Source organism: Mycobacterium sp. ML4 (assembly GCF_054515735.1).
Window position 1 is genome coordinate 112300 of record NZ_JBTNSY010000006.1, and the last position, 56783, is coordinate 169082.

Consider the following 56783-nt stretch of genomic DNA (forward strand, 5'->3'; position numbering starts at 1 on the left):
GCCGCGGAAGAACCCTTCTGATGGCCCGGCAACCCACCCGTCAGCAGCTGGCCGCCCTGGTCGATCACACGCTGCTCAAACCGGAGGCCACCCCGGCCGACGTCGCGGAGCTGGTTGCCGAGGGCGCGGAGCTCGGTGTTTATGCCGTCTGCGTCTCGCCCTCGATGGTGCCGTTGGCCGTCGCAGCCGGCGGGGTCCGCGTGGCGTCGGTCGCCGGTTTTCCGTCAGGAAAGCACCTGCCGGAGTTCAAGGCGCAGGAGGCGGCCGCGGCGGTCGCCGCCGGTGCCGGCGAAGTCGACATGGTCATCGACATCGGCGCCGCCCTGGCCGGCGATTTCGACGCCGTGCGGTCCGACATCACAGCGGTGCGGGCTGCGGCGGCCGGTGCGGTGCTGAAGGTGATCGTTGAATCGGCGGTGCTGCTGAGTCTGGCCGGCGAGCACACCCTGACCGGCGCCTGCCGCGCGGCTCAAGACGCCGGCGCCGACTTCGTCAAGACATCGACCGGCTTTCATCCCGCCGGCGGCGCATCTGTGCGCGCCGTCGAGGTGATGGCCGCGACCGTGGGCGGACGGTTGGGCGTCAAGGCCAGCGGCGGCATCCGCACCGCTGCCGACGCGCTCGCCATTCTGCGCGCCGGCGCTACCCGGCTGGGCCTGTCGGGCACCAGGGCCGTGCTCGACGGGCTGGGTTAGCTCACAGATCGGCCAGGCAGGGGTCGGTGTTCCCGGTCGGAATGGTGGCGTTACGGGTGGAGAAGCGGGCCACCACGCCGTTGTCGGTGACCTCGACGCTGTCCGCCCGAACGCCCAAGGGGTAGTTCTTGGTCAGGCTGTTGGTGTATTCGTTGAGGGTCGACTGCACGGACTCCTTGGGCAGCGAGAAGCCCAGCGTGTTGAAACTGACGATCTGCAACTCGATGCCACCACCGACTATCACCGGCTTTGCGACGATGTCGTTGAGCATGCCCTTCAACTCGACCGTGCCGTCCTTGGGGTGAGTGGTCACGCTGCTGGTGACGAACTCCCCGAGTATCGGAATTGCGTTCTGCACCGACTCCTTGATGCCCTGTGCCGTCCAGGTGATGGTGGCGTCCAGCGCGCCGATCGTCCCCTTGGAATCGGCCGTGTGCTTGATCTTGACGTCCTGAATGTTGAGCTTGAGCTTCATGCCTTTGGCGTCGCGGATCTGGTTGCCCGCCGTCTCGATCGAGATGTTGGTGTAATGGTCGGTGGCCACCTGCCACAGCACCAGCGGAGTCACGCCGAATGAGGCGGTGGCCTGGTCTTTGACCACACACGCCGTCGCGGCCGCAACCTTGTCGTTGGCTTTGTGACGGACGTACAGTTCGGCGCCGATCAGCCCCGCGACCACCAGCGAAAACACGATGATCAAGACCAGCACGATCGCCAGCGGGTCACGCCGCGAGCGCTTCTTCTTCTTGACCTCCGCGGGCGGCTCCGTCGGCTGCGCGATCGGGGTGGTGCGGTCGGCACCCGGGGTCGGCGGCGGGCCCTGCGGGATGCGCCGGGTATCGGCGTTGGCGGCGGCGAGGTGATCAGTCTGTGGCGGGGGCGGAGCGGGCGGTGGCTGCTGTCCGAGTCCGCCGGGGGGGTCACCGGGATGGAGCCGCCCGGTGGAGGGATCCGCGGGAGCCGGAGGTCTGCCGAGCGGTCCCTGATCGCCCGGCCGCGCCCAACCTGACGGGCCTTCGTTGCGTGGTCCCTGCGGAGTCGTCACCCCCGCGATTCTGCCCTATCGATCTGAATGAAGCGTGAGCGGTTGCGCAGCACCGCGATGCTATTTCTGGCCCGGGACACCAGGTCGAGGTCGAGGTCGGCGGTCAGCAGTTGCGGCTGTTCGTCGGCGCACACCACCACCTCGCCGAACGGGGAGGCCACCAGGCTGCCGCCGACACCGGTCGGCGCGCCGGAACGGCTCAGGGTGCCGCCGGGGTCGGCCTGACCGACGGCCGCGACGAAGCTGGTCGAATCCAGTGCCCGTGCCCGGGCCAGGAGCGTCCACTGCGCGAGTTTGCCGGGCCCGGAACCCCAGGACGCGCACACCACGATCAGTTGGGCGCCGCGGTCGGCCAACTCGGTGTAGAGCGCCGGGAAGCGGATGTCATAGCAGACGGTCAAACCGACGCGGACGTCGTCGACCTCGATCACCACCGGATGATGCCCGGCTGCCACGGTGCGTGACTCGGTGAAGCCGAACGCGTCGTAGAGGTGAATCTTGTCGTAGTGGGCGTCGGGATCGTTGGGTGTGCCGGGACCGGCTGCGATGAGGGTGTTGGTCACCCGGCCGTCACCGCTGGGGCAGAACATGCCTGCGACGACGGTGATGCCCGCCGCCGCCGCTATTCGACGGACACCGGTCGCCCACTGGCCGTCGAGTGGCTCGGCGACCGGTTCCAACGGGACCCCGAAGCGGCACATGGTTGCTTCCGGGAACACCACCAGACCGGCGCCCGCGTGCGCGGCGCGGTGGGTGTAGTCGGCCACCAGCTGCAGATTGGCGGCCGGATCGGTGCCACTGAGGATCTGCGCCAGTGCGATTCGCATGAGCGCCAGCTTAGGAGCCGTTGAGTGACCTGATCCACGACGTGGTGAAGCGCTGTTCCACGGCGACCAGCTCGCCCAGCTCGTTGCCGATCATCCGCTCCAACTTCCCGCCGATGAACGGAACTCGCACCTGGATGGTGATCCGCGCCGACATCCGTGCTCCCCCCGATTCGCACAGCGGTTCCAGTATGGCCGTGCCGCGCAGGTACACCGGTGCTCCCACGATCGATCCCGCGATGGACGCGGTCGCGATCCCCTCCCTGATCGGCCCCCAGATCTCCTCGCGCCGGACGCACAGATCGCCTCGGTGCAGCTGCGTGACCAGGGCGGGCAGGTTATGGCTGAGCATGGTCTGCGACGTGACGACGTGGATGGTCCCGTCATTCCCGGATTCACCGCCGACCCGCATCGACTCGAGGCAGGCCACGTCGACCGGCGTTTCCGCCAGCCGGCCCTGCCAGTACCCGAGATCGTAAAAGGCCTGATGAACCTCGCTTACGGTGCTGTCGTAGTCGGCCGACATGTCGATTGAACGCGGCATGACAGGAAACGCTACCGTTACGGGCCATGGAGCAGAGCGAGAGCGGTTCGCTCTTTGCCGGGGCGCGTGTCGCCGAGTGTGTGCCCCTGGCGCCGTTGACGACGCTTCGGGTAGGTCCGGTGGCGCGACGCGTAATCACCTGCGAGAGCAGCGATCAGGTGATCGCGGTATTGCGGGCGCTCGACGCCGAGCCTCACAGCATCGCCGGCGACTCAGTTTTGGTGTTTGCTGGCGGGTCCAATCTGGTGATCGGCGATGGGCTTTCCGACCTGACGGTAGTGCGGTTGGCCAACGCCGGCATCGTCATCGAGGACAACCTGGTGCGCGCCGAGGCGGGCGCGGTGTGGGACGACGTGGTGGTGCGGTCCATCCAACACGGCCTGGGCGGACTGGAGTGCCTGTCGGGAATCCCCGGATCTGCCGGGGCCACTCCCGTGCAGAACGTCGGCGCGTACGGCGTGGAGGTATCCGACACCATCACCCGGCTCAGGCTGCTGGATCGGCGCACCGGCGAGGTGCGCTGGGTGCCCGCGCAGGAGCTGGGCTTCGGCTATCGCACCAGCGTGCTCAAGCGGGCCGACGGGCTCCATCTGCCCGCCGTCGTCGTAGAAGTGGAGTTCGCGCTGGATGCCTCCGGCCGCAGCGCGCCGTTGCGCTATGCGGAGCTGACCGCGGCGCTCGAGGTGGCCCCCGGTGAGCGCGGTGACCCGCAGGCCGTCCGTGCGGCGGTGTTGGCACTGCGGGCCCGCAAGGGGATGGTGCTCGACGAGGCAGACCACGACACCTGGAGTGTCGGTTCGTTCTTCACCAATCCGGTGGTCGCACCGCAGGACTATGAGCGGCTGGCCGCTGCGGCCGGCGGGCCGGTGCCGAACTACCCGGCGCCCGAGGGCGTCAAGTTGGCCGCCGGCTGGCTGGTGGAACATGCCGGTTTCGCCAAGGGCTACCCGGATGAGAACGCGCCGTGCCGTTTGTCCACCAAGCACGCACTGGCCCTGACCAACCGCGGCGGCGCCAGGGCGGAGGACGTGATGATACTGGCGCGCACCATCCGAGACGGGGTTCGTGACGTGTTTGGTATCACACTGAAGCCCGAGCCTGTCCTGGTCGGATGCGACTTCTAGCTGCTGATTTCGTGCGCGAGGCGCTCCGTCGTCCGTCTTGGCAGTGGGAGCCAGGCCATTTCGCCCGGTATCTTTAACGGTTGTGACCCCCTACACCACGCCCTCGAGCCAGGGGCCGATCACCCGGCGCGCGGCTTTGGCGGCCCTCGGCCTTGGGGTGTTCGCGCCGAGCGTCCTGGCCGCCTGTGCCGGTGGCAAGATCACCCCGCAATCGGAGAAGAAGCCGCCCGCGGCCCCGCATCTGACGTACCAGCCGGCCAACGCCACCGAAGACGTGGTGCCGATCGCGCCGATCAGCGTCTCGGTCACCGACGGTTGGTTTCAGCGGGTTGCGCTGATGAATTCGGCCGGCAAGCCCGTCGCGGGCACCTTCAATCAGGACCGCACCGTCTTCATGACCACCGAGCCGCTGGGCTACGACACGACCTACACGTGGAGCGGGTCCGCCGTGGGGCATGACGGCAAGAGCGTGCCGGTGGCGGGCAAGTTCATCACCGTGACGCCGAAGAAGAAGGTCGACGGTGGATTCCAGCTGTCCGACGGCCAGACCGTGGGGATCGCGGCGCCGATCATCATCCAGTTCGATTCCCCGATCAGCGACAAGGCCGCCGTCGAGCGGGCGCTGACCATCAAGACGAACCCGCCGGTCGAGGGCAGCTGGGCGTGGTTGCCCGACGAGGCACAGGGCGCACGCATCCACTACCGGCCCAAGGAGTACTACCCGGCCGGCACCACCGTCAGCGTCGACGCCAAGTTCTACGGCTTGCCATTCGGTGACGGTGCCTACGGCCTGCAGGACATGTCGTTGAACATCCAGATCGGGCGGCGGCAGATCGTCAAGGCTGAGGTGTCCTCGCACCGTATCCAGGTGGTCACCGACGCCGGCGTGATCATGGACTTCCCCTGCAGCTACGGCGAGGCCGACAAGGCCCGCAATGTCACCCGCAACGGGATCCACGTGGTCACCGAGAAGTACGCCGACTTCTACATGTCCAACCCGGCGGCTGGCTACAGCAATGTGCACGAACGCTGGGCGGTGCGAATCTCCAACAACGGGGAGTTCATCCACGCCAACCCGTCGAGTGCCGGCGCCCAGGGCAACAGCAACGTCACCAACGGCTGCATCAATCTGTCGACTGCCGATGCCGCGGAGTATTTCCCGACGGCGATGTACGGCGACCCGGTCGAGGTGACCGGCAGCTCGATCCAGCTCTCCTACTCCGACGGCGATATCTGGGACTGGGCCGTGGACTGGGACACCTGGGTGTCGATGTCGGCTCTGCCGGCGGCATCCGGACGCCCGCCGGGCACCCAGATCCCCGTCACGGCGCCGGCTACCCCGTCGACGGCACCCAGCTTGTCGGGCACGCCGACGACGACCACCACCACTGGGCCTAGTTCTGGGCCAGGTGGTTGAACCTCCGCGTCGCTGAAGCCTGATCACGTGGCCGGATGATGATCTGGTCCAGATCGACGTGTGCGGGTCGCGATGCCACGAACCCGATCACCTCGGCGACGTCGGCGGCCACCAGCGGTGTCATACCGGAGTAGACCGCGTCCGCGCGGTCCTCATCGCCATCGAAACGTACCAACGAGAATTCGGTCTCGACGGCGCCCGGGGCGATTTCGGTGAGGCGCACGGGCTTGCCCAGCAGCTCGCCGCGCAGCGTGCGGTGCAGCGCGCCCTGGGCGTGCTTGGCCGCCGTGTAACCCGCCCCGCCGTCATAAATCTCAAGGGCCGCAATAGAAGTCACGGTGACAATCAGTCCGTCGCCGGACTCGATCAGCTTGGGCAGCAGGGCGCGGGTCATCCGCAAGGTGCCCAGCACGTTGGTCTCCCACATCCAGCGCCAGTGCTCCATGTCGGCCTCGGCCACCGGCGCCAGTCCTTTCGCGCCGCCGGCGTTGTTGACCAGCACGTCGACCCGGTCCAGCGAGTCGGCCAGCGCGGCCACGTCCTCGTCTTTTGTGACGTCGACCACAACCCCGCTGCCGCCGATGCCGGCGGCCAGCGCCTGGATCCGTTCGGCTCGTCGTGCCACGGCGACGACGTGAAAACCTTGCGCAGCAAGGACTTTCGCGGTCGCCTCGCCGATCCCGGAACTGGCGCCGGTCACTACCGCGACTGGTTTCTGCGGGTCGGGGGAACTCATCGGGACAACTCTAGTTGACGTGCTAAATTTCCTGTGTGTACTGCAGTGCCATGTTCCGCATGACGACCGCGTGTCATTACGCGGGCGCGTGTTGTTGTCGCGCACTTTGCCGCGCCTGAACTGACGCAAGTCGCGGGTGTGGCCAGGGACCCGGCCATCGGAACTCGACCAAGGACTGCCAGTGCATTCGACTACTCTTGCCCACCAATCGCACAGCCGCGCCGGGCACCAGGGGCAACTGCGGGCTTACCGTCAGATTGTGCCTCCGGCGTTGCACCTGTCCGATTCCGCGTCCGCATCGGTGTTCCGCGCGGTGCGGTTGCGCGGGCCCGTCGGCCGCGACGTCATCGCCACCGTCACCTCGCTGAGCATCGCCACCGTGAACCGTCAGGTGATCGCACTGCTGGATGCCGGACTGCTGCGGGAACGTGCCGATCTGGCCGTGTCCGGCGCGATCGGACGCCCGCGGGTACCCGTCGAGGTCAACCACGAGCCGTTCGTCACACTCGGCATCCACGTCGGCGCACGCACCACCAGCATCGTGGCCACCGATCTGTTCGGCCGCACTCTCGACACGGTCGAAACCCCCACGCCACTCAACGCCGCGGGCCCCGCGCTGACCTCGCTGGCTCACAGTGCCGGGCGTTACCTGCGGCGCTGGCACCGGCGCCAGGCGCTGTGGGTCGGCGTGGCGATCGGTGGCACCGTCGACAGCACGACGGGCCTGGTCGACCACCCGCGGCTGGGCTGGCGGCAGGCGCCCGTCGGGCCGGTGCTGGCCGACGCGCTGGGACTGCCGGTCTCGGTGGCCTCGCACGTGGATGCCATGGCCGGGGCCGAACTGCTGCTGGGCATGCGGCGGTTCGCTCCGGGCACGTCGACCAGCTTGTACGTCTACGCACGCGAGACCGTGGGTTATGCGCTGGTGATCGGGGGGCGGGTGCACTGCCCGGCCAGTGGTCCGGGCACCATTGCGCCGTTGCCGGTCCAATCGGAGTTGCTCAGCGGCTCGGGGCAGCTGGAATCCACCGTCAGCGACGAGGCGGTGCTGGCGGCAGCCCGTCGGCTGCGGATCCTGCCGGGTGTGGCCACGGTGAACCGCACCGGAGCGTCAACGACGGGGATGACCGAGCTGGTCCGAGTGGCGCGAGGCGGCAACCAGCAGGCCAGGGACCTGCTGTCGGAACGGGCCCGGGTGCTCGGAGGGGCGGTCGCTCTGCTGCGCGACATGCTCAACCCCGACGAAGTTGTGGTCGGCGGCCAGGCGTTCACCGAGTATCCGGAGGGGATGGCGGATGTGGAGACCGCGTTCGCTGAGCGCTCCGTGCTGGCGCCGCGCGATATCCGCGTCACCGCCTTCGGTAACCGCGTGCAGGAGGCGGGTGCGGGCATCGTGTCTTTGGACGGGCTCTACGCCGACCCGTTGGGGGCGATGCGCCGATCCGCTGCCCTGAGCCGCCGTCTGGCCGACACCGAGCCCGATGCCATCGCCAAGTAGCGTTTCTGGACTGCGCAAGGCATGCGCCCGGGTTTGAGCCGCGACGCGTCCTGTAAAGATGACAGTGTGCGGTACGACGACGAGCCACGACGGGTAGCCCTGCTCGCGGTGCACACTTCGCCGCTGGCGCAACCGGGCACCGGTGACGCCGGCGGGATGAATGTCTATGTGCTGCAGAGCGCGCTACACCTGGCCAAGCGTGGCATCGAGGTAGAGATCTTCACCCGGGCCACCGCATCCGCCGACCCGCCGGTGGTGCGCGCCGCGCCCGGTGTGCTGGTCCGCAACGTCGTCGCCGGGCCGTTCGAGGGGCTGGACAAATACGACCTGCCGACCCAGCTGTGCGCCTTCGCCGCGGGCGTGCTGCGCGCCGAAGCCGCACACGAGCCGGGCTACTACGACATCGTGCACTCGCACTACTGGCTGTCGGGTCAGGTCGGCTGGCTGGCCCGTGACCGTTGGGCGGTGCCGTTGGTGCACACGGCCCACACCTTGGCCGCGGTGAAGAATGCGGCACTGGCCCAGGGCGATACGGCCGAGCCGCCGTTGCGCACGGTCGGTGAGCAGCAGGTCGTCGATGAGGCGGATCGGCTCATCGTCAACACCGATGATGAAGCCCGGCAATTGATCTCGTTGCACCATGCGGATCCCGCGCGGATCGACGTGGTGCACCCCGGTGTCGATCTGGAGGTGTTCCGGCCGGGCGACCGCACGGCGGCCCGGGCCGCGCTCGGGCTGGCTCTCGATGAGCCGGTGGTGGCCTTCGTCGGGCGAATCCAGCCGCTGAAGGCGCCGGACATCGTGCTGCGTGCCGCGGCCAGGCTGCCCCGTGTGCGCATCATCGTTGCCGGCGGACCTTCCGGTAGTGGGCTGGCATCTCCGGACGGTTTGGCGCGCCTGGCCGACGAACTGGGCATCGCGTCGCGCGTGACCTTTCTGCCGCCGCAATCCCGCACGGATCTGGCCGCGTTGTTCCACGCCGCTGACCTGGTAGCGGTGCCGAGTTATTCGGAGTCGTTCGGGCTGGTCGCGGTGGAGGCGCAGGCCTGCGGTACGCCGGTGGTGGCGGCTGCGGTGGGTGGGCTGCCGGTGGCGGTGCGTGACGGCATCACCGGCACGCTGGTTTCGGGACATGAGGTGGGGCGGTGGGCCGACGCCATCGACCACCTGCTGCGGGTCAACGCCGGACCGCAGGGCTGGGCGATGAGCCGGGCCGCGGCCAAGCACGCCGCCAGGTTCTCCTGGGATAACACCACCGACGCGCTGCTGGCCAGCTACCGGCGTGCGATCGGCGAGTTCAGTGCGGGGCGTCAGCGCCGGGTGCGCGACCTCGTCGCCAAGCGCAAGCCCAGGCGCTGGTCCGCCCGTCGGGGGGTGGGGGCGTGAGCCCGAATGTGCAGCAGGTGATCGAGGAGACGCTGCAGGCCAGCGACCTGAAGTATGCGAAGCACGCCGGAGCCCGCGGCGGCCTGCCGGGAATAGTCGTGGAGTTGCCCGGCGAGCGCAGGCTCAAGACCAACACCATCCTGAGCATCGGTGAGCATTCCGTGCGAGTCGAGGCGTTCGTGTGCCGCAAGCCCGACGAGAACCACGAAGGCGTGTACCGATTCCTGCTCAAGCGCAACCGCCGCCTGTACGGGGTCGCCTACACCCTGGACAAGGTCGGTGACATCTACCTTGTCGGGCGGATGTCGCTGGCCTCGGTCGACCCGGCGGAGATCGACCGCGTGTTGGGGCAGGTGCTCGAGGCGGTGGATTCGGACTTCAACAAATTGCTCGAGTTGGGTTTCCGGTCGTCCATTCAAAAGGAATGGGAGTGGCGGGTGTCCCGCGGCGAGTCGTTGAAGAATTTGCAGGCGTTCGCGCATCTGATCGATGACGAAGACGACGATGGGGAGCGCGAAGCGCGATGAGATGGGTCACCTCCCGCTCGTGGGGGGAGTCGAGCAAAGACGACGTAGACGGCGACGCTGACCACGCTCCGTGAGAGACTTCCCGCATGGGAGACACTGCCACGCTGGTGTTATTGCGTCATGGCGAGAGCGAATGGAATGCTCTCAATCTCTTCACCGGCTGGGTGGACGTCGGGCTGACCGACAAGGGCCGTGCCGAGGCGGTGCGCGGCGGTGAGCTCTTGGCCGAGCAAAGTCTGCTGCCGGACGTCCTCTACACGTCGTTGCTGCGCCGTGCCATCAGCACCGCGCACTTGGCGCTGGACGCCGCCGACCGGTTGTGGCTTCCGGTGCACCGCAGTTGGCGGCTCAACGAACGGCACTACGGGGCGCTGCAGGGTCTGGACAAGGCGGAGACCAAGGAGCGGTACGGCGAAGAGCAGTTCATGGCCTGGCGGCGCAGCTACGACACGCCGCCGCCGCCCATCGAGAAGGGCGGCAAGTTCAGCCAGGATGCCGATCCGCGATATGCGAACATCGGCGGCGGGCCGCTCACCGAATGCCTGGCTGACGTGGTGGCGCGGTTCCTGCCTTACTACACCGACGTCATCGTTCCCGACCTCATGACCGGCAAGACGGTACTGATCGTCGCGCACGGGAACTCCCTGCGCGCATTGGTCAAGTACCTGGACCGGATGTCCGACGACGACGTCGTCGGCCTGAACATCCCGACCGGCATTCCGCTGCGCTACGACCTGGACGCTGACCTGCGCCCGGTGGTGGCGGGCGGCACTTACCTGGATCCCGAGGCCGCCGCCGCCGGTGCCGCAGCCGTAGCCAGCCAGGGCGCGGCGAAACCCTGATTCACGAGCGAACTCATTCCGGGAAAGGGCGTTTTGCTGAACATCGAGTTAACGCGAGCAGAATATGTATGGCGAAGCGTGTGACTTGTCCGATTTTGGCCTCGCTCCGCTAGGGCAGCGTTCACCCGATTTGTAGGATTTTGGGTGTGACTGTGTTCTCGGCACTGTTGCTGGCCGGGGTCTTGTCCGGGCTGGCACTGGCCGTAGGTGTGGCGGCCGGACTGCGGCTGTCGGGGCGGGCCGGGCAGGGGCGACGGCGAGCGACCACCGAGTGGACCGGTATCACCGTCGCGCAGATGCTGCAACGAATTGTGGCCTTGATGCCGCTGGGCGCAGCTGTCGTGGATACCCATCGCGACGTCGTCTACCTCAACGAGCGCGCCAGAGAACTCGGTCTGGTTCGCGATCGGCAGCTGGACGATGCCGCGTGGACGGCCGCCCAGCGCGCGTTGAGCGGCGAGGACGTCGAATTCGACCTGGCGCCGGTCAAACGGCCCGGCGGCAGGTCCGGATTGTCGGTACACGGGCATGCTCGGTTACTGAGCGACGAAGACCGGCGGTTCGCCGTGGTTTTCGTGCATGACCAGTCTGACTACGCACGTATGGAGGCGACGAGGCGTGATTTCGTGGCCAACGTCAGCCACGAACTCAAGACCCCGGTCGGCGCGATGACCCTGCTCGCCGAGGCCCTGCTGGCGTCCGCCGATGACACCGAGACGGTCCGCCGCTTCGCCGAAAAGGTGCTGATCGAGGCCAACCGATTGGGCGACATGGTTGCCGAGTTGATCGAGCTTTCCCGCTTGCAGGGCGCCGAGCGGTTGTCCAACGTGACCGCCGTTGACGTCGACACCGTCGTGTCGGAGGCGATCTCGCGCCACCGGGTGGCGGCCGAGAACGCGGCTATCGACATCCGCACCGATGCCCCCAGCGGGCTGCAGGTGCTGGGCGACCAGACGCTGCTGGTGACCGCGCTGGCCAACCTCGTCTCCAATGCGATCGCCTACTCGCCGCGCGGATCGCTGGTGTCGATCAGCCGGCGCCGCAGGGGTGACAACATCGAGATAGCGGTCACCGACCGCGGCATCGGAATCGCGCTGGAAGACCAGGAGCGGGTCTTCGAGCGTTTCTTCCGCGGCGACAAGGCGCGCTCGCGCGCCACCGGCGGCAGCGGTCTGGGACTGGCCATCGTGAAGCACGTGGCCGCCAACCACGGCGGCAGCATCGGCGTGTGGAGCAAGCCGGGCACCGGGTCGACGTTCACGTTGTCCATCCCGGCGTTCGGCTCGGCCGCACCGCCGCCGGACGTCGCCGACGAACCTGTGCAATTGCTGGGCCGCGATATCCGGTCCGGGTCACAACGAGAGGAAGAGCTGAGTCTGTGACACGCGTGAACGACGATGCAGTGCTTTGCGATGAGGAGGAGTCACGCAGATGACAACCGTGCTGATTGTGGAAGACGAGGAGTCGTTGGCCGATCCGCTGGCATTCCTGCTGCGCAAGGAAGGCTTCGAGGCCACGGTCGTAACTGACGGTCCCTCGGCGCTGGCAGAGTTCGACCGTGCCGGCGCCGACATCGTGCTGCTCGACCTGATGTTGCCCGGGATGTCGGGAACCGACGTGTGCAAGCAGTTGCGTGCCCGCTCCAGCGTGCCGGTGATCATGGTCACCGCGCGCGACAGCGAGATCGACAAGGTGGTCGGCCTGGAATTGGGCGCCGACGACTACGTGACCAAGCCATATTCGGCGCGCGAGTTGATCGCCCGCATCCGTGCGGTGTTGCGCCGTGGCGGCGACGACGATTCCGAGATCAGCGACGGAGTGCTCGAGTCGGGTCCGGTCCGGATGGACGTCGAGCGACACGTGGTCTCGGTCAACGGCGACGCAATCACGTTGCCGCTCAAGGAATTCGACTTACTGGAATACCTGATGCGCAACAGCGGGCGGGTACTCACCCGGGGTCAGCTGATCGATCGGGTCTGGGGCGCGGACTACGTCGGCGACACCAAGACACTCGACGTCCACGTCAAGCGGTTGCGGTCCAAGATCGAAGCCGATCCGGCCAATCCGGTGCACCTGGTGACGGTGCGCGGGTTGGGCTACAAGCTGGAAGGCTGACCCCGCCGATAGGGCGGATCGGGGGAGCGCGTCAGCACCAACTCGGCGACGTCGGCTCGAACGGGTGTACGGCGCGAGGATCCGACGCAGTCACTCACACGACCGACGCCTAACCGGGGTGCGCAATGACCTCGTCTGCCACCGCGAGTGCCATCGCCATGATCGAGACCTGCGGATTGACCTCCGGGCAGCTGGGCAAGATCGAGGCGTCGGCCACCCACACGCCGTCCACTCCGCGCAGCCGGCCGGTCGCGTCGACCGGGCAGACCCGCTCGTCGGAACCCGCGGCGGCGGTCCCGGTCGGATGAAAGGCTGCCAGGTGCAGGCTGCGAGGGTGGGTGCGCGCCAGCACGTCGCGCAGCTGTTCGGCGGATGTCACCGTTGTGGCACCGGGCAGCCCGGCGAGCACCTCGACCGCACCGGCGGCGAACAGCAACCGTCCGATGGCGTGCAATGCCACCCGCAGCCTGGCGACGTCCCCGGGTGCGATGTCGTAGCGCACCACCGTATCGCCGCGTACCGAATGCACCGAGCCGACGCCCTGGTCGGCAACCATGGCACCGAAGGTGGCGACCTGGGGCGCCCGGTCCAGCCAGCCCAACAGCTCGGCGCCGTAGCCCGGGAATACCATCGATCCCATCCCCGGTGGCGTTGAGGTGGCCTCGATGAGCACGCCGTCGGACTCGTGAAATTCGTGCACGGCCGCGCTCTGCAACACGCCGTGCCATGCGTACACATCCTGCTCGAAGCGCCCGGCCAGGATCGCGGCCGGATGCAGAGCGAGGTTGCGGCCGAGCCGCGGATGCCGGCCAATACCACTGCGCCGCAACAGCACCGGCGTTTCGGTTGCGCCGGCCGCGATGATGACCCGGTCGGCGAGGACGTCGATCGCGGTGCCGTCGGGCCGGCGGGCCCGCACGCCGCAGGCCCGACCGCTCTCGACCAGCACCCGTTGCGCGCGCGCTTCGGAGATGATGCGCGCTCCGGCCGCGCACGCCTGCGGCAGCGCATTGAGGTGCACCCCGAATTTGGCGTTGTGCGGGCAGCCGATCGCGCACTGGCAACAGCCGTCGCACCCCGGTGCGTTGCGCGGGATGGGCGCCGCCTGCCAGCCCAGCGAACGGGCGGCTTCGAGTAGCAGATTTCCGTTGCGGCCCATCACATTCAGCGGGACCGGCGCGACCTGCAGGGTGCGCTCGACCTCGTCGAGGTGGGTGCGCAACCGGTCGGGGCCGGCCAAGGCCAGCCCGAACTCGTCGCGCCAGCGCCGCTGCACGGCCTCCGGCGGGCGAAAACAGGTGCCCGAATTCACGACCGTGGTGCCACCGACCGCTCGGCCCATGGGCAGCACCACCGGTGGGCGGCCCAGGGCGACGGTGGCCCCGGCGCCCCGGTAGAGACCGGCGTAGCGGTCGATCGGATGGCTGCTGCGAAACTCCTCGACCGTCCAGCGCCGCCCCTCCTCGAGGACGACGGTGGTCAGACCGGCGCGGGCCAGGGTTCGGGCCGCCATCGCGCCGCCGGCGCCGGAACCCACGATCACCACGTCGGCGGTGACCACCGACGGGCTGTCGGCTGATCGGGTGACGTCCAAGGCCGCATCCGGCCGCGCCACCGGGTCGTCCTGGGCGCGCGAAAGTAGTTCGGCGGCATAGGTATCGGCGCCGTTGGCCAACAACCCGATCACCTTCATGCCCTCGACGGCCGCGCCCGCTTCGGCGTTCAGCATCGCGATGCGGTGCAGTAACTGTTCGCGCTCCCCAGGGTCAAGCCTGTTCAGTGACCGGCCCGTGGTCAGGTAGCTGGCCGCCGCCAGGGAGAGCAACCCGGCTCGCACTGCGAGCCGTGAACTGGCGGGCATCCGGGACAGGTACCGGTCCACACGGTCGGCGAACTCCGTGGCCGTCGGTCCCCCGTGCTTCTGCGGCAGCAGCGCGGTGCCGAACGAGGCTATGGAGGAGCGGCCGACGCGATCGGTCAGCCGGCTCATGAGCGCGCGGCGGCGGCCCGTCGCCCGAGCGCTCGACCGAGTTTGAGGAAGAACGGATAGGTGGCGAAGATACCTCCGGCCGCGGCGTGCGCCGGCCAGTCCAGCTGGTCGGTGTTCAGGCTGAAAGCGCCGCTGTTCCACATGAAGTCGCGTCCGTTACGTGCGCGGAACGGACGCCACAGGAAACCCAGTCCGGGGACGTTGTTGTAGAGGCCGAACGATCCGGCGAAAAAGATGCCGAGGACCGCCGCTTCGAGGGCGTCGCGGCGCTGCGGGGGTAACCGTCGCTCGATGAGCACCCCGGACGCGAACAGCAACGGCGGGTCGAGGGCAAAACTCATGACGGGATCCTTTCGTTGACGGGCGGGGCCTGCTCTCCGCGCAGGCCGACTTCGGCATGGCCGGTGCCTTTTACCGACCACCGGCGGTCGCCAAGCTCGATGTGGACGTCGGCCTGCTCAGTGTTGGTGCACACGCACGTCTGGCCATCGGGGTCGGTGTATTGCAGGCTTACGCACCGCTCCGGGGGCTGATCGACCCGGATCAGCACGTCCCGCCGGCCGATGCGCCCTTCCATCTGCCAGTGCTGCAGATCAAGTGTGGTCCGCATCCGCAGGGACGGCAAAATGGTTGCGGGCCAGTCTTTTCCGTCGATCCGGAAGCGAATGAAAGCCAGCGGGGCCAGCCGGTTGAGCCCGGGTTTGTGCGACACGGCGGTGACGGCTTCCAGCACGTCGCCGTCACCGAGGTCGGCGTGGATCCATCCCCAGCGCTTGGCGTTGCCATGGCCGTAGATGTGGGCGACGTTGCCGCGCCACCCGTCGACGGGCTGATGGGCGCCGTCGATGGTCAACGAACCGCTGAACTCGGCGGCCGGGGCGAGCACCACCTGGGCGCCGGGTAGCACCTCGCGTTCCCATACAACGCGGGGAAACGTCCACAGCGGCGCTGAGGTGTCCTTCCAGGACAGGTCCCAGGCCAGTGTTCCCGCACGCCCGCTCAGGTGTTCGGGCTCCACCCGGGCACCGGCGGCCTGAAACCAGGCTGTGCCCGTCGCGGGCTGGACGGGTTCGGGTCCGAAGCGTTCGGTGCGAGGCGGGTCCCGCGGCGGGAACCAGGTCGCCCAGCCGTGGGCGTAGGGGGTGTCGGCCGTCGGCGCCACCGTCTCGCAGTGCAGCCACACCCCGGCGCGCGTCACCGGATCCGACAACGTGGCGTACCAAACCTCCAGGCGTCCCCGGGCACCTCGCCAGCGCGGAATTGCCGCTGAACGCGTCTCGTCGTCCATGTTGTTACCTCCGCGGGCCACGTCAGAGTTGTGCCGTCCTATCGGCCACCATACTATTGGTTGAGCCAATGAACCAATCCATCCCAATACCCCCGCCAGATCGCCAGCGCATCGACGAACAGATCGCGGCCTCCCTGGCCGACGCCATCCTGGACGGCGTCTTCGCGCCGGGGTCTACGCTTCCGCCCGAGCGGGAGCTTGCCGAGCAGCTGGGCGTCAACCGGACCTCATTGCGCCAGGGGCTGGCCCGGCTACAGCAGATGGGTCTGATCGAGACCCGGCAGGGCAGCGGCAACGTGGTGCGCGATCCCGAAGGCCTGACCCACCCGGCGGTGGTGGAGGCTCTGGTGCGCAAGCTGGGCCCGGAGTTCCTGGTCGAGCTGCTGGAGATCCGGGCGGCACTGGGCCCGGTGATCGGCCGGCTGGCCGCCGAGCGCGGCACCGGCGAGGATGCCGCCGCCTTGGCAGCTGCGCTGGCCGCGGTCGGGCAGGCGGACACGGCCGCCGCGCGGCAAGCCGCCGACCTCGCCTACTTCCATGTCCTGATACACAGCACGCGAAATCGTGCCCTGGGTTTGCTGTACCGCTGGGTCGAACATGCCTTCGGAGGCCGCGAACACGAACTCACCCGCGCCTACGACGACCCGGAACCCGTCATCGCCGACCTGCAGGACATCACCGAGGCGGTGGCCGCGCACGACCCGGCCCGGGCCGCCGGAGCCGTCGAGGCCTACCTGAACGCCAGCGCGCTGCGGATGGTTATCGCCTACACCGGCTTTGTGCAGGACGGCGGCTAGGCTACTGCGCCGCGCGCATCGCCGGATGGACGGCGACGAGTCCTAATTGACTGCGGCGCTTGCACATTGCGGCCAACTCCGCGTACGCCTTAGCGCCGAGCAGCTCGGTGAGCTCGTCGGCGAGGCTCTCCCACACCTGCTGGGCGCCGACATGGGCGGCGGGATCGCCGGTGCAGTACCAATGCAGATCGGCGCCACCGGAACCCCAGCCACGGCGGTCATACTCGGTGAGGGTGGTCTTGAGAATCTCGCTGCCGTCGGGCCGGGTCACCCACTCCTGGCTGCGCCGGATCGGCAACTGCCAGCACACGTCGGGTTTCATCGTCAGCGGCGGTACCCCGAGCCTGAGGGCTTTGCTGTGCAGCGCGCATCCGACCCCGCCGGCAAATCCGGGCCGGTTCAGGAAGACACACGCGTTCTTGTGCTTGCGGGTGCGGTACTGCGGTTCGCCGTCGTTCTCGTCGAGCTCCAGATAGCCTTTGCGGCCGAGTCCCTTGTCGCGGAACTGCCAGTCGTCGTCGGTGAGTTTCTTGACCGCGTCGTCCAACCGCGCGCGGTCGTCGTCGTCGGACAGGAACGCGCCGTGCGAGCAGCAGCCGTCGTCCGGGCGGCCTGCCACGGTGCCCTGACACGCCGGGGTGCCGAACACGCAGGTCCATCGGGACAGCAACCACGTCATGTCGGCCGCGATCAGATGTTCGGAATTGTCGGGGTCGTAGAACTCCACCCATTCGCGGGTGAAATCCAGATCGACCTCTTGTCCGGGCCGCGAGTTCGCCACGCATGCAACGTTAGTCCACGAGTTCGGCCGCCCCCGGCTCCGTTGGACGGCTGTGGGCGGGTGTCGCCGCTACCGGGTCGCGATACCAGCGCAGCGTCAGCCCGGCTAGTTTGAATCCGTGCGATTGGGCGTGTTGGACGTGGGCAGTAACACCGTCCACTTGTTGGTGGTCGATGCACACCGCGGTGGGCATCCGACGCCGATGAGTTCCACCAAGGCCACCCTGCGTCTGGCCGAGGCCACCGACAGTTCCGGCAGGATCACCAAACGCGGCGCCGACAAGCTGGTTTCCACCATCGATGAATTTGCCAAGATCGGCGTCAGCTCGGGCTGCGCCGAGTTGATGGCGTTTGCCACCTCCGCGGTCCGCGACGCCGAGAATTCCGATGACGTGCTGGCCCGGGTGCGCAAGGAAACCGGCGTCGAGTTGCAGGTCCTGCGCGGGGTTGACGAGTCGCGGCTGACCTTTCTGGCGGTGCGCCGCTGGTTCGGCTGGAGTGCTGGGCGCATCGTCAACCTCGACATCGGCGGCGGCTCACTCGAGGTGTCCAGCGGCGTGGACGAGGACCCGGAGGTCGCCCTGTCGTTGCCGTTGGGCGCGGGACGGCTGACCCGGGAATGGTTGCCGGAGGATCCGCCCGGCCGGCGCCGAGTGGCGATGCTGCGCGACTGGCTGGACGCCGAGCTGGCTGATACGAGCGCGACGGTTCTGGACGCCGGCGTACCTGACCTCGCGGTGGCAACGTCGAAGACGTTCCGCTCGCTGGCACGGCTGACCGGAGCCGCGCCGTCGGCGGCCGGGCCCCGGGTGAAACGGACGCTGACAGCAAACGGCCTCAGACAACTCATATCATTCATCTCTAGGATGACGACCGCTGACCGGGCAGAACTGGAAGGAGTCAGCGCCGATCGGGCACCGCAGATCGTCGCGGGTGCTCTGGTGGCGGAGGCGAGCATGCGAGCGTTGTCGCTAGAACAGGTGGATATCTGCCCGTGGGCGCTACGGGAGGGTCTCATCTTGCGCAAACTCGACTCCGAAGCCGACGGAACCGCACTGGTGGAGACGTCGGTGCGCGATGCTGGACGTCAGTTGGTTGATCGGAACGCGCCCACCCGATCGAGAGGCAGCAAACCATGACCGAAGCAGACTCCGAGGACACCAAGCAGATATCGGTGGCCGAACTGCTGGCCAGAAACGGGACCATCGGCGCCCCTGCGGTCACTCGCCGGCGCCGCCGGCGCCGCGGCGACGACTCGGTCACCGTCGCCGAACTGACCGGCGAGATCCCCGTCATCCGCGAAGACCGTCCGGCCCCGGCCCCGCCGCCGCCTCGCCGGGAGGTCCCGGCCGCCGAGCCGGCGCCCGCCACAGCGCCCGAGCCCGTCTCCGAGCAGACGGCCGAACCGGCTGCCGACGCGGCCCCGACGTCCACGCCTAGCCCCGCCTACTGGTCGGAGCCGGAGCCGCGCTGGCCCAAATCAGATCCGATCACCAGACGCAGAACGGGTCCCGAGCGCAGCGAGTACCCACGGCCCGTGCGTCACCTCGACGATGTCGTCGACGAGCCGCAGTCCGGGGCCGACGAAATGAGTCCGGACCCGGTGGGGCACTACACCGACGCCTCGGTGGACGTCCTGGACAGCGAGGTGCGTGAGGCGGAATCGGCGGTCGAGGATTCGGCGTACGTGCGCTCCTATCTGCCCGACTCGGACGACGATTCGCAACACACGCTGTTCGGCGGGCAATCCATCGCCGATGAGGTGGCACGCCGGCGCGGCGAGCGGGCGGCGGCCGACCAGGACGAACTCGAGTCCGATCGGCAGGCGCGGCCCCGCGGTTCGCGGGGCACCCTGGCGGCACCGCCCCGCGGTTCGCGGGGCACCCTGGCGGCACTGGGCCGCGCCGCCCTGACGGTGCTGCAATCGATCCTGGCCGTGGCGTTCGGCGGCGGGTTGTTCATCGCCTTCGACCAGCTATGGCGATGGAACTCCATTGTGGCGCTGGTGCTGTCGGTATTGGTGATCCTCGGTCTGGTGGTCGGTGTCCGGGTGGTCCGCAAAACCGAGGACATCGCCAGCACGTTGATCGCGGTCGCGGTGGGAGCGCTGATCACCCTCGGACCGATGGCCTTGTTGCAGACGGGTTAGGCGTCCCGGACACACAGTGCGCCCAGCAATCAAAGTTGGCTTGTCCACGGCCTCGGTATACCCCCTGCGGACCGAGGCCGCGTTCGAGTACGCGGCCAGGCTCGGCTACGACGGCGTCGAGTTGATGGTGTGGGGCGAATCGGTCAGCCAGGACATCGATGCCATCGGCCGGCTGTCGCGTCGGTACAGCGTGCCGGTGCTGTCGGTACACGCGCCCTGTCTGCTGATCTCGCAGCGGGTATGGGGCGCCAACCCGATCGTGAAATTGGACCGCAGCGTGCGCGCCGCCGAACAGCTGGGTGCTCAGACCGTCGTTGTGCACCCACCCTTCCGGTGGCAACGGCGCTACGCCGAGGGATTCGGCGAGCAGATCAAGGCTCTCGAAGAATCCAGCAGCGTCGTGGTGGCCGTGGAGAACATGTTCCCTTTCCGCGCGGACCGGTTTTTCGGTAGCGATCAGAGTCGCGAGCGGATGCGCAGACGGGGCGGCGGTCCCGGTCCGGCGATCTCGGCGTTCGCGCCGTCCTACGACCCACTGGACGGCAATCACGCGCACTACACGCTGGATCTGTCGCACACCTCCACCGCGGGCACCGACTCGCTGGACATGGCGCGCCGGATGGGCTCGGGATTGAGCCATCTGCATCTGTGTGACGGCAGCGGTCTGCCCGCCGATGAGCACCTGGTGCCCGGCCGGGGCACGCAACCGACGGCCGAGGTATGCAACATGTTGGCCGGGAGCGACTTCACCGGCCACGTGGTGTTGGAAGTGTCCACCTCGGGTGCACGATCGGCCGCGGAGCGCGAAGCCATGCTGGTCGAGTCGTTGCAGTTCGCCCGCACCCACCTACTGCGCTGACATGAGCGCGTTGTTCACCGCGGCGATGGCGCTGCGCGAAGACGACTCGGATGACCCGGCGCGCCGAGTCTTTCACGGCGCACTCGACGACCACTGGACGATCGGCCCCAAGGTGCACGGCGGGGTCATGGTTGCGCTGTGCGCCCAAGCGGCGCGCACGGCGTTCGGCGGGGACAACCAGCACCCGGTGGCGGTGTCGGTCAACTTCCTGGCGGCGCCCGATCCGGGCCCGGTGCGCCTGGTGACGGCGATTCGCAAGCGCGGGCGCCGGATCAGCGTGGCCGATGTCGAGCTGGTTCAGGGCGAGCGCACCGCGGTGCACGCCGTGGTGACATTGGGCGAACCCGAGCACCACCTTCCGGGCGAGAGCCGGCCGCTGCTGTCGGCGAATCCGGTGCTGGACCTGATGCCACCCGACCCACCCGACGATGTGGCGCCGATCGGACCGGGCCACCGGTTGGCCGGGATGGTGCATCTGGGCGCCGGATGTGACATCCGTCCCATCCTGTCGACGATGGAGCCTTCCGGGGACGGGCGACCGCCGCTGATGCAGATGTGGGCGCGACCGCGCGATGTGAGTCCTGACGCATTGTTCGCGCTCATGTGCGGCGACCTGTCCGCGCCCGTCACGTTTGCCGTGGACCGCACCGGTTGGGCCCCCACAGTTCAGCTCACCGCCCTGCTCCGGTCCCTGCCCGCCGATGGTTGGCTACGCATCGTGGCCACCTGCGTCGAGATCGGGCACGACTGGTTCGACGAGGACCACATCGTCGTCGACCGGTTGGGCCGGTTGGTGGTGCAGGCCCGGCAACTCGCGATGGTGCCTGCCCGGTAGTCGAATTGCACCCTCTGCGATGCTTTCCGGCATGGCAAGAATCGCGATCATCGGCGGCGGAAGCATCGGTGAGGCACTGCTGTCAGGCCTGTTGCGGGCGGGGCGGCAGGTCAAGGACCTGGTGGTGGCCGAACGGATGCCGGACCGGGCCAAGTACCTGTCGAACACCTACGGCGTGCTGGTGGTCACCTCGGTCAAGGACGCCGCCGAGACCGCGACGTTCGTGGTGGTGGCGGTCAAGCCGGCCGACGTCGAAGCGGTGATCGAGGACCTTGCGGGCGCGGCCGCAGGCGCTGAGCACGACAGCGCCGAGCAGGTGTTCGTCACGGTGGCGGCGGGCGTCACCCTCACCTACTTCGAGTCCAAGCTCCCGGCGGGAACGCCGGTGGTGCGGGCGATGCCCAACGCGGCGGCGCTGGTCGGAGCCGGGGTGACGGCGCTGGCCAGGGGGCGGTTCGTCACCCCTGGGCAGCTCGAGGAGGTTTCCGCGCTGTTCGACGCGGTGGGTGGCGTCCTTGCAGTGCCCGAGCAGCACCTCGACGCGGTGACCGCCGTGTCGGGCTCGGGTCCGGCATATTTCTTCCTGTTGGTCGAGGCCTTGGTGGACGCCGGCGTCGCGGTGGGCTTGAGCCGGCAGGTGGCCACTGATCTGGCGGCCCAGACCATGGCCGGGTCGGCGGCGATGCTGCTGGAGCGCATGGACGAAGAGCGCCGGCCGGCCGACGGCGAGTCGAGCGGCCTGCGAGTGGACACCTCGCCGGCACAGCTGCGAGCGTCCGTCACCTCGCCCGGCGGCACAACCGCGGCCGGGCTGCGCGCGCTTGAACGGGAAGGTTTCCGGTCGGCCGTCGACGCGGCGGTTCAAGCCGCCAAAAGCCGCTCTGAGCAGCTGAGAATTACATCGGAATAATTCAAGAAATTTGGACTGATTGTCTCTCACCAGTACCAGTAACCCCACTAGTCCCGCTATTCTCGTCTTGTATGCCTGTGTGGGTGCCAACGGAGGGGAAGCCGCTGGCATTGCGTGGGCCTGACACGATTGGGTAGCGATGACGTCTACGAATGGGCCGTCGGCACGGGATTCTGCAGGTAAAGCGGCACGCGATGCCGGTTCGGCCGACGCGGCGCAGTCCCGGACACAATTCCTCACCGTCGCGGAGGTCGCGGCGCTGATGAGGGTGTCCAAGATGACGGTGTACCGGCTGGTGCATAACGGAGAGCTGCCCGCGGTTCGGGTCGGACGTTCGTTCCGCGTTCACGCCAAGGCGGTTCACGACATGCTGGAGACCTCGTACTTCGACGCCGGCTAGGCCGTCACCGGTGCGCCACCTCACGTGCCGCGCCGGCGTCGCCCAGCCCTGTGCATCCGCAGCGGAAATGTGAGTCTGCCTCTGCACATTTTTCCGCTCGGTGAGACGCCGTGAGCTCGGGCGTTCTGCCGTTTGGTGTTGCGGGCCCACGGTTCGGTAAGGTGGCGGGGTCCTTTTGTGGCCTCTGACGGCCGGTGAGATAGCGGAGTTTATGGGTTCAGTAATCAAGAAGCGGCGTAAGCGCATGTCGAAGAAGAAGCACCGCAAGCTGCTACGTCGCACCCGGGTGCAGCGCAGAAAACTCGGTAAGTAAGTTCTGCCGGCACGTGCGGTCACCCGTCCGTAACACCGTTGCGCCCGGTCGTCGCTAGGCTGTCACGGTGGATTCGTCGAACGGCCACGACGGTGGGGGGACCACCGGAAGTGACACGGTGCACTACCCGAAAGTGGTGCTGGTCACCGGTGCCTGCCGATTTCTGGGCGGCTACCTGACCGCTCGTCTCGTGCAGAACCCGCTGATCAACCGCGTGATCGCGGTGGACGCGATCGCGCCCAGCAAGGATATGCTGCGTCGCATGGGCCGGGCGGATTTCGTCCGCGCCGATATCAGGAACCCCTTCATCGCGAAGGTCATTCGCAACGGCGACGTCGACACCGTGGTGCACGCCGCCGCCGCGTCGTACGCGCCGCGTTCCGGTGGCACCTCGGCGCTCAAGGAACTCAACGTGATGGGTGCGATGCAGTTGTTTGCCGCCTGTCAGAAAGCGCCGTCGGTCCGGCGGGTCGTGCTCAAGTCGACCTCAGAGGTATACGGGTCAAGCCCGCACGATCCGGTGATGTTCACCGAGGACAGCAGCAGTCGCCGCCCCTTCCGCGAGGGGTTCGCCAAGGACAGCCTCGACATCGAGGGGTACGTGCGGGGGCTGGGCCGGCGCCGGCCCGACATCGCGGTGACCATCCTGCGGTTGGCCAACATGATCGGCCCGGCGATGGACACCACGCTGTCGCGGTACCTGGCGGGGCCTTTGGTGCCAACGATGTTCGGCCGCGATGCCCGTCTGCAGCTGCTGCACGAGCAGGACGCGCTGGGCGCGCTGGAGCGTGCGGCCATGGCCGGCAGGGCCGGTACCTTCAACATCGGCGCCGACGGCATCATCATGTTGTCCCAGGCGATCCGTCGGGCTGGCCGAATTCCGTTGCCAGTTCCCGGATTTGGAGTGTGGGCGCTCGATTCGCTGCGACGTGCCAACCGGTACAACGAAATAAGTCGCGATCAGTTCGCTTATCTGTGTTACGGCCGCGTGATGGACACCACCAGAATGCGGTCAGAGCTCGGTTACCAGCCGAAATGGTCGACGGCAGAAGCGTTCGACGACTACCTGCGCGGCCGGGGCTTGACTCCCATAATCGACCCGCATCGGGTACGCTCCTGGGAGGGTCGTGCCATAGCTTTGGCGCAGCGCTGGGGTAGTCGAAATCCCATTCCATGGTCGGGGTCTTAGATAGATTTGGGTAGATAACGTGGCGGGTGAGACCAGAGCGAATGTTATTCCCCTGCACAGTAATCGGGGCCGGGTAGCGGCGCGCCGCAGAGCCGAGCAGCGCTCGGAGGCCGTGGGCCCGCACCCCTCGGTGCTGTCCGATCCCAGCGGTCGCGCATCGGCTGAGGAGATCGCCGCGGTCGTCCGCGAAATCGACGAGCACCGCCGCACGTCGGGTGGGTCGTCCAGCGGTGAGGCGCCACTGAACGATCTCGCCCAGCGTGTCGCAGCGGTCGCCGGATTTTTTCGGCAACGACTGATCGGTGATTACAGCGTCGACGAGTTCGGCTTCGATCCGCACTTCAACGACGCCATCGTGCGGCCGTTGCTGAGATTCTTCTTCAACTCCTGGTTCCGCGTCGAAGTCACCGGCATCGAGAACATCCCCAGCGACGGCGCGGCGCTAGTGGTCGCCAATCACGCGGGAGTACTCCCGTTCGACGGTCTCATGCTGTCGGTGGCAGTGCACGACGAGCATCCCGCGCGGCGTGACCTGCGCCTTCTGGCCGCCGACATGGTGTTCGACCTCCCGGTGGTCGGCTCGACGGCGCGCAAGGCCGGTCACACCATGGCCTGCACCACCGACGCCCACCGGCTACTCGCCTCCGGCGAACTCACCGCGGTGTTTCCCGAGGGCTACAAGGGCCTGGGAAAACGCTTCGAAGACCGTTATCGCCTGCAGCGGTTCGGTCGCGGGGGTTTCGTCTCGGCGGCGTTGCGCACCAAGGCGCCGATAGTGCCGTGCTCCATCATCGGCTCCGAAGAGATTTACCCGATGTTGACCGACGTGAAGCTGCTGGCGCGGCTGTTCGGCGTGCCGTACTTCCCGGTGACGCCGCTGTTCCCGTTGGCCGGGCCGGCGGGACTTGTTCCGCTGCCCTCCAAGTGGCGGATCGCGTTCGGCGAGCCGATCCACACCGCCGACTATGCGCCCGGCGACGCCGACGACCCGATGGTCACCTTCGAGCTGACCGACCAGGTCCGCGAGACCATCCAGCAGACGCTGTACCGGCTGCTGGCCGGCCGCCGCAACATCTTCTTCGGCTGACCCGCCGCCCGTCAGAACCCCGAAACATAAACCGCCGCTGCGACTTTCGGGCGTCGCAGCGGCGGTTCAGGTATCGGGTTTACTTGACCAGGGTGAACTGGCAGACGTTGGTGTAGCCATCCCGGAACAGGTCCGAGCAGCCGCGCAGATACTTCATGAAGGTCTCGTACTCCTGCTCGCCCTTGAGCGCGATCGCCTTTTCCTTGTTAGCTTCCAGCGCGTCGGCCCAGGCGTTGAGGGTGGGGACGTAATTCTTGCCGATGAAGTGATGGCGCTCGATCTTGAACCCGGCCTCGGTCGAGTAGCGGTCGACCTGTTCGACCTGCGGCAACTTACCGCCGGGGTAGATCTCCCGCAGGATGAAGCTGATGAAGCGCAACAGGCTCATCGTGGTCTTCAGGCCCAACTTCTTGCCCTCTTCGGCGGTGGGCACCACGATCGAGTGCAGCAACATCCGGCCGTCATCGGGTAGCAAGCTGTAGTACTTCTTGAAGAAGGTTGCGTACCGCTCGTAGCCCGCGTCGCCCGCGCCGTCGGCGAAGTGCTCGAACGCGCCCAGCGACACGATGCGGTCGACGGGTTCGTCGAACAGCTCCCAGCCCTGCAGCCGAACCTCTTTGCGGCGCGGGCTGTCCATCTCGTCGAACTTCTGCTGGCAGTGCGCGAGCTGGTTCTCGCTGAGCGTGAGGCCGATGACGTTGACGTCGTAGTGCTCGACGGCGTGCCGCATGGTCGAACCCCAGCCACTGCCGATGTCGAGCAGCGTCATGCCGGGCTCGAGGTTCAGCTTGTCCAGCGCCAGTTTGCGCTTGGCGAACTGTGCCTCTTCGAGCGTCTTGGTCTGGGGCTCGTCGATGTTCGGGTTTTCATCGAAGTAGGCGCAGCTGTAGGTCATCGACGGGTCGAGCCACAGCTTGAAGAATTCGTTGGAACGGTCGTAGTGCGATTGCACATCCTCTACCGGGGGCTGTAGCTGGGTCCCACCTGTGGTGCCTTCTGTCATAAAAGTGACGCTACCTGCTGGGTTCAGATCGATGCAATTGCGGCCACGGTGGCCTCGGTGTCGGCGTCATGCTGTGCCGCTTCGCCCAGCATCGTGACGACGCTGGTGATCACCGGCTTACCTTCGCCATCGGTCACCTCGCTGCGGATCTCGGCCAACACCGTTCCGTGCGACTGGATCACAGAGTCGAGGTAGGTGTCGAAGTGCAACTCATCACCGACCACGATCGGGCGGTGGAACGTGAACTTCTGGTCGCGGTGCATGACCCGGGCGATGTTGATCGGGATGCTGAACTTGGTGAAGATCTCGAGCTGGACCCGTCGCCCCGCGATCGCCAAGAACGTCAGCGGCGCCGGCAGCGCGTCGTAGCCGGCCTCGGCAGCAACTTTCTCGCTGTGGTGGATCGGGTTGTCGTCTTTTACCGAAAGGGCGAATTCGCGGATCTTCTCGCGCCCGACCACGAAGTGGTCTTCCTGCCGGTAGTGCTTACCGATGATTCCTTCGGCCCCCTGAGGAACTGTCATGCCGCCGCTTTCCGATCGAAGAGTTAGCTCAGCGGCGCAGCTTATCAGCGTGATTGGCGTCGCGACGCCACAGCCGCCAGCGCGCCGCCCGCGGCTCCCAGCGCCAGAGCGGACGGCACCCCGATGCGAGCCGCCTTGCGGGCGGTCCGGAAGTCGCGGATTTCCCACCCCCGCTCGCGGGCCAGGCTGCGCAGCCGGGCGTCGGGATTGATTGCGACCGCGGTGCCCACCAGGGACAGCATCGGCACGTCGTTGTAGCTGTCGGAGTATGCCGTGCAGCGCTTGAGGTTCAAACCTTCCCGGATCGCCAGCGAACGCACCGCATGGGCCTTTCCGGTGCCGTGCAGGATCTCGCCCACCAGCCTGCCGGTGAAGATGCCGTCGACGGATTCGGCCACGGTGCCCAAAGCGCCCGTCAGGCCCAACCGGCGGGCGATTGTCGCCGCGAGCTCGTACGGGGTGGCGGTGATCAGCCAGACCTGCTGGCCGGCGTCCAGGTGCATCTGAGTGAGTTCGCGGGTCCCCGGCCAGATCTTGTCGGCGATGATCTCGTCGTAGATCTCGTCGCCCAAACGCACCAGCTCGTCGACCGAACGGCCCTCGATGAAGGCCAGCGCTTTGCGCCGGCCGGCGGCCACGTCGCCGCTGTTCTCCTTGCCCAGAACCTGGAACTTGGCCTGCGCGTAGATGAAACCCAGTACGTCGCGGTAGGTGAAGTAGTGTCGAGCGGCCAGCCCACGGCCGAAATGCACCGCAGAGGAGCCCTGCACCAGGGTGTTGTCGACGTCGAAGAACGCGGCGGCGGTCAGATCGACGGGCGGCTGCGGACGTTCGCTCGCGTCGTCGGCCCGGATGTCGGCCAGCGCACGTTCGGCACTGGCGTCGGCGGCCAGCGACTCCAGGTCGACGCGACCGCTCACAGGTTCAAACGAAGCCATGGAAGACATCAGCCAAACCTCCCAAGTCGCTGACTAGCCCGGTTGCCGGAGCCTGGACGCCATCGAGCCGACCCCAACCCTATCCGGCCGGAGCCGGGCCGATGTCAGACTGGTCGCCATGGTCACGTCCGCGAGCCGACCGCAGGTGCAGCTGTTGACCCGCGCCGGTTGCGCCGTGTGCGACCGGGTGCATGCGCGGCTGGCGGAGCTGGCCGCAGAGCTGGACTTCGAACTGGTCTGCACGGACGTGGACGCGCAGGCGCACGCGGGGAATGCGGCGCTGCGGGCCGAGTTCGGCGATCGGCTGCCGGTGGTCCTGCTGGAGGGCCGAGAGCACAGTTACTGGGACATCGACGAACCGCGGTTGCGTGCCGACCTCGCGGGCCGGTAATCGCCGGCCTGAACTTCTGCAGGCCGCTATCGGCTCGGGTTGAAGGGGTCGGTGGTCACCAGGAGAAGTGGCTCCTCGCACAGTGCCGTGCGTCGCCAACCTCGCGCTTTGGTAAGCCGCTAGTCTCAAATCCGCTGCGGATCTTCACTCTCGGCGAGCTCGGGGCGTTGCCGACATTTGGTAGCCCACCTGACAACCGTCTACCGTAGGTAGTAGTTCACTTTCCAAAGCTGCAAGGGAGCGGGCCAGGTGATGCTGCCGTGAGCATCCTGCTCTTCGGGGTTTCGCACCGCAGTGCGCCGGTCTCCGTGCTGGAACAACTCAGCATCGATGAGTCCGATCAAGTCAAGATCGTCGACCTGGTGCTGCAATCGCCGCTGGTCAGCGAGGCCATGGTGCTCTCGACGTGCAACCGCGTCGAGGTCTATGCCGTGGTCGAGGCCTTCCACGGCGGTCTGTCGGTGATCGGGCAGGTGCTCGCCGAGTACTCCGGTCTGCCGATGGGCGATCTGACCAAACACGCTTACGTCCGTTACAGCGAGGCCGCCGTCGAGCACCTGTTCGCGGTGGCCAGCGGCCTGGATTCGGCAGTGGTCGGCGAGCAGCAAGTGTTGGGGCAGGTGCGCCGGGCCTATGCCTGTGCCGAGGCCAACAGCACGGTCGGCCGCGTGCTGCATGAGCTGGCCCAGCGGGCGCTGTCGGTGGGTAAGCGGGTGCACTCCGAAACCGCGATCGACGCAGCGGGTGCCTCCGTGGTGTCGGTAGCCCTCGACATCGCCGGCCGCAAGCTCGGCACCCTGAACGGCAAGACCGCCGTGGTGGTCGGCGCTGGGGCGATGGGTGCGCTGGCGGCGTCGCATCTGACCCGCGCCGGCGTCGGTCGGGTTCATGTGCTGAACCGGTCGCGGAACCGGGCTCAGCGTCTGGCCGCCCGGATGCAGCTGTCGGGCGTCACGGCGGAGGCGCTGACGCTTGACCGGCTGGCCGACGCGCTGGCCGATGCCGACGTGGTGGTCAGCTGCACCGGTGCGGTCAGTCCGGTGGTCTCGCTGGCCGACGTGCACCACGCGCTGGTCAGAGCGCGCCGGGATGAGGCGCTGAAACCCCTGGTCATCTGCGATCTCGGCATGCCGCGCGACGTTGACCCGGCGGTGGCCGGGTTGCCCGGCGTCCTGGTGGTGGACGTGGACCGCGTGCAGCACGAACCGTCTGCGCACGCGGCCGCCGCCGACGTGGATGCCGCACGTCATATCGTCGCGGCCGAAGTCGCGGCCTACCTGACCGGTCAGCGGATGGCCGAGGTCACCCCGACGGTGACCGCACTGCGTCAGCGGGCCGCCGACGTCGTCCAGGCGGAGCTGCTGCGGCTGGACAACCGGCTGCCGGGACTGGACACCGCCGAGCGCGCAGAGGTGGCCCGCACGGTGCGCCGGGTGGTGGACAAGCTGTTGCACGCACCGACGGTGCGGATCAAGCAGCTGGCCAGTGCGCCGGGCGGCGACAGTTACGCCGAGGCGCTGCGTGAGCTTTTCGAACTGGAGCAGACGGCGGTCGACGCTGTCGCCACAGCCGGTGAATTGCAGTCACTGGCAACGGAATTCGACAACCCTTCGGCCGAGTGACCGATTGGCGCACGTGATCCGGATTGGCACTCGGGGCAGCCTGCTGGCCACCACCCAGGCCGCGACCGTCAGGGACGCTCTCATCGCCATTGGACATCCCGCCGGGCTGGTGACGATCAGCACCGTGGGCGATCGATCGTCGGCGCCGATCGAAGAGCTGGGGGTGGGGGTCTTCACCACAGCGCTGCGAGAAGCGATGGATGCGGGCCGAGTGGACGCCGCTGTGCATTCGCACAAGGATTTGCCGACCGCTGCCGACGCTCGGTTCACCATCGCGGCCATACCGCCACGCAACGACCCCCGCGACGCCGTCGTCGCCCGGGACGGGCTGGTGCTCGGGGAGTTGCCGGTGGGTTCGCTGGTAGGCACCTCCTCGCCGCGACGGGCGGCACAGCTTAGAGCACTGGGTCTCGGTTTGGAAATCCGCCCCCTACGAGGCAACCTAGATACCAGGTTGAACAGGGTAAGCAGTGGTGATCTGGACGCCGTCGTGGTGGCCCGGGCCGGGTTGGCCCGACTGGGCCGGCTCGACGACGTCACCGAGACGCTGGAGCCGGTGCAGATGTTGCCGGCCCCGGCTCAAGGTGCTCTCGCAGTCGAGTGTCGAGCCGGCGACAGCCGGTTGGCGGCGGTGTTGGCGGAGCTGGACGACGCCGACACTCGTGCGGCGGTCACCGCGGAGCGTGCTCTGCTCGCCGAACTGGAGGCTGGTTGCTCGGCGCCGGTGGGTGCGATCGCAGAAGTGGTCGAGTCCATCGACGAGGAGGGGCGGGTCTTCGAAGAGCTGTCGCTGCGTGGCTGCGTGGCTGCACTCGACGGGTCCGACGTGATCCGCGCGTCCGGCATCGGCACCTCCGATCGGGCACGGGAGCTGGGGCTCTCCGTTGCTGCGGAGCTGTTTGAACTGGGCGCCGCAGAGTTGATGAGGGGAGCGCGGGAAGACCCCGCGCAAGGAAGTTAAAGAGACTTGGGAGCGACAACGATGACGCGAGGGCGTAAGCCGACACCGGGCCGGATCACGTTCGTGGGCTCCGGTCCCGGCGACCCTGGTCTGCTGACCACCCGGGCTGCCACGGTGCTGGCGAATGCGGCCCTGGTGTTCACCGACCCCGATGTGCCCGAGCCGGTGCTGGCACTGATCGGCAAGGATCTGCCTCCGGTGTCGGGCCCGGCCCCCGCCGAGACGGCACCGGCCAGTTCCGATGGCGCCAGCGGTTCGTCGAGCCCCGAGACCGCGGCAGCGGTGATCTCGGAGGGCCCGGACATCCGTCCGGCGCTGGGCGACCCTGCCGAAGTCGCCAAGACGCTGACCGTCGAGGCCCGCTCGGGCGCCGACGTCGTGCGTCTGGTCGCCGGTGACCCGCTGTCGGTCGACGCGGTGATCACCGAGGTCAACGCCGTCGCCCGCGCCCACCTGCATGTCGAGATCGTGCCGGGGCTGGCCCCCAGTAGCGCGGTCCCGACGTACGCCGGGCTGCCGTTGGGCTCCTCGCACACTGTTGCCGACGTGCGCGACCCACATGTCGATTGGGAAGCTCTGGCCGCGGCTCCCGGGCCGCTCATCCTGCAGGCCACCGCGTCGCACCTGGCCGATGCCGCGCGCACCCTGATCGAACACGGGCTGGCCGACAGCACACCGTGTGTGGTGACCGCACAGGGCACCACCTGCCAGCAGCGCTCCGTGGAGACCACGTTGCAGGGTCTGACCGATCCGGCCGTCCTGGGCGGCGGCAGCGATCCGGCCGGTCCGTTGACCGGTCCGCTCGTGGTCACCATCGGCAAGACGGTGGCCAGCCGGGCGAAGCTGAACTGGTGGGAGAGCCGGGCACTGTACGGCTGGACCGTGCTGGTGCCCCGCACCAAGGATCAGGCCGGAGAGATGAGCGAGCGCCTGACGTCCTACGGCGCGCTGCCCATCGAGGTGCCGACCATCGCCGTCGAGCCGCCCCGCAGCCCCGCCCAGATGGAACGTGCCGTCAAGGGCCTGGTGGACGGTCGTTTCCAGTGGGTGGTTTTCACCTCGACCAACGCGGTGCGCGCGGTCTGGGAGAAGTTCGGCGAATTCGGTCTGGACGCACGCGCGTTCTCCGGCGTGAAGATCGCCTGTGTCGGTGAGGCGACAGCCGACCGGGTGCGGGCATTCGGGATCAGTCCCGAGCTGGTGCCGTCCGGCGAGCAGTCGTCGATGGGTTTGCTGGACGAATTCCCGCCCTACGACAGCATTTTCGATCCGGTGAACCGGGTGCTGCTGCCGCGGGCGGACATCGCGACCGAGACCCTGGCCGAGGGCCTGCGCGAGCGCGGCTGGGAGATCGAGGACGTCACCGCCTACCGGACCGTGCGGGCCGCCCCGCCGCCGGCATCCACCCGGGAGATGATCAAGACCGGCGGTTTCGACGCCGTGTGCTTCACCTCCAGCTCCACCGTGCGCAACCTGGTCGGCATCGCCGGCAAGCCGCACCCGCGGACCATCATCGCCTGCATCGGCCCCAAGACCGCGGAGACCGCGGCCGAGTTCGGCTTGCGGGTGGACGTCCAGCCGGAGACCGCTGCGGTGGGGCCGCTGGTCGACGCCCTGGCCGAACACGCCGCCCGGTTGCGCGCCGAGGGGGCGCTGCCGCCGCCGCGCAAGAAGAGCCGCAGGCGATGACGTGTCGTGCGCTGACTCTGCGTCCAGGGCGCGAAAGTGTGAGTGACGTCCGCCCTCAACGCAGAATCAACGTACGCGGCTAGGAGACAACGTGGCGTACCCGCGGCAGCGACCGCGCCGGCTCCGTTCCACTCCGGCCCTGCGCCGCCTGGTGGCGCAAACATCTTTGGAACCACGGCATTTGGTGTTGCCGATGTTCGTCGCCGACGGTATCGACGAACCGCGGGCCATCGGGTCCATGCCTGGAGTGGTGCAACACACCCGAGACTCGCTGCGTAGCGCGGCCGCCGACGCGGTCGCGGCCGGTGTGGGCGGACTGATGATCTTCGGTGTGCCGCGTGAGCAGGACAAGGACTCCCTGGGATCGGCCGGCACCGACCCGGACGGCATCCTCAACGTGGCACTGCGCGATCTCTCCAAGGACCTCGGCGACGCCACCGTGCTGATGGCCGACACCTGTCTGGACGAGTTCACCGATCACGGGCACTGTGGGGTCGTCGACGAGCGCGGCCGGGTCGACAACGACGCCACCTTGGTTCGTTACGTGGAATTGGCGCTCGCGCAAGCGGAATCGGGTGCGCACATAGTCGGTCCGAGCGGGATGATGGACGGCCAGGTGGGCGCGATCCGCGACGGCCTGGACGCGGCGGGGTACACCGACGTCGCCATTCTGGCTTATGCGGCCAAGTTCGCGTCGGCGTTTTACGGCCCGTTCCGGGAGGCGGTCGCCTCGAGTCTTTCCGGCGACCGGCGCACGTATCAGCAGGAGCCGGGCAACGCCCGGGAGGCGTTGCGCGAGGTACAACTGGACCTGGACGAGGGCGCTGACGTCGTGATGGTCAAACCGGCGATGGGGTACCTGGATGTACTGGCCGCGGCGGCTGGCCGCTCTCCGGTTCCGGTGGCGGCCTATCAGGTTTCGGGGGAGTACGCGATGATTTGTGCGGCGGCGGCCAACAACTGGATCGATGAGCGTGCTGCGGCGCTGGAATCGCTGACCAGCATTCGGCGCGCGGGGGCAGATTTCGTGCTGACTTACTGGGCCGCCGAGGCAGCGAGGTGGCTTGCGTGACGGAGGCGCACATGGAACCGGCACAGGGACCGCGGGATAAGCCGGCGGACAAACCACTGTTCCACGAACCCGGCGCCAGCTGGTATTGGGTGCTGGCGGGCCCACTGTCCGCGGTGTCGCTGATCTACATCCAGCACGTCAACCACGTTCCGATCTCGTTTCTGGTTCCGTCCGTCTTCCTGGTCCTGGTGTCGGCGTTCGTCGCGTTGCAGGTGAAGGCCGCGCGGATCCACACTTCGGTCGAACTCACCGAGGATGCCCTGCGCCAGGGCACCGAGACCATCCTGGTCCGCGAGATCGTCAAGGTCTTCCCAGAGGCCGAGAACTCGGTGAAGTCGGACAAGCCGCTGGCCAGGTGGCAGTCGGCGCGGGCGCTCGGCGAACTGGTCGGCGTGCCGCGCGGCCGGTACGGCATCGGGCTCAAGCTCACCGGCGGCCGCACCGCGCAGGCCTGGGCGCGCCGGCACCGCCATCTGCGTGACGCGCTGACTCCGCTGGTCGAGCGGCGGATGGGGCCCTACGTTCCCGAGGTCGCCGACGAGCGCGACGCCTTCGACGACGACGACAACGAGTCGATCCGGTGAACCCCCGCGCTGTCGTGGAGCTGGTGCTGGCCGCCGTCGCCTTCGTGGCGACCGGGTTCAGCTGGCTGCACACCCGGTCCACCATCGCTGTCGCGCCGGTAACCGATGGGCAACCGCCCACCACGTCGGTGGTCTATGACCCGCAGCAGCTGGTGCTGACGCTGTTGTTGGCGACTGCCGCCGGGATTCTCGTGGTGCTCGGTGTGGCCAGGCTCAGGCGCGCTAAGCCGACTTCTTGACCAATGGAAGCACCAGCTGGCGCCGCCGCGTGATGCCCTCGGCCACATAGCGCAGGGCCTCGTGCACCGAACGCGTGACGGGCAACGGTGCCTCGGCGGGGTCGCCGCAGTCGCCCAACAGCCCGCTGACGATCGGGTTGGCCACGATCATCCATTCCACACCGGCCGCCCGGCATTCCTCGTCCAGCACAGCGAACAAGGCGAATCCGGCGGAGGAGAAATGCGTCACCTCACTCAGGTCGAGCACCACGGGATTGTCGTTGAGAACGAAACGGCGAATGTGCTCGCCCACCTGGTCGACGTTGACGGCGTCGATCTCGCCGCGGATGGCCACCACGGTGGCCAAATGCCGGCAATGCGCCCGGATCTGGGCGCCGGCGCAGTCGACGGTGCTGGAAAACCGTCGTGTGATCGCGGTAGTCATCAAACTGCCCCATTTCCCCAAGGTGCATACCTTTTTGGAAGACCAAAACCCTGCACTCTAAGGTGCCCGCTAAACCTAAGGGGACCGCTAGCCACGACTAACTCTTTGCTAAGAAGCGGCTCGTGGCCCGATGCGATGGACCCGCTGTTAGGCTGCCGGGTGCCAGTCGGGGGGCCGGTGAGCGGACGAGAAGGCTCGGGACGGCCGGTGAATTGACGCGACTACAAGCAGACAAGAGTCCAGGCGGAAAGAACCTCGTGCGCAGCGTAGAGATGAAGGCTCAGATCCGCGGGGAGATCAAGGCCCTGACCGGACTGCGCATCATCGCGGCGCTGTGGGTGGTGCTGTTCCACTTCCGTCCGATGCTCACCGATGTGTCGCCCGATTTGCGGGAGAACCTGGCGCCGGTGCTCAACTGCGGCGCCCAGGGGGTCGACCTTTTCTTCATCCTCAGCGGGTTCGTGTTGACCTGGAACTACCTCGACCGCATGGGTGGGGCCTGGTCCACGCGCGCCACCGTGCACTTCCTGTGGCTGCGCCTGGCCCGGGTGTGGCCGGTGTACCTGCTCACCATGCACCTCGCCGCCTTGATCGTGATCGCGAGCCTGCATGTCGGGCACGTGCCGCTACCGGAGGTCAGGGACCTGACCGCGATCAGCTACGTGCGCCAGGTTCTGTTGGTGCAGCTGTGGTTCGAACCCTTCTTCGACAACACCAGCTGGGACGGGCCGGCCTGGTCGATCAGCGCGGAATGGTTGGCCTACCTGCTGTTCGGTCTGATCGTCCTGGTGATCTTGCGGTTGGAGCGAACCACCCGGGCGCGCAGCCTGATGGTGCTGGCGTTCGCGGCGTGTCTGCCGCCCGTGGTCTTGCTGCTGGCCAGCGGTTACTTCTACACACCGTGGAGCTGGCTGCCACGCATCGTCACCCAGTTCGTCGCCGGCGCCCTGGCCTGCGCCGCGGTGCGTAGATTGCGGCTGAGCAACCGTGCCCGGCACGTGGCCGGGTACCTCTCGCTGCTGCTGGTGGTCGCGATGGTGGCGATCCTGTACTGGTTTGACGCCCATCCGATCAGCGGCGTCGTGGACAGCGGTGGCGTCGTGGATGTGCTGTTCGTGCCGTTGGTGATCACCTTGGCGGTCGGCCTGGGCAGCCTGCCCTGGGTGCTGTCGACACCGGTGATGGTGTACGGCGGGGAAATCTCGTTCTGCCTGTACATGGTTCACGAGTTGGTGCACACCTGCTGGGGCTGGGCGGTACTGCAGTTCGAGCTCACTCCGCAGGACAATCCGTGGAAATGGAATGTCATCGGGCTGATCGTGATCTCGCTGCTGTTGTCGATGGGGATGTACCGATACGTCGAAGAGCCGGCCCGTCGGTGGATGCGCAGGATGATCGGCGCCAGAGCCGCCCCGGCGGGCACCCAGCCCGACGATTCGCCCACCACCAAACTGCATCCCATCGACGGCCCGCTGTCCGGCGTCTCCTCCCGAGCGGTGTGAGACGCGCCCCGAAATGCCGGGGCCGCAAGCGAGTTGACCGATGGTTGGCCGGGGACCCTCGTACGATTTCCGGTAGATGCATCCGTTCCTCCGGTGGAGGTCGCAGTGACTCGACTGGCCGGCTTCGCCATCAGCTTGAGCATGCTGACGGTCCTGGCTCTGTCAGGCCTGGCCGATCCGGTGCGGTCGCCGCCGTACCGGGCTCTGACGCTGGACCTGCGGCTCAAACCCATCGCCGTGATCGGCGACTCTTACACCACCGGCACCGACGAGGGCGGTCTGGGAACGAACTCGTGGACCGCCCGAACCTGGCGTACGCTCGCGGCGCCCGGACTGCGCATTACCAGCAATGTGGCCGCCGAGGGTAGAGCGGGATACGGGGCAATCGGCGACCACGGCAGCATCTTCCAGGATCTGACCGCCAGAGCGGTCAGGGCCGAGGACGTTCTGGTGGTGTTCTTCGGATCCCGCAACGACCAGGGTGTCGATCCGGTACTGCTGGCCCAACGCGTGCAGGCCACTTTCGCTCTGGCGCGCCGACTCGCGCCCTCCGCCAGGTTTCTGGTGATCGGACCGCCGTGGCCGACCGCCGAGGTGCCGCCAGGGGTGTTGGTGATCCGCGACGTGCTGGCCGGCGCGGCGTGGGCGGCGGGGGCGGCGTTCGTCGACCCGATCGGTGATCGATGGTTCGTCGACCGGCCTGATCTCATCGGCACCGACGGAGTGCACCCCAATGACGCCGGGCACGAGTACATGGCGGACAAGATGGTGCCGCTGATTCGATGGCAATTGGTGAGCTGAGACAGTAAAACGCTGACCGCACAACGTAATCAGAGCCGTGCGGACACCGCTTCAGTCTTCGGCGTGCCTTTCGTAGTCCCAACGCTCAAGTCGCGCTTGCAATTGGACCAACCCAAGCCCTGCGACTGGCGCGGCTGCTGTAAGCAGTAGCAACAGCATCGGACTCATGTCAAAACCTCCAAAACCCTTCTATTGGTATCACGTTCGCCGCTACTACGAGGTTCATTCGGCCGATAATCCACCGTCGTGTCATTCGATTGTTATGGCGCGATCGGCCAACGCTCCGATCACAGGGCCCAACAGCTGCGCGTACTCGGTGGTGATGTGGTTGTCGTCGCGGAACACCAGCGTGTTGCCGACGATCAGCGGGCAGCGGTCCGCCGTGCAGAACAAGTCGGTCAGGTCCGCATAGGAGCCGCCGGCTGCGCTGGTCACCCGTTGTTCGGCGCCGATGCCGTCGCCGTTGACCGCGACCGGGCGCGTCGGAGCACAGGTGCCGGCGTCGTCCAGGTGAGCGGACAGGCACGTCGGCGCCGACGTCTGCGGGTCGGCGACCGGGCCGAGCACCAGCACCCGCGAGCCGATGCCCCGCAGCTGGGCCACCACCGTGGCCAGGGCATCGATCCACGCCGGGTCATACGAAGTGAAGCTGAAATCGGCGTGGTAGCGCCGGCTCATGCTGAGCACCACCAGCCGCGGCGGTTTCGCCGCCAGCCGGCTCACGATCTCCCCACGCCATTGCTCACACTCGGTGTACTTGCGCCCCAGATAGGGGCTGACGATCGGGATGTCCAGAAACGGGCAGGTGACTTTGGCCATGGTCTCGAGCCGCCAGTGTCGCTGCTCGGCGACCTGCCGCAGGGCAGGGTCCCACATCGCCGCGTGTGAATCGCCGATCAGCGCCACGGTGGTGGGGGAGGCGATGTCCGCGTCCGCGCATTCGCTTTGGCCGACATCACGCCAGGACCGCATGCAACCGTTGACGAACACGGCAGCTTTGTCACCCGGAGCCGCCGCCAGGGACGGGTTGAGGTTGGATGGCACCGCGCGCAGTCCCGCTGAGGCCGCGAGCATGTCGCGCGCTTGAGCGAACGCCTGCCGGATTGCGGCCTCCTGCGGGCTGACCTGCGGGTCGGGCACGGGCGGCAGCGCGACGATCCTGGCCTGAGGCGCGGCAGCGCCATGACCCACCGGGGCCGGCACCGCCGTCAGCAGTACCGCGCAGGCGCATGCGGCGATTCCGCTGGCGGCGCCGGCCACCATCAGGCTGGCCTTCGCGGATCGGCGTAACACCACGGCGAACCGGCCGGGATTCTCGACGGCGTGCATGGTGATCACGGCGAGCCCGGCAGACACCGTCGTCGCCGCCAGCCGGCCCGGCAAACCGCCCGGATCGCCCAGCAGCGGCGGAAGCAGCAACAGCACCGGCCAGTGCCACAGGTACCACGAGTAGGACACCCTGCCGGCGGCCCGCATCACCGGAGGGCACAGCACCCGGCCGACGCCCATACCGCCGGTGACGCAACCTGCGCCGATCACCAGGGCGGTGCCCAGTACCGGTAGCAGCGCCGAGGTGCCGGGGTAGGGGGTGTGCGGGCCCAGCTGTGTGCAGGTCAGCACGATCAGCGACAGACCGCCCCAACCCGCCACCGTCGCGGGCAGCAGGGGCAGTCGCTTCCACTGATCGATGGTCAACGCCACCAGGCCACCGGTCGCCAGCTCCCACGCCCGGGTCGGCAGCGAGAAGAACGCCCACGGGGGCGAGCTGCGGGTCCAGATCACCGCCGCCGCCAGCGATGCCGCACCGATGACTGACACGACCACCACGCGGGGCGCGGTGCGCGGGGTGTTACCCGGCGCGGTGCGCCGTGCCAACCAGGCCGTGCCGATGAAGAGGGCCGGCCACAGCAGGTAGAACTGCTCCTCCACGCCGAGGGACCAGTAGTGCTGGAACGGTGACGGGGGCAGGTCGGAAATCATGTAGTCGGTGCCCTGTGCGGCGAACCGGTAATTGCCGACGTAAAGCATGCTGGCGATGCCATCGATGAACACCCGGCGGGCCTGCAGCGGCGGCAGCACCGCGGCCGCGACGACGGCGGTGATCACGCCGACGGTGGCCGCCGCGGGTAACAGCCGACGGGCCCGAGCGGCGTAAAAGCGGCCCAGCGCAACGGTATTGGTGGTCTGTACTTCCCGCCACAGCAGTCCGGTGATGAGGAAGCCGGAGATGACGAAGAAGACGTCGACGCCGATGTAGCCGCCGGCGATACCCGGAATTCCCGCGTGGTAGAGCACGACGGCGATCACCGCGACGGCGCGCAGTCCCTCGATGTCCGGACGGAACGGGGTGCGGTCCTGGTCGGCCACGGGTCAGGTCGCCAGCCAAGCGAGTTCGCCCGGCAACTGCGCACGCCAGTAGTCGACGTCGTGCCCGCCCGGAGAGAAGCTGCCCGCCGGCTTCTTCTTCAGTTGGCTGACGAATTGGCTGCTGGCGAAGAAGAAGCGGTCGCCGATCCCGCAGTCGACCCTGAGGGGGATGGAGTTGAGCACCGGCAGACCGAACACGGTGTTGCGGCTCCAGTCGTCGATGCTGTCGAACGCGCCCGGCGCGCTGCCGATATAGGACATGTACAGCGCCGGGCTGATGGCGCAGATGCCGGCGGTGCGGGCCGGCCCCAGCCGCGCTCCCAGCAGCAGCGCGCCGTAACCGCCCATCGACCAACCCAGGAACCCGACCCGCGCGGTGTCCATACCCATCGACGTCAACATCGGCAGCAGCTCTTCGAGCACCATGGTGCCGGAGTCCTCGCCGTTTGACCGCCGGTGCCAGTAGCTGTTGGCACCGCCGTCCACACCCACCACGGCGAAGGGCGGCTTTCCCTCGCTGACCAGTTGCGCGAGCGCATCTTCCACGCCGCAGTCCAGCATCTGGTTCGCGTCGCCGTCCTTGCCGTGCAACGCGATCACCGGCCGCAGCATCTTGGTCTGACCCGGCGGCATGGCGATCACCCAGTTGGTCTTGATTCCACCTCTGGCCGCCGAAATGAACGATCCGGTGAGTTTGGTCGGCAGCGTCTTGCCCGCGGTCGGCGGGTCGAACGGAGCGGGCGCCGCCGGCGCGGCCAGCGTGGCCAGGGGGTCGAGCAGTGCGCTCAGCGACCAGCCGCCGGCTGCCGCGGCACCGGCGCCGGCACCCATGCGCAGCACCGAGCGTCGGGTCAGGTCGGCCACGATCGTCAATCATGCCGCGCCGCCCCGGCTTTGACGCCCCTGCCACGCCGTATTGCAAGGCACTCGTAACGACGGCGTGATCCAGAGACCGCTGAGCTGCTAGCGTCCGGTGATGCGGGACGACCGGGACTGCCTGGACAACAATGCCACGCTGAAGCAAGGACTTTCGCAGCGTCAGCTCAGCATGATCGCCATCGGCGGCGTGATCGGTGCCGGGTTGTTCGTCGGCTCGGGGGTGGTGATCGGGGAAACCGGTCCGGCCGCGTTCCTGACCTATGCCATCTGTGGCCTGCTGATCGTCCTGGTGATGCGGATGCTGGGCGAGATGGCGGCGGCGAATCCGTCGACCGGGTCGTTCGCCGACTACGCGGCAACGGCGCTGGGCGGCTGGGCCGGGTTCTCGGTCGGCTGGCTGTATTGGTACTTCTGGGTGATCGTGGTCGGGTTCGAAGCGGTCGCCGGCGGAAAGGTGCTCAATTACTGGTTTCCGGCGCCATTGTGGCTGTCGGCGTTGTGCCTGATGGTGCTGATGACGGTCACCAACCTGTTCTCGGTGTCCTCTTTCGGAGAGTTCGAGTTCTGGTTCGCCGGAATCAAAGTCGCGACGATCGTGATCTTTCTCGGCCTGGGAACGGCCTTCGTTCTCGGGATGCTGCCCGGCCACCACGTGGACTTCACCAACCTCACGTCACATGGTGGTTTCTTCCCCAAGGGGGTGGGGGCCGTGTTCGCCGCCATTGTGGTGGTGATCTTCTCGATGGTGGGCGCCGAGGTCGTCACGGTCGCCGCCGCGGAGAGCCGCGATCCCGAGCGCGCCATCGCACGAGCAACCCGCTCGGTGGTGGCGCGGATCGTGGTCTTCTTCGTCGGCTCTGTTCTGCTGCTGGTGATCATCCTGCCGTGGAATTCCGCGCAGCTCGGTGCCTCGCCATACGTGGCGGCGCTCAAGCACATGGGCTTGCCCGGCGCGGACCAGATCATGAACGCGGTGGTGCTGACCGCGGTGCTGTCGTGCCTGAACTCGGGTCTGTACACGTCATCGCGGATGCTGTTCGTGCTCGCCGGCCGGCGCGAGGCACCGGCACGACTGGTCCGCCTCAGCCGCCGTGGTGTGCCTGCGATCGCGATCGTGTGTTCTTCGCTGGTGGGCTTTTTGTGTGTGCTGATGGCCTGGCTGGCGCCCAACACTGTGTTCCTGTTTCTGCTCAACTCCTCGGGCGCGGTGATCTTGTTCGTGTATCTGCTGCTCGCGGTATCGCAGATCGTGCTGCGCCGCCGGACATCTGCGGAGAAGTTGCGAGTGAAGATGTGGCTTTTCCCGGCGCTGTCGGTCCTGACAGCGCTGGGAATCGTTGCGGTACTTGTGCAAATGGCGTTCAACGAGGCCACCCGAAGTCAGCTGTGGCTCAGCCTGTTCTCTTGGATACTGGTGGTGGCGGTGTACTTTCTCGCACCGATTCGCCGTCGTAATCCACTCGCGCGTAATACTTTTCGTGACACCCGTTGAGGCGGGCCGGGTGGGTTGTGCTACGCGGGTGACCGGCCGGCTGCTGAGGGAGCAGTTCGGTGGGGCCAACGGCGAGCTGATTACTGCGCTGTCGCGTTGGAGCGCACCAGCATGCTGATCCGTTCCGCGGCCCTTCTGGGTGGGCGAGAATCCGGGAAGGCAAGTGGCGGCCCCATCATTGTCTGTTGCCAAAAGTCGAACGCCTCCGTCAACGAGGCCGCTGACGGAGGCGTTCGAATACTGGGTTACACCGTGGGGCGACGAGTAGCACCCGGTTGCACAGTCGGATCGGTGTTGTTGCGACGCTTGAGGCCCGCGAGTCCGGCCAGACCCAGCAAGCCGGCGAGCCCCCACAGCCCGGTGTTGTCGCTGTGCTGGTTGTTGTTGTCGTGGTTGGCCAGCGTGGTGGTGGTCGACGACGGAGCCGGAGCCTGGTCGACGGTGGCGTTGGCGACACCTGCTCCACCGAAGAGGAGTGCCGTGACGGCGCAGCCGGCAGCAATCGTGTTACGTAACATCATTACTCCTTTTGGTCGCGAACGACCGAAAGCGGATTCGGGCCAGTTTGATCTAGCTCGTCGGACGACGACGCGGAGCGAACCACTCCGACGCCGTGGTCCACTGATACCCCGGCAGCCGACGCTGAAACCTCATCGGAGCGAAGGTGACGAGATAACGAAAAACCCTGCTGCCCTCCGAAAGAGGCTTGTGCCGGCAATCGTACTCGGTACCCGGGCGCCCGGTAGTTTCAGTGCGGTATCGACGGGTATCTAATAAGCCATGGTTTCACTCTGGCTGGACGGCCGCGGCAAAACGCCATGGGCCGACAGGACTTCCCGGGAGGTCGGCGGGTCCGCTGACGTAGTAGTGGTGGGGGCCGGCATCACCGGCCTGATCACGGCGGTACTGCTGGCTCGTGCGGGCAAAGACGTGTTGGTTGTCGAGGCGCGCTCCGTGGGAGCGGGAGCCAGCGGGAACACCACCGCGAAGCTCAGCCTGCTGCAAAGCACGCATCTGAGCAAAATCCTTGCACGGCATGGTCGGAGCACCGCGCGAGCGTACGTCGACGGTAACCGCGAGGGCATGGAGTGGGTGTTGCACCATTGCGACACCCACGGCATCGATGTGCAGCGCGAGGACGCGTACACCTACGCGCAATCGGCACGGGGCGTGCCGTCGGCGCGCGCGGAGTGGTTGGCGTGCAGTGCCGTCGGCCTCCCGGTGACCTGGGACGACCGCGCCGACGTTCCGTTCCCCTTCCACGGCGGGGTCCGACTTCCCGATCAGGCTCAGTTCGACCCGGTCCCGTTTCTGGACAGTCTGGTGGTCGAGCTGCTGGACCGCGGCGGGCGGCTTGCCGAGGGCGCGCGGGTACGCAAAGTGTCCAGCAGCGGTGACGGACTGCGGCTGCACGTCAACACCGGAGGCGGAGAACAGACCGCCGACGGCACCGAGGCGGATTCGGAAGTGTTCGCCCGTCAACTGGTGCTCGCGACCGGCATCCCGATTCTCGACCGCGGCGCCTATTTCGCCAGGCTGAAGCCGAGTCGGTCCTACTGCATGGCCTACCAGGTTCCGGGCCCGATCACCAGGTCGATGATGATTTCCACCGACTCGCCGACCCGTTCGGTCCGTTACGCTCCCACCGCCGACGGGGAAGTCCTGATCGTCGGCGGCGCCGGACACACCGTCGGGCGCAAGAAAAGTCCGTCATCGGCGCTGGCCGAGCTGGACGAGTGGACGCGCACGCACTTTCCCGGTGCCGAGCAGACTCACTACTGGTCGGCCCAGGACTACACGCCCATCGATCAGTTGCCTTACGTGGGACCCATCCTGCCGAACAACGAAAAGATCTTTGTGGCAACTGGTTTCAACAAGTGGGGGATGACCAACGGACCGGCGGCCGCACTGGCGCTGTCGAGTCGCATTCTTGGCGGTCGAATGGATTGGGCCGAGGCATTCGCGAGCTGGAGCCCGCACGAATTGTCTGGCCTTACCACGGCCTTGACGGCAAACCTCGAGGTGGGTTTCAACCTGGCCCGTGGCTGGGTCACACCGGCAACGCGAATCGGACGGCCCGGCCCCAGTAACGGCGAAGGCGGTGTGGTCAGCGGTCCGCCGTGGAATCTGCAGGCCCGCTGCGTTGTCGCGGGTGTCGAGCATGTCGTGTCACCGGTGTGCACCCATCTGGGCGGCATCGTGAACTGGAACGACGCGGACCAGGCGTGGGAGTGCCCATTGCACGCATCACGATTCGCACCGGACGGCACCCTCCTGGAGGGCCCGGCGACAACCGATCTGACCCGAACTAAGTGACGCCGCCGGGAATTCGGACGGGACGGCCGTCGTCGTCGCGGTAGATGAGCCCGTCGGCCTCGAAGGACGCCAACCAGCCCTCCATCGGCCACCAACCCCAGCGTCGGTGGAACACCGCGGCGTTGCGCACGATGTCGTCGAGATGGTCGACGGGCGGATCGCTCACCGGGTGATACTGGTGAAAAGCGTCGGCACCGCCCACCCATCGCATCGGAATGCCCAGTGCGGCAGCATATTGCGCGAAGTCGGTGTCTTCGCCGCCATAGCCCCGGTATTCCTCGCAGAATCCACCGATCCGGAGCCATGTCTGGGCGTGAACGGCGAAAGACAGCGACCAGAACAATGTGTAGTCCGTGGTGGCGATAACGCAGCCGCGCTGTGGTGCCGGCCGGGCGGGGTGCGCAGCGGCAGACAGTTCTGACAGGACATAGCCATCCGGGCCCGCAGGCGGCAGGTAGGTGACCGGACCACACAGCAGTGCGTCGCGATGTGCGTCCTGCTCCACTGCCGCGTGGTAGTGCTCGATGAGGTGGGGCCCGGGAATGCAGTCGACATCCAGAAACACCAACAGCTCGGCGGCGTTTCGCAGTGCGGCGGCCGCGCCCACATTTCGGCCCCTCGCCACCGGCAGCGGTGGTGAGGCTGGAAGGTCCAACAGCACCGCAGCCCCGTGCCGCTCGGCGATTGTCTCGGCGATGGTGGGGTCTCCGAGAGCGACGACGATGTGCATGTGCGGCGTCCGCGTGCTGCCGCTGAGACCCTGAAGCTGGCGGCTCAGATGCGCGTTTCGACCGTGCACGGTCGTGATGACGGCGGTCTTCACGGTGCGCCGTCCTGACACCGGCGCGCCGTCGCTTCGATCGCGTCGGCGGCGCGCCGGGCGGCACCGTCGACCTCCCATCGCTGCCAGCGCCGCGTATCACCAGCACGCGCGTGCGCCAGCAGAGCCGGCCAGGCGCGCTGGTCCGGCCAATCCTGCGCCACGATCGCAAGTCGGTGCCGCCGCAGCACCAGGGCGGTGGCTGCCTGCTCATCGAAAGGCCGAGGCTGCGGAATGACGACTGCGGGCCGTTGTGCGGCGGCGACATCAGCGATGCAGCCCTGGCCCGCGTGGGTCACCACGACGGCGGCACCGCAGATCTGGGCCCAGGGGTCGGCGTGCCACCGCCCGGTGCCACCCAACATCGTCCAGCGCAACCCGGCGTCCGTTGCCCAACAGGGTGCCAGCTCGGAGCCGAAGGCGCCATCGGCACCGCTCAGCACGAGTGCCGTTGCGGCGTCGCCGGATTCGGTCGTGGGCCGGCGTCTCCCCTCGAACCGGCTGATGCCTCCGACGTAACTGGTCTTGTGCCCATACTGCCGGAGCCACGCAGGTACCCACAGTGCTTTGGGCCAGGCCGCCACGATGTGGTCGGCGAGGCGGTGCACCAGCAGGTGCGGCGCATCGATGCGCTTGCCCGGCAAGGCCATCACGATCACCGGGATGCCCAGCAGCCGGACGAACAGCGCGACTTCCACCGATACGTCGACGACGAAGGCGTCCGGCCGCGCCTCGGCGACCCAATCGGCGATCCGGCGCATCCGCTCGCTCAGGCCCCGGTCGTGGTGAGGTGCCCAGTGCAACGCACCGTGTGCGGAGGGTTCGCGGGCAAGCGGTTCCCGATCGTCGCGCGGCAAGCTGACAATCGACGAAAATGGATGCGGCTCAGCCACGTCCAAGGATGTCAGCGCCGTCACGGGCCTTCGCATCCGTGCGCACACGCTGATGGCGCGAGCCAGATGCCCGAAGCCGTGGTGATGGATGTAGTAACCGATCATCTGTTCCGTTCGTCGCGTCGTCGAGCATTTGCCGGTACAACCCGGTGTAAGCGGTGAGCATCGCCTCGGCCGAGCAACACCGTATGGCGTGTTCACGTACCGTCTTGCGGTCCAGGCGCGAGACGGTGGAGATGGCGTCGGTCATGGCGGCGGCGTCTCCGGCCGGGACCAGGCGGCCCGAAGTGTCATCGATGAGCTCCGGGATGCCGCCCCGCGCAAACGCGATCACCGGCGTGCCGCACGACATCGCCTCTGCGACAACGAGACCGTACGGCTCCTCCCATGCTGGGGTGACCAGCGCGGCGCACGACTGGCCGACCAGAGCGGCCAGCCGGACTTGGTCGAGGTGTCCCGCGTATCGGATGGGGCCATGCAAGTGTGGCGCAACCATCTCGGCGAAGTACCGCTCATCGGAGATCGGGCCGGCCAGGACAAGCGGTTTGCGAGCCAGTTGTGCGGCCGCGACCGCCACATGAGGCGCTTTCTCCGCGGTGATGCGACCGAACCACACCAGGGCAGGCCCACCCGGACCGAGCGGCCACGAACCGGGATCAACACCGTTGTGGACCACCGCGATCTCCGGCGCCACGTGACGCCACGCCGCCGCGGTGTGTTCCGAGACTGCGCTGAAACGCGTGCCTTTGCCACCGGAGGCATCAACGGCAGATTCCAACCACGGCGTCGGCGGCGTGTGCACGGTCGTCAGCATTGGAGTGGACAGCGTGGGTGCCATAGCCACCGGAAGGTAATGCAGGCTGTGGTTGTGGATGATGTCGAACTGCCGGCCACCCGTCCCGGCGAGCAGCAACATCAACGACAGGTAAGCGTGGTGGTCGGCCATGAAATCCGCGGCAGGCATGGACACGTCGCCCCGCGCCGATGCCGACAGGTTGAGATGCCGCACCACCAGGCGCCGGCACCCCGGAACGGGTGCTGAGCCGGGAGCCGCGAACAGCGACACTTCATGTCCCTGAGCGGAAAGGCTCCGGGACAGGTGGCATACATGCGCTTCCAAGCCGCCTGCGAAGGGCTCGCGAATGGGATACCGATTCGAGGCGATGATCGCCACCCGCATCCGTCCGGTCACGCCAGCACGCTCTGGTAGATGGCATGATGCGCCGCGGCGATCTCGCGTCGTTCGGTGAGCCGGTCCGCCCATCGGGCACGGGGCGCGGCAGCACCTGCCGCCCACCGCTGGTAAATCTGACCGATTGCCGCCGCCAGCGATGCCTCGTCGAACCGGCTTTCGTCGAACACGAAGTGTGCGCACGGACGTTGTTGCAGGTAATAGCCGCAACTTGGCGCGGCCACCGCGGTGCCCAGATCGAAACAGGCCTCGAGCCAACCGGAATGGGTGCCGAACCGGTAGGGCAGCACCGAGACCGTCAGCGAAGCCAGATAGTCCCAGAGTTCGTCGTCGGAGAAGTAGGGGTGCACCCGAACCTCGACATGGGCATACCGTTCGTAGTTCAGCAGGGCCCTGGCGGTCGCTGGTGCAAACCAGTGATTGGCGGGATCGAAGATCTCGTCGTGGACATTGACCTGCAGCACCGCACCCGGTAGCCGGGACAGGATTGCGCCGAGGGCGTCCAGGACCGGCAGCGGATCCATGTTGGCCCGCAGGCTCTTCGCGTGCACGCCGACGACGAAGCGCTCGTCGTTGCGAGGTCGTTCGATGTGGTCTCGGGTGAGTACGTGGGGGTGCGGCACAACGTGGGCCCTTCTTTGCCATCGCTGCCAAATCGCCTGCGCCGCTCCCGGCGTCAGGGTGATCAGCGCAGCTGCGGCGGCTACCAGGACATCCTGTTGCTCGGCGTGGTCCTGCGGCTGCGGGTGGTGTGGATTGCGCAGGTCGTGCACCGTGTAGACGAGCGGCTTGTCATGCATCTTCAGTTCCTGGACCACCTCGGCCAGCGCATCGGGGGCGATCGCATCGAATCCGAAGTGAACGTGAAACACGTCGAAGTCGGTGTGGTTGGCACTGACCCAGCCCGGCTCGAGCATCAACGGCGGCCACCACCCACCGGGTACGGTGCGGCCGTCTGTCGGTATCGGATCATCCAGTCGCACAACGCAATCACCGAACGGATCGGCAAGATGGCGGACGTAGACATGGGAAGCCGGAACCGAGGCGATGCGCAGCAATGACAATCCCTCCAGGTCGACGATGGGGGGCTGGCCAGAGCTCGATGCCCGGTCGCCGGAACTGAGTCCGTTCCTGTTGGTTGAAGAACGCGAGGCAGCTGGATACCCGCGATCGTGCGGGTCAAACGGTTGGCATAACCAGGTTTATCGCCGCCCGCACCGGCTATCCAGCTACGCCTGAGCCGCGTGCGAGGAAAGGAACGGTTCGTGGGATTTCCTGAGCAACAACAATCCGTACCCGGTGTTCAGTCGCAGATGGAGCCCGTACCCGATTGTGGCGAGAACAGCTACACCGGTACCGGCAAGCTGACCGGCAAGAGTGCGATCATCACCGGTGGGGACAGCGGCATTGGTCGCGCCGTCGCGATCGCGTATGCCCGCGAGGGTGCGGATGTATTGCTGGCGTATCTCAACGAGGACGACGACGCGAAGGACACCGCCCGTTACGTCGAGGAAGCCGGGCGCACATGCGTGCTGGTGCGCGGCGATCTCTCTGACCCCCAGCATTGCCGCGCGGTCGTGGACCGGGCCGTTGCGGAGTTCGGCCGCATCGACGTGCTGGTCAACAACGCCGCATACCAGATGACCCACGAAAGTCTCGAGGAGATTTCGGACGAGGAGTGGGACCACACGTTCAGGCTCAACGTCGGGGCCTACTTCTACCTCACCAAAGCGGCCTTGCCCCATATGAGTTCGGGATCCTCGATCATCGGCAGTTCCTCGGTCAACTCCGATTCGCCGAACCCCACCCTGGCGCCGTATGCGGCGACCAAGGCGGCCATCGCGAACTTCTCCGCCAGCCGCGCTCAGATGTTGGGGCCCAAAGGTATTCGAGTCAACAGTGTGGCGCCCGGCCCGATCTGGACGCCGCTGATTCCCGCGACCATGCCCACCGAGAGGGTGAAATCATTCGGTGACGACGTGCCGCTGGGCCGGGCCGGACAGCCGGCCGAGTTGGCTCCGATCTATGTGCTGCTCGCCTCCGACGACGCCAGCTACATCTCCGGTGCTCGGGTGGCCGTGACCGGGGGCCGGCCTATTCTGTGATCCGGTAGCGCTTGTGGTTTCGCGTCGTGGATCGCGGCGCCAAAGCGCGACCGGATCAGGCACGTCGAGATCTCGCTAGCACGAGGGACACCGATTCCGCCGGCGATCCCGACGGCAAACCTGATTCTGGACGGTGCCGTTCTCCGCCGAGCCCAGTTCGTTCTGGATGGTCGGTAGCGGGGTGTGGCCACCATCGAAAGGGACTGCCGCGCAGTGGTAGTCACGACATCGATGGCGGGACCTATGGGTGGCCAGGATGATTACCCACGAATTACCGACACCGTGTTACTGCCGAAGTTGGTGATATAGACCGCGCCGGTGCCGGGATCGACCGCCACCCCGGACGGAGAGCTGCCGACGCCGATGGTGGCGGTGACCGTGTTAGTGGCGGGGTTGATCACCGACACCGTGCCGCCGCCCTGGTTGGCGACGAAGATGTAGCTGCTGGTAGGGCTGACCGCCACCCCGCGCGGGAAGCTGCCGACGCCAATGGGTGAGCCGGTGACCGTGTTGGTGGCGGGGTCGATCACCGACACCGTGTTGCTGAGGGAGTTGGTGACGTAGACGTTGCCGCCCGGGTTGACCGCCACCCCCCTCGGCCCGCTGCCGACGCCGATGGGTGACCCGGTGACGGTGTTGGTGGCGGGGTCGATCACCGACACCGTGTTGCTGCCGAGGTGGGTGACGTAGATGTTGCCGCCCGGATTGACCGCCACCCCGATCGGAACGTTGGCGCCGGCGATGGAGTTGGTGACGGTGTTGGTGGCGGGGTCGATCACCGACACCGTGTTGCTGCCGGCGTTGGTGACGTAGACGTTGCCGCCCGGGTTGACCGCCACCCCGAACGGGTTGCTGCCGACGCCGATGGGGGAGCCGATCATGGTGTTGGTGGCGGGGTCGATCACCGACACCGTGCCAGCGGACTGGTTGGTGACGTAGACGTTGCCGCCCGGGTTGACCGCCACCCCGACCGGATCGTTGCCGACGCCGATGGGGGAGCCGACCACGGTGTTGGTGGCGGGGTCGATCACCGACACCGTGTTGCCGTCCTGGTTGATGACGTAGACGTTGCCGCCCGGGTTGACCGCCACGCCCGAAGGAAAGTTGAAGCCGGTGATGGTGGTGACGGTGCCGCCGGTCCCGCCGGTCCCGCCGGTCCCGCCGGCCCCGCCGGAGAGCCCGGCCGCGGCGCTGCCGGTGCCACCGGCCCCCCCGACACTAGAGAAGCCGGCGGCGCTCGCGCCGCCGGGTGCGCCGACCCCGCCGCCGCCGCCGGTGCCGCCGACACCGGCGACACCCGTCGGGCCCGCTGATCCCAGCAATCCCGACCCGAAGATCCCGCCGGCCCCGCCGGCGCCACCGAGCCCGCCGTCACCACCGGCACCGCCGATCCCGCCGACGCCGCCGGCCACACCCCAGGTGGTGCTGGCCCCACCGGTCCCGCCGTCACTACCTAACCCGCCGTACCCGCCCGCACCGCCGGAACCCCCGACGCCGAACAACCCCCAACTAGCCCCACCGGCCCCGCCCTGACCGCCGGCGCCACCGGCAAACCCAGCACCCCCGGCGCCCCCACCGGCAAGGCCTTGCGTGCCCTGTGCCAGGCTCACCCCGCCCGCCCCGCCCGGCCCCCCAGCCCCGCCGAACCCCCACAGCGGTGCCCGCCCGATACCCCCGGCGCCACCAGCCCCGCCGGCCCCGCCGGCCCCCGTCGTGCTGGCCCCGCCACTCCCACCAGGCCCGCCGGGCCCACCAAAACCGCTCAACCAGCCACCGGCCCCGCCAGTCCCGCCGCCGACACCGGCCCCACCCGCCTCGCCGGCCCCGCCGGCGCCGCCGGCCCCGCCGCTGCCGAACAGCCCCGCCGATCCGCCGTTGCCGCCGGCCTGCCCGGGGGCCCCCGACCCGCCGGCACCGCCGTTGCCCCACAACCAGCCGCCGTCCCCGCCGGCCTGGCCGGTCCCGGGGGTTCCGTTGGCGCCGTTGCCGATCAGTGGGCGCCGGGTCGCCGCCGCCATCGGCGCGTTGATCGCGTCCAGCACCGGCTGCAACGGTGTGACGTTGGCGGCTTCGGCCGTGGCGTAGGCACCCGCACTCGACGTCAGCGCTCCCACGAACTGGTCGTGATAGCCCGCCAGCTGCGCGCTGATGCGTTGATAGGCCCGGCCGTGGCCGGAAAACAGCGCCGCCAGCGCCGTGGAGACGTCATCGGCGGCCGCGGCCAATACCGTCGTCGTCGGGGCCGCTGCCGCCGTCGTGGCCGACCGCAGCGAGGATCCGATACCTGCCATATCGGCGGCGGCGGCCGCCACTACGGTTGGGTTTGCCACCAGAAACGACATCGCTTCGGCCCCTTTGCCCGACGGGGTTTCCTGAGCACACCAGGACTCCGGATACCACCGTCGCGCAATCGCGGCTCCCGCGTCCTCGCCTCACTGGAGGGTTCGCAGGATGAAAATTCCTCCCCCCATGGGGGGAGGACACGACGGCTCAGGCTGTGTCCGGCACCGCGGTGGAGTCAGGCGGGTTGTGGGTGGGGACCGCTGATGATGGCGCGCTTCAAGTTGTGCGCTACGACAGCACGCACTACCGGGCTCAGTTGGCACCGCGCCGGCGCGGCGGCAGACGGCCACGACCGCGCGGGTGCGGTCGGCCCAATCACCGCGACCGCGATCTGACCCCATACCGCGACGGCCCCCGCCCTTGCCCGAGCCGGCCGTGCCCGCCCCCACTGATCACCGGCACCGAAGTATCGGCGCTGACGGTGATCACCAAAGGTGACAGCCCCGGATGCAGCACCTGGTTATCGGCGATCTTCGACTGCCCCAAACTGGCGCTGTTCGGTATCTCGGTGGATCGGGCGCGGCGGTGAGTCGATGCCTACCGAGGCGTGGACATCGGTGCCGGCCAGTAGCGCGACATTTCGCGATCCCGACATCGTGGTGCCAGACGTGCATTACGACTGCCCGTTCCGGAGCCGACTGTTGCTGAGCAACCCCAGATTGAGCGGTCTTTCTGTGCGACACAACCGGTCACCCATAGACCGGCGCAGAATCAGATACCCGGCCAGCTCAAAAGCAGAACCGTGGCGACCTGACCGTCGGCGACCCCCACACAACTTCCCTCAGTGGCATTTAACCGACTAGCCCCGAATCACCGACACCGTGTCGTTACCGAAGTTGGTGACATACACCGCGCCGGTGCCGGGGTCGACCGCCACCCCGAGCGGGGTGGTGCCGACGCCGATGGTGGCGGTGACGGTGTTGTTGGCCGGGTTGATCACCGACACCGTGCCGCCGAGCCCGTTGGTGACGAAGACGTAACCGCTGGCCGGGCTCACCGCCACCGCAGTCGGGCTGTCGCTGAGGCCGATGGTGCCGGTGACCAAGGTGGTGGCGGGGTTGATCACCGACACCGTGCCGCTGACCTGGTTGGCCACGTAGACGTTGCCGCCCTGGTTGGGGTTGACTGCCACCCCGGTCGGTTGACTGCCGACGCCGATGGTGGCCGTGACCAGGTTGGTGGTGGGGTTGATCACCGACACCGTGTTGCTGCCGTTGTTGGTGACGTAGACGTTGCCGCTCGGGTTGACCGCCACGCCGAACGGGCCGGTGCCGACGCCGATGGGGGACCCGATGACGGTGTTGGTGGCGGGGTCGATCACCGACACTGCGTCGCTGCCGCCGGTGGCGAAGTAGATGTTGCCGCCGGGGTTGACCGCCACCCCGAACGGACCGGGGCCGACGCCGATGGGTGGCACGACGAAACTGTTGTCGGACGTTCTGAGCACCGACACCGTGTTGCCGCCGCTGCTGGTGACGTAGACGTTGCCGCCCGGGTTGACCGCCACCCCGATCGGACTGCTGGGGACTCCGATGGTGGCCGTGACGGTGTTGGTGACCGGGTCGATCACGGACACCGTGTCGCCGAAGAGGTTGGCGACATAGACGTTGCCGCCCTGGTTTGCCGCCACTCCCCATGGACCGCTGCCCAGGCCGGTGATGGTGGTGACGGTGCCCCCGGACCCGCCGGTCCCCCCGGCCCCGCCGGCCCCGCCGGAGAGCCCGACCGGGGTCGTGCCGGTGCCACCGGTCCCACCGACACTGTTGAAGCCGGCGGTGCTCGCGCCGCCGAGCCCGCCGCCACCGCCTTGACCGCCGGTGCCGCCGATCCCGGCGACACCAGCTGGGCCCGCGGACCCCAACCATCCCGACCCGAAGATGCCGCCGGCCCCGCCAGCGCCGCCCAACCCGGCGGCGCCACCTACACCACCGGTCCCGCCTGTCCCGCCGGCCACCCCCCAGCTCGCACCGGCCCCGCCGGTCCCGCCGGCACCCCCCACCCCGCCGTACCCGCCGGCCCCACCGGAGCCGCCGACGCTGAACAAGCCCCAGTTGGCGCCTCCGGCCCCGCCGTGGCCACCGGCGCCACCGGCCAACCCGGTACCCCCGGTCCCGCCACCCGCCTGGCCGGTCGCGCCCACTGTCAGGCTCGCCCCGCCCGCCCCGCCGGCCCCCCCGGTCCCACCGAACCCCCACAGCGGTGCCCGCCCGAGGCCGCCGGCGCCGCCGTCACCGCCGGCGCCGCCGACCCCCGTCGTGCTGGCCGCGCCGGCCCCGCCAAAACCGCCGTTCCCGCCGACACCGGCCAACCAGCCGCCGGCACCGCCGGTGCCGGCACCGCCGGCACCGCCGGCACCGCCGGCGCCGCCGGCACCGCCGGGCCCGCCGCTGCCGAACAGCCACGCCGACCCGCCCGCACCGCCGGCTTGCCCGGGCGCCCCGGACCCGCCGGCGCCGCCGTTGCCCCACAGCCAGCCGCCGTCGCCCCCGGCTTGGCCGGTTCCGGGGGTTCCGTTGGCGCCGTTGCCGATCAGCGGGCGCCCAGTGGCCGCCTGGATTGGCGCGTTGATCGCATCCAGCGCCAACTGCAGCGGTGCTCCGTTGGCGGCTTCGGCCGTGGCGTAGGCGCCCGCACTCGACCCCAGGGCTTGTACCCACTGGTCGTGATACGCGCCGAGCTGCGCGCTGATGCTCTGATAGGCGCGGCCGTGGCCAGAAAACAGCGACGCCAGCGCTTCGGAGACGTCATCGGCGGCGGCGGCCAGCAGCGCCGTCGTCGGGGCCGCGGCCGCCGCCGTGGCCGAACGCAGCGACGATCCGATCCCTGCGACCTCGACTGCTGCGGCCGCCAGTTGGTCTGGGTTTGCCACCAGGAATGACATTGCTTTGACCCCTTTTGTGCGTTGGGGGTGGCCTGACCACGCCAGGACTTCCGGAAACCACCTTCGCCGAACCGGGGCCGCAGGACCCTCGGCTCATTGGAGGGTTTGCAGGATGAAATGTTCTCCCCCCATTGGGGGAGAACACGACATCTGCCGGCAGCCCGCAGGATCAGCCCGGGCCGTGCGTCGTAGCGCGGTGGGGTCAGGTGGGTTGCGGGTGGGACACCTGATGAGGTTGCGCCCGGTGCACGGCCAGCTCTGACAGCAGAAACGTGGCGATATCAACGGCGACCCACACGATTCGCCACCGGGGCGCTACCTGTCAGCGGCCGGGTTTACTACCCACGAATCACCGACACCGTGTTGCTGTCGAAATTGGTGACGTACACCGCGCCGGTGCCGGGGTCGACCGCCACCCCGAACGGAAAGCGGCCGACGCCGATGGTGGCGGTGACGGTGTTGGTGGCGGGGTTGATCACCGACACCGTGTCGCCGCTGGCGTTGGCGACGAAGACGTAGCCACTGGCCGGGCTGACCGCCACCCCGGACGGACCACTGCCGACGCCGATGGGTGACCCGGTGACGGTGTTGGTGGCGGGGTCGATCACCGACACCGTGGCGCTGTTGGAGTTGGTGACATAGACGTTGCCGCCCGGGTTGACCGCCACCCCGACCGGAAAGCTGCCGACGCCGATGGGTGAGCCGACCACGGTGTTGGTGGCGGGGTCGATCACCGACACCGTGTTGTCGCCGTTGTTGGTGACGTAGACGTTGCCGGCCGGGTTGACCGCCACCCCGACCGGACCGGTGCCGACGCCGATGGGTGAGCCGATCACGGTGTTGGTGGCGGGGTCGATCACCGACACCGTGTTGCTGAACTGATTGGTGACGTAGACGTTGCCGCCCGGGTTGACCGCCGCCCCGTACGCGCCGGTGCCAACTCCAATGTTCGTAATTGCGGTGTTGGTGGCGGGGTCGATCACCGACACCGTGTTGGCGCCCCGGTCGATGACGTAGACGTTGCCGCCCGGGTTGACCGCCACCCCGACCGGAAAGTTGCCGACGCCGATGGGGGAACCGATCACGGTGTTGGTGACCGGGTCGATCACCGACACCGCGCTGCTGAGGCCGTTGGCAACGTAGACGTTGCCACCCGGGTTGACCGCCACCCCGAACGGACCGCTAAAGCCGGTGATGGTCGTGACGGTGCCCCCGGACCCGCCGGTCCCGCCGGCCCCGCCGAGCCCCCCGACCTGCCCGATGCCTGCGTTGCCGGTGCCACCGGCCCCACCCACACCGCTGCTGAAGCCGGCGGTCATCGCACCGCCTTGCCCGCCGCCACCGCCTGGAGCGCCGGTACCGCCGACTCCGGCCACACCCGCGATACCCGCGGATCCCAACCATCCCGACGCTACGATGCCGCCGGCTCCGCCGGCGCCGCCGAACCCGGCCCCACCACCCGGACCGCCGATCCCGCCGGCCCCGCCGGCCACCCCCCATGTCGTGCTCATCGCGCCGGTGCCGCCGTCGCCCCCCAAACCGCCGCTACCGCCGACACCACCTGAACCCCCGACGCTGAACAACCCCCAACTGGCGCCCCCTGCCCCGCCCTGACCCCCAGCACCACCGGCAAACCCAGCACCCCCGGTCCCCCCACCCGCCAGGCCCGTGGCGCCCACCGCGCCGGCCCCGCCCGCCCCGCCGGGCCCCCCGGCCCCACCAGACCACCCCACCAACGCTCGCCCCAGGCCCCCGGCGCCCCCGTTACCGCCGGTCCCGCCATTACCCGTTGCACTGTCGGCACCGGCTCCACCAACACCCCCGGCCCCCCCGACGCCGCCCAACAAGCCACTCGCACCGCCGGTCCCGCCGGCCCTGCCGACCCCGCCACCGACGCCGGCCCCGCCCGTCCCGCCGGGCCCGCCGCTGCCGAACAGGCCCGCCGATCCGCCGTTGCCGCCGGCCTGCCCGGGGGCCCCCGACCCGCCGGCACCGCCGTTGCCCCACAACCAGCCGCCGTCCCCGCCGGCCTGGCCGGTCCCGGGGGTTCCGTTGGCGCCGTTGCCGATCAGTGGGCGCCGGGTCGCCGCCGCCATCGGCGCGTTGATCGCGTCCAGCACCGGCTGCAACGGTGTGACGTTGGCGGCTTCGGCCGTGGCGTAGGCACCCGCACTCGACGTCAGCGCTCCCACGAACTGGTCGTGATAGCCCGCCAGCTGCGCGCTGATGCGTTGATAGGCCCGGCCGTGGCCGGAAAACAGCGCCGCCAGCGCCGTGGAGACGTCATCGGCGGCCGCGGCCAATACCGTCGTCGTCGGGGCCGCTGCCGCCGTCGTGGCCGACCGCAGCGAGGATCCGATACCTGCCATATCGGCGGCGGCGGCCGCCACTACGG

General features: G+C 68.0%; 55 protein-coding genes (2 of these 55 only partly in view). 33 read left to right on the top strand and 22 right to left on the bottom strand.

Features of this window, described 5'->3' with window-relative positions:
* A protein-coding gene (locus ACX9NE_RS08300) for a DUF2599 domain-containing protein (RefSeq protein ID WP_459361208.1) crosses the window boundary here: on the top strand, window positions 1-21 show its 3' portion. The gene continues 405 nt to the left of window position 1, outside the view; 21 of the gene's 426 nt are visible here — the last part of the coding sequence; the start codon falls outside the window, past its left edge; its stop codon occupies window positions 19-21.
* Window positions 21-695: a deoxyribose-phosphate aldolase gene (gene deoC / locus ACX9NE_RS08305; protein ID WP_459361209.1), complete on the top strand. Its 675-nt coding sequence runs from the start codon at window positions 21-23 to the stop codon at window positions 693-695. Before ACX9NE_RS08300 ends, deoC begins: the two co-directional genes overlap by 1 nt.
* Before the next feature lies 1 nt (window position 696).
* On the opposite strand, the gene ACX9NE_RS08310 is transcribed toward deoC, so the two are convergent.
* From ACX9NE_RS08310 to ACX9NE_RS08320, 3 genes are read right to left on the bottom strand one after another with little or no spacing between them, the layout of a single operon-like run.
* Window positions 697-1740, bottom strand: coding sequence for an LmeA family phospholipid-binding protein (locus ACX9NE_RS08310; protein ID WP_459361210.1), 1044 nt, complete (start codon window positions 1738-1740; stop codon window positions 697-699).
* Window positions 1737-2567 carry a carbon-nitrogen hydrolase family protein gene (locus ACX9NE_RS08315; RefSeq protein WP_459361211.1) on the bottom strand — a complete coding sequence of 277 codons (831 nt, stop codon included), beginning with the start codon at window positions 2565-2567 and terminating at the stop codon, window positions 1737-1739. Before ACX9NE_RS08315 ends, ACX9NE_RS08310 begins: the two co-directional genes overlap by 4 nt.
* Before the next feature lie 10 nt (window positions 2568-2577).
* Window positions 2578-3108 (bottom strand): DUF2505 domain-containing protein, encoded by a 531-nt coding sequence (locus ACX9NE_RS08320; RefSeq protein WP_459361212.1) that lies wholly within the window; start codon window positions 3106-3108, stop codon window positions 2578-2580.
* A 26-nt stretch (window positions 3109-3134) separates the two neighbouring features.
* Between ACX9NE_RS08320 and ACX9NE_RS08325 the strand changes: the two genes are divergently transcribed.
* Entirely contained in the window at window positions 3135-4232 is a 1098-nt protein-coding gene (locus tag ACX9NE_RS08325; protein WP_459361213.1) for a UDP-N-acetylmuramate dehydrogenase, read from the top strand.
* Window positions 4233-4275: 43 nt separating this feature from the next.
* On the top strand, window positions 4276-5649 hold the full coding sequence (locus tag ACX9NE_RS08330; protein WP_459361214.1) for a L,D-transpeptidase: 1374 nt from the start codon (window positions 4276-4278) through the stop codon (window positions 5647-5649).
* Here ACX9NE_RS08330 and ACX9NE_RS08335 read toward each other — a convergent pair.
* The gene (locus ACX9NE_RS08335) at window positions 5627-6385 is read right to left on the bottom strand and encodes an SDR family oxidoreductase (RefSeq protein WP_459361215.1); all 759 of its coding nucleotides are present in this window, start codon (window positions 6383-6385) and stop codon (window positions 5627-5629) included. The two genes, ACX9NE_RS08330 and ACX9NE_RS08335, sit on opposite strands and share 23 nt — an antisense overlap.
* A gap of 181 nt (window positions 6386-6566) precedes the next feature.
* On the opposite strand from ACX9NE_RS08335, the gene ACX9NE_RS08340 reads away from it, so the two are divergent.
* The 6 genes from ACX9NE_RS08340 to regX all read left to right on the top strand — a co-directional run bounded on the left by ACX9NE_RS08340 (window position 6567) and on the right by regX (window position 12753).
* Window positions 6567-7883, top strand: coding sequence for an ROK family protein (locus tag ACX9NE_RS08340; RefSeq protein ID WP_459361216.1), 1317 nt, complete (start codon window positions 6567-6569; stop codon window positions 7881-7883).
* 66 nt (window positions 7884-7949) lie between these two features.
* Window positions 7950-9269: a D-inositol-3-phosphate glycosyltransferase gene (mshA, locus tag ACX9NE_RS08345; protein WP_459361217.1), complete on the top strand. Its 1320-nt coding sequence runs from the start codon at window positions 7950-7952 to the stop codon at window positions 9267-9269.
* On the top strand, window positions 9266-9796 hold the full coding sequence (locus ACX9NE_RS08350) for a type III secretion system chaperone family protein (RefSeq protein ID WP_459361218.1): 531 nt from the start codon (window positions 9266-9268) through the stop codon (window positions 9794-9796). The genes mshA and ACX9NE_RS08350 overlap by 4 nt, the downstream gene beginning before the upstream one ends.
* Window positions 9797-9882: 86 nt before the next feature.
* A complete protein-coding gene (locus ACX9NE_RS08355) occupies window positions 9883-10638 on the top strand; it encodes a phosphoglyceromutase (RefSeq protein WP_459361219.1) in 756 nt (251 codons plus the stop codon).
* A gap of 146 nt (window positions 10639-10784) precedes the next feature.
* Window positions 10785-12020: a sensor histidine kinase gene (locus tag ACX9NE_RS08360; protein ID WP_459361220.1), complete on the top strand. Its 1236-nt coding sequence runs from the start codon at window positions 10785-10787 to the stop codon at window positions 12018-12020.
* 49 nt (window positions 12021-12069) lie between these two features.
* Window positions 12070-12753: a two-component sensory transduction protein RegX gene (regX, locus tag ACX9NE_RS08365; protein WP_459361221.1), complete on the top strand. Its 684-nt coding sequence runs from the start codon at window positions 12070-12072 to the stop codon at window positions 12751-12753.
* Window positions 12754-12862: 109 nt separating this feature from the next.
* Here the strand turns inward: regX and ACX9NE_RS08370 are convergent, their stop codons facing one another.
* Genes ACX9NE_RS08370 through ACX9NE_RS08380 form a run of 3 tightly spaced genes read right to left on the bottom strand, consistent with a single transcriptional unit; the run spans window position 12863 to window position 16031 of the window.
* Window positions 12863-14743, bottom strand: coding sequence for a GMC family oxidoreductase N-terminal domain-containing protein (locus ACX9NE_RS08370; RefSeq protein ID WP_459361222.1), 1881 nt, complete (start codon window positions 14741-14743; stop codon window positions 12863-12865).
* Window positions 14740-15084: a hypothetical protein gene (locus tag ACX9NE_RS08375; protein ID WP_459361223.1), complete on the bottom strand. Its 345-nt coding sequence runs from the start codon at window positions 15082-15084 to the stop codon at window positions 14740-14742. Before ACX9NE_RS08375 ends, ACX9NE_RS08370 begins: the two co-directional genes overlap by 4 nt.
* Window positions 15081-16031 (bottom strand): hypothetical protein, encoded by a 951-nt coding sequence (locus tag ACX9NE_RS08380; protein ID WP_459361224.1) that lies wholly within the window; start codon window positions 16029-16031, stop codon window positions 15081-15083. Before ACX9NE_RS08380 ends, ACX9NE_RS08375 begins: the two co-directional genes overlap by 4 nt.
* Before the next feature lie 68 nt (window positions 16032-16099).
* On the opposite strand from ACX9NE_RS08380, the gene ACX9NE_RS08385 reads away from it, so the two are divergent.
* Window positions 16100-16828 (top strand): FadR/GntR family transcriptional regulator, encoded by a 729-nt coding sequence (locus ACX9NE_RS08385; RefSeq protein WP_459361225.1) that lies wholly within the window; start codon window positions 16100-16102, stop codon window positions 16826-16828.
* Between the two features lies 1 nt (window position 16829).
* Here the strand turns inward: ACX9NE_RS08385 and ACX9NE_RS08390 are convergent, their stop codons facing one another.
* Entirely contained in the window at window positions 16830-17609 is a 780-nt protein-coding gene (locus ACX9NE_RS08390; protein WP_459361226.1) for a hypothetical protein, read from the bottom strand.
* A 118-nt stretch (window positions 17610-17727) separates the two neighbouring features.
* On the opposite strand from ACX9NE_RS08390, the gene ACX9NE_RS08395 reads away from it, so the two are divergent.
* The 9 genes from ACX9NE_RS08395 (at window position 17728) to ACX9NE_RS08435 (ending at window position 25350) form a co-directional block, all read left to right on the top strand.
* Window positions 17728-18747: a Ppx/GppA family phosphatase gene (locus ACX9NE_RS08395; protein ID WP_459361227.1), complete on the top strand. Its 1020-nt coding sequence runs from the start codon at window positions 17728-17730 to the stop codon at window positions 18745-18747.
* A complete protein-coding gene (locus ACX9NE_RS08400; RefSeq protein ID WP_459361228.1) occupies window positions 18744-19757 on the top strand; it encodes a hypothetical protein in 1014 nt (337 codons plus the stop codon). Before ACX9NE_RS08395 ends, ACX9NE_RS08400 begins: the two co-directional genes overlap by 4 nt.
* A gap of 16 nt (window positions 19758-19773) precedes the next feature.
* The gene (locus ACX9NE_RS08405; RefSeq protein WP_459361229.1) at window positions 19774-20616 is read left to right on the top strand and encodes a sugar phosphate isomerase/epimerase family protein; all 843 of its coding nucleotides are present in this window, start codon (window positions 19774-19776) and stop codon (window positions 20614-20616) included.
* Between the two features lies 1 nt (window position 20617).
* Window positions 20618-21451 (top strand): thioesterase family protein, encoded by an 834-nt coding sequence (locus ACX9NE_RS08410; RefSeq protein ID WP_459361230.1) that lies wholly within the window; start codon window positions 20618-20620, stop codon window positions 21449-21451.
* A 31-nt stretch (window positions 21452-21482) separates the two neighbouring features.
* Window positions 21483-22361 (top strand): pyrroline-5-carboxylate reductase, encoded by an 879-nt coding sequence (gene proC, locus ACX9NE_RS08415; RefSeq protein WP_459361231.1) that lies wholly within the window; start codon window positions 21483-21485, stop codon window positions 22359-22361.
* 139 nt (window positions 22362-22500) lie between these two features.
* Window positions 22501-22761, top strand: a complete 261-nt coding sequence (locus tag ACX9NE_RS08420) for a cell division/environmental response transcriptional regulator (protein ID WP_459361232.1) — start codon at window positions 22501-22503, stop codon at window positions 22759-22761.
* Window positions 22762-22972: 211 nt separating this feature from the next.
* Complete coding sequence (locus ACX9NE_RS08425; RefSeq protein WP_003402602.1) at window positions 22973-23074, top strand: 30S ribosomal protein bS22; 102 nt, start codon at window positions 22973-22975, stop codon at window positions 23072-23074.
* A 67-nt stretch (window positions 23075-23141) separates the two neighbouring features.
* Window positions 23142-24263 carry an SDR family oxidoreductase gene (locus tag ACX9NE_RS08430; protein WP_459361233.1) on the top strand — a complete coding sequence of 374 codons (1122 nt, stop codon included), beginning with the start codon at window positions 23142-23144 and terminating at the stop codon, window positions 24261-24263.
* Between the two features lie 4 nt (window positions 24264-24267).
* A complete protein-coding gene (locus tag ACX9NE_RS08435; RefSeq protein WP_459361355.1) occupies window positions 24268-25350 on the top strand; it encodes a lysophospholipid acyltransferase family protein in 1083 nt (360 codons plus the stop codon).
* Window positions 25351-25429: 79 nt separating this feature from the next.
* Here the strand turns inward: ACX9NE_RS08435 and ACX9NE_RS08440 are convergent, their stop codons facing one another.
* Genes ACX9NE_RS08440 through ACX9NE_RS08450 form a run of 3 tightly spaced genes read right to left on the bottom strand, consistent with a single transcriptional unit; the run spans window position 25430 to window position 27824 of the window.
* Complete coding sequence (locus ACX9NE_RS08440) at window positions 25430-26353, bottom strand: cyclopropane mycolic acid synthase family methyltransferase (RefSeq protein ID WP_459361234.1); 924 nt, start codon at window positions 26351-26353, stop codon at window positions 25430-25432.
* Window positions 26354-26376: 23 nt separating this feature from the next.
* Window positions 26377-26877 carry an FAS1-like dehydratase domain-containing protein gene (locus ACX9NE_RS08445; protein ID WP_459361235.1) on the bottom strand — a complete coding sequence of 167 codons (501 nt, stop codon included), beginning with the start codon at window positions 26875-26877 and terminating at the stop codon, window positions 26377-26379.
* Between the two features lie 44 nt (window positions 26878-26921).
* Window positions 26922-27824: an HAD family hydrolase gene (locus ACX9NE_RS08450; protein WP_459361236.1), complete on the bottom strand. Its 903-nt coding sequence runs from the start codon at window positions 27822-27824 to the stop codon at window positions 26922-26924.
* Window positions 27825-27933: 109 nt separating this feature from the next.
* On the opposite strand from ACX9NE_RS08450, the gene ACX9NE_RS08455 reads away from it, so the two are divergent.
* The 7 genes from ACX9NE_RS08455 (at window position 27934) to ACX9NE_RS08485 (ending at window position 34373) form a co-directional block, all read left to right on the top strand.
* Complete coding sequence (locus ACX9NE_RS08455) at window positions 27934-28206, top strand: glutaredoxin family protein (RefSeq protein WP_459361237.1); 273 nt, start codon at window positions 27934-27936, stop codon at window positions 28204-28206.
* 260 nt (window positions 28207-28466) lie between these two features.
* Complete coding sequence (locus ACX9NE_RS08460; protein ID WP_459361238.1) at window positions 28467-29828, top strand: glutamyl-tRNA reductase; 1362 nt, start codon at window positions 28467-28469, stop codon at window positions 29826-29828.
* A gap of 13 nt (window positions 29829-29841) precedes the next feature.
* Window positions 29842-30789, top strand: coding sequence for a hydroxymethylbilane synthase (gene hemC, locus ACX9NE_RS08465; RefSeq protein ID WP_459361356.1), 948 nt, complete (start codon window positions 29842-29844; stop codon window positions 30787-30789).
* Between the two features lie 21 nt (window positions 30790-30810).
* Window positions 30811-32478 (top strand): bifunctional uroporphyrinogen-III C-methyltransferase/uroporphyrinogen-III synthase, encoded by a 1668-nt coding sequence (locus tag ACX9NE_RS08470; protein WP_459361239.1) that lies wholly within the window; start codon window positions 30811-30813, stop codon window positions 32476-32478.
* A 91-nt stretch (window positions 32479-32569) separates the two neighbouring features.
* Window positions 32570-33550, top strand: coding sequence for a porphobilinogen synthase (hemB, locus tag ACX9NE_RS08475; RefSeq protein WP_459361240.1), 981 nt, complete (start codon window positions 32570-32572; stop codon window positions 33548-33550).
* Between the two features lie 11 nt (window positions 33551-33561).
* Complete coding sequence (locus ACX9NE_RS08480; protein WP_459361357.1) at window positions 33562-34134, top strand: DUF3093 domain-containing protein; 573 nt, start codon at window positions 33562-33564, stop codon at window positions 34132-34134.
* Complete coding sequence (locus ACX9NE_RS08485; RefSeq protein ID WP_459361241.1) at window positions 34131-34373, top strand: hypothetical protein; 243 nt, start codon at window positions 34131-34133, stop codon at window positions 34371-34373. The genes ACX9NE_RS08480 and ACX9NE_RS08485 overlap by 4 nt, the downstream gene beginning before the upstream one ends.
* Here the strand turns inward: ACX9NE_RS08485 and ACX9NE_RS08490 are convergent.
* Complete coding sequence (locus ACX9NE_RS08490) at window positions 34357-34797, bottom strand: STAS domain-containing protein (RefSeq protein ID WP_459361242.1); 441 nt, start codon at window positions 34795-34797, stop codon at window positions 34357-34359. The two genes, ACX9NE_RS08485 and ACX9NE_RS08490, sit on opposite strands and share 17 nt — an antisense overlap.
* Before the next feature lie 272 nt (window positions 34798-35069).
* On the opposite strand from ACX9NE_RS08490, the gene ACX9NE_RS08495 reads away from it, so the two are divergent.
* Both ACX9NE_RS08495 and ACX9NE_RS08500 read left to right on the top strand, forming a co-directional pair.
* A complete protein-coding gene (locus tag ACX9NE_RS08495) occupies window positions 35070-36299 on the top strand; it encodes an acyltransferase family protein (RefSeq protein WP_459361358.1) in 1230 nt (409 codons plus the stop codon).
* Between the two features lie 105 nt (window positions 36300-36404).
* Window positions 36405-37100 (top strand): Rv0518 family GDSL lipase, encoded by a 696-nt coding sequence (locus ACX9NE_RS08500; protein WP_459361243.1) that lies wholly within the window; start codon window positions 36405-36407, stop codon window positions 37098-37100.
* Between the two features lie 249 nt (window positions 37101-37349).
* Here ACX9NE_RS08500 and ACX9NE_RS08505 read toward each other — a convergent pair whose 3' ends face one another.
* Together ACX9NE_RS08505 and ACX9NE_RS08510 are read right to left on the bottom strand one after the other, a co-directional pair.
* A complete protein-coding gene (locus tag ACX9NE_RS08505; protein ID WP_459361244.1) occupies window positions 37350-39467 on the bottom strand; it encodes an acyltransferase family protein in 2118 nt (705 codons plus the stop codon).
* 3 nt (window positions 39468-39470) lie between these two features.
* Window positions 39471-40298 (bottom strand): alpha/beta hydrolase, encoded by an 828-nt coding sequence (locus tag ACX9NE_RS08510; protein WP_459361359.1) that lies wholly within the window; start codon window positions 40296-40298, stop codon window positions 39471-39473.
* A gap of 145 nt (window positions 40299-40443) precedes the next feature.
* Here ACX9NE_RS08510 and ACX9NE_RS08515 point away from each other — a divergent pair, with 145 nt between their 5' ends.
* The gene (locus tag ACX9NE_RS08515) at window positions 40444-41838 is read left to right on the top strand and encodes an amino acid permease (RefSeq protein WP_459361245.1); all 1395 of its coding nucleotides are present in this window, start codon (window positions 40444-40446) and stop codon (window positions 41836-41838) included.
* 245 nt (window positions 41839-42083) lie between these two features.
* Here ACX9NE_RS08515 and ACX9NE_RS08520 read toward each other — a convergent pair whose 3' ends face one another.
* Window positions 42084-42356 (bottom strand): WGxxGxxG family protein, encoded by a 273-nt coding sequence (locus ACX9NE_RS08520; RefSeq protein ID WP_459361246.1) that lies wholly within the window; start codon window positions 42354-42356, stop codon window positions 42084-42086.
* Between the two features lie 262 nt (window positions 42357-42618).
* Here ACX9NE_RS08520 and ACX9NE_RS08525 point away from each other — a divergent pair, with 262 nt between their 5' ends.
* Window positions 42619-44154, top strand: a complete 1536-nt coding sequence (locus tag ACX9NE_RS08525; RefSeq protein ID WP_459361247.1) for an FAD-dependent oxidoreductase — start codon at window positions 42619-42621, stop codon at window positions 44152-44154.
* Here ACX9NE_RS08525 and ACX9NE_RS08530 read toward each other — a convergent pair.
* The 4 genes from ACX9NE_RS08530 to ACX9NE_RS08545 are packed head-to-tail and all read right to left on the bottom strand — an operon-like array spanning window position 44147 to window position 48117.
* Window positions 44147-44977: a glycosyltransferase family 2 protein gene (locus tag ACX9NE_RS08530; protein WP_459361248.1), complete on the bottom strand. Its 831-nt coding sequence runs from the start codon at window positions 44975-44977 to the stop codon at window positions 44147-44149. The two genes, ACX9NE_RS08525 and ACX9NE_RS08530, sit on opposite strands and share 8 nt — an antisense overlap.
* Complete coding sequence (locus ACX9NE_RS08535; RefSeq protein WP_459361249.1) at window positions 44974-45972, bottom strand: glycosyltransferase; 999 nt, start codon at window positions 45970-45972, stop codon at window positions 44974-44976. The genes ACX9NE_RS08530 and ACX9NE_RS08535 overlap by 4 nt, the downstream gene beginning before the upstream one ends.
* Entirely contained in the window at window positions 45860-47059 is a 1200-nt protein-coding gene (locus ACX9NE_RS08540) for a glycosyltransferase (RefSeq protein ID WP_459361250.1), read from the bottom strand. The genes ACX9NE_RS08535 and ACX9NE_RS08540 overlap by 113 nt, the downstream gene beginning before the upstream one ends.
* Window positions 47056-48117 carry a glycosyltransferase family protein gene (locus tag ACX9NE_RS08545; protein ID WP_459361251.1) on the bottom strand — a complete coding sequence of 354 codons (1062 nt, stop codon included), beginning with the start codon at window positions 48115-48117 and terminating at the stop codon, window positions 47056-47058. Before ACX9NE_RS08545 ends, ACX9NE_RS08540 begins: the two co-directional genes overlap by 4 nt.
* Before the next feature lie 207 nt (window positions 48118-48324).
* Between ACX9NE_RS08545 and ACX9NE_RS08550 the strand changes: the two genes are divergently transcribed.
* A complete protein-coding gene (locus tag ACX9NE_RS08550) occupies window positions 48325-49164 on the top strand; it encodes a glucose 1-dehydrogenase (RefSeq protein WP_459361252.1) in 840 nt (279 codons plus the stop codon).
* Between the two features lie 260 nt (window positions 49165-49424).
* Here the strand turns inward: ACX9NE_RS08550 and ACX9NE_RS08555 are convergent, their stop codons facing one another.
* Complete coding sequence (locus ACX9NE_RS08555) at window positions 49425-51506, bottom strand: PE domain-containing protein (RefSeq protein WP_459370709.1); 2082 nt, start codon at window positions 51504-51506, stop codon at window positions 49425-49427.
* Window positions 51507-51661: 155 nt separating this feature from the next.
* Between ACX9NE_RS08555 and ACX9NE_RS08560 the strand changes: the two genes are divergently transcribed.
* Window positions 51662-52036: a hypothetical protein gene (locus ACX9NE_RS08560; RefSeq protein ID WP_459361254.1), complete on the top strand. Its 375-nt coding sequence runs from the start codon at window positions 51662-51664 to the stop codon at window positions 52034-52036.
* A 270-nt stretch (window positions 52037-52306) separates the two neighbouring features.
* Here the strand turns inward: ACX9NE_RS08560 and ACX9NE_RS08565 are convergent, their stop codons facing one another.
* On the bottom strand, window positions 52307-54388 hold the full coding sequence (locus ACX9NE_RS08565; protein WP_459361255.1) for a PE domain-containing protein: 2082 nt from the start codon (window positions 54386-54388) through the stop codon (window positions 52307-52309).
* A 338-nt stretch (window positions 54389-54726) separates the two neighbouring features.
* Window positions 54727-56783: the 3' portion of a PE domain-containing protein gene (locus ACX9NE_RS08570; RefSeq protein ID WP_459361256.1), read on the bottom strand. Its footprint extends 25 nt past the window's final position; 2057 of the gene's 2082 nt are visible here — the last part of the coding sequence; the start codon falls outside the window, past its right edge — the gene reads right to left on this strand; the stop codon is at window positions 54727-54729.

Coding starts and splice junctions, on each gene's coding strand:
- deoC (WP_459361209.1), top strand. CDS start 21: ATGGCCCGGCAACCCACCCGTCAGCAGCTGGCCGCCCTGGTCGATCAC.
- ACX9NE_RS08315 (WP_459361211.1), bottom strand. CDS start 2,567: ATGCGAATCGCACTGGCGCAGATCCTCAGTGGCACCGATCCGGCCGCC.
- ACX9NE_RS08320 (WP_459361212.1), bottom strand. CDS start 3,108: ATGCCGCGTTCAATCGACATGTCGGCCGACTACGACAGCACCGTAAGC.
- ACX9NE_RS08325 (WP_459361213.1), top strand. CDS start 3,135: ATGGAGCAGAGCGAGAGCGGTTCGCTCTTTGCCGGGGCGCGTGTCGCC.
- ACX9NE_RS08335 (WP_459361215.1), bottom strand. CDS start 6,385: ATGAGTTCCCCCGACCCGCAGAAACCAGTCGCGGTAGTGACCGGCGCC.
- ACX9NE_RS08355 (WP_459361219.1), top strand. CDS start 9,883: ATGGGAGACACTGCCACGCTGGTGTTATTGCGTCATGGCGAGAGCGAA.
- regX (WP_459361221.1), top strand. CDS start 12,070: ATGACAACCGTGCTGATTGTGGAAGACGAGGAGTCGTTGGCCGATCCG.
- ACX9NE_RS08370 (WP_459361222.1), bottom strand. CDS start 14,743: ATGAGCCGGCTGACCGATCGCGTCGGCCGCTCCTCCATAGCCTCGTTC.
- ACX9NE_RS08375 (WP_459361223.1), bottom strand. CDS start 15,084: ATGAGTTTTGCCCTCGACCCGCCGTTGCTGTTCGCGTCCGGGGTGCTC.
- ACX9NE_RS08380 (WP_459361224.1), bottom strand. CDS start 16,031: ATGGACGACGAGACGCGTTCAGCGGCAATTCCGCGCTGGCGAGGTGCC.
- ACX9NE_RS08385 (WP_459361225.1), top strand. CDS start 16,100: ATGAACCAATCCATCCCAATACCCCCGCCAGATCGCCAGCGCATCGAC.
- ACX9NE_RS08400 (WP_459361228.1), top strand. CDS start 18,744: ATGACCGAAGCAGACTCCGAGGACACCAAGCAGATATCGGTGGCCGAA.
- ACX9NE_RS08410 (WP_459361230.1), top strand. CDS start 20,618: ATGAGCGCGTTGTTCACCGCGGCGATGGCGCTGCGCGAAGACGACTCG.
- proC (WP_459361231.1), top strand. CDS start 21,483: ATGGCAAGAATCGCGATCATCGGCGGCGGAAGCATCGGTGAGGCACTG.
- ACX9NE_RS08420 (WP_459361232.1), top strand. CDS start 22,501: ATGACGTCTACGAATGGGCCGTCGGCACGGGATTCTGCAGGTAAAGCG.
- ACX9NE_RS08425 (WP_003402602.1), top strand. CDS start 22,973: ATGGGTTCAGTAATCAAGAAGCGGCGTAAGCGCATGTCGAAGAAGAAG.
- ACX9NE_RS08440 (WP_459361234.1), bottom strand. CDS start 26,353: ATGACAGAAGGCACCACAGGTGGGACCCAGCTACAGCCCCCGGTAGAG.
- ACX9NE_RS08445 (WP_459361235.1), bottom strand. CDS start 26,877: ATGACAGTTCCTCAGGGGGCCGAAGGAATCATCGGTAAGCACTACCGG.
- ACX9NE_RS08450 (WP_459361236.1), bottom strand. CDS start 27,824: ATGTCTTCCATGGCTTCGTTTGAACCTGTGAGCGGTCGCGTCGACCTG.
- ACX9NE_RS08455 (WP_459361237.1), top strand. CDS start 27,934: ATGGTCACGTCCGCGAGCCGACCGCAGGTGCAGCTGTTGACCCGCGCC.
- ACX9NE_RS08470 (WP_459361239.1), top strand. CDS start 30,811: ATGACGCGAGGGCGTAAGCCGACACCGGGCCGGATCACGTTCGTGGGC.
- ACX9NE_RS08480 (WP_459361357.1), top strand. CDS start 33,562: ATGGAACCGGCACAGGGACCGCGGGATAAGCCGGCGGACAAACCACTG.
- ACX9NE_RS08490 (WP_459361242.1), bottom strand. CDS start 34,797: ATGACTACCGCGATCACACGACGGTTTTCCAGCACCGTCGACTGCGCC.
- ACX9NE_RS08495 (WP_459361358.1), top strand. CDS start 35,070: ATGAAGGCTCAGATCCGCGGGGAGATCAAGGCCCTGACCGGACTGCGC.
- ACX9NE_RS08510 (WP_459361359.1), bottom strand. CDS start 40,298: ATGGGTGCCGGCGCCGGTGCCGCGGCAGCCGGCGGCTGGTCGCTGAGC.
- ACX9NE_RS08515 (WP_459361245.1), top strand. CDS start 40,444: ATGCGGGACGACCGGGACTGCCTGGACAACAATGCCACGCTGAAGCAA.
- ACX9NE_RS08520 (WP_459361246.1), bottom strand. CDS start 42,356: ATGTTACGTAACACGATTGCTGCCGGCTGCGCCGTCACGGCACTCCTC.
- ACX9NE_RS08525 (WP_459361247.1), top strand. CDS start 42,619: ATGGTTTCACTCTGGCTGGACGGCCGCGGCAAAACGCCATGGGCCGAC.
- ACX9NE_RS08535 (WP_459361249.1), bottom strand. CDS start 45,972: ATGATCGGTTACTACATCCATCACCACGGCTTCGGGCATCTGGCTCGC.
- ACX9NE_RS08555 (WP_459370709.1), bottom strand. CDS start 51,506: ATGTCGTTTCTGGTGGCAAACCCAACCGTAGTGGCGGCCGCCGCCGCC.
- ACX9NE_RS08565 (WP_459361255.1), bottom strand. CDS start 54,388: ATGTCATTCCTGGTGGCAAACCCAGACCAACTGGCGGCCGCAGCAGTC.